The following is a 48963-nucleotide window of genomic DNA, read 5'->3' as shown; positions in this document are numbered from 1 at the left end:
GGCTAATTATGAACTATATTAAAATCAAACTATCAATTATTCGTGTAGACTAGATAGTCTATTTCTTGTGCCTAAAAACATAACTTAAAAATAATTGTAAAAACTATTGACTATAACTAGCTGGTCTATATTTAATCTTATACATTTTATTTTAGGCTTTTTTAAAAACTTTTATACATGTTTTCTTAGCTTAATTAAATTTTGCTTATACACTCTTTTATTTTTCAATAACTCAGTATACTAGAATAATACAGGTTAAATAAGGATAATCTAGGATTAGTATTATTTATTATAGGAGGTTTCATTTATGAATATAAAAAATATTTGTTTCGTGATTTTTATATGACTACTCTATAATAGCTACAGCTCTTATAGGCGCTCCATCAGCATTAAGTGTTTTTAAAGGCAAAACTGCTAATGTAAAGAATTCATCTTCTACTTTCTCTAAATTGGTAAGATTCTCTATTATAATCAAATTATTCTTCATTAATATTTTATGAACTTCAAATAAAGTAGATTTCATATCGTCTATAGATATAGCATCTATTCCTACTCCTTTTAAGTTTAATTTAACTAACCACTCAGCTACATCTACACTTATAGATGGAAACCCTTCAAAATACTCTTCTTTTCCCCAAAACTTACTCCACCCAGTTTTAATTATCACAAAATCGCATTCAACTATTTTATTTTCATATTGCACTATATCCTGTAACTGTATCTGTTTTTTATCATTAAATTCCAGAATAATAGCTTTACCTACAAAATGATTTGCATCCATTCTATCTAATGTAACTCCATCTTTTAGCATATGTGCAGGAGCATCCATATGTGTTCCAGTATGTGAGTACATAGTAATCTTCATTTCACAAAAACTATCTCGTTCGATAGTATTTGCCTTTTCAAAAACAGGTGCCTCAGTACCCGGAAAAACAGGCATATTTGGATGAATTACATGAGTTAAATCTACAACTTTCATAAAGTCTCCCCCTTTTCAATTTAATGAATACACTTGAATATGTGTATGATTTTTTCTACATGTTTTCTATATACATTATATGATTACACTTTTTTCTATTATTTTGATTTTCTAAACAAGAGCAAAACGTCCTATTAATATCAACGGCATAAAAGCATCCATCATCTACTACTTTGTATATACCGTCCCCTAAATTAAATGCGGCTATATTTAGATTATCTTTGCTTATTCTCTTATTATCAGATGTATTTATTGTAACATTTTTTTTATTTAGTCCTTCTTTTGATAATTTATCTGCCATGGCATTTTCATTTCTAGGCACCCATTTTATATTTAAATCATGAAATTTATCCATAAGGCTAATCGCTTCATCTCTAAGAAGTCTTAAATGTTCTTTTTTACATTTCCACTGTCCTGTAACTTGCTTTATTATAAGATCTGAATCTCCATATACATTAATCTCCTCTTTAATTAAACCTAATTCTATTAAATCCTTCATACATTCTATCAAGGCTTTGTACTCAGCTGTATTGTTAGTACCTTTTCCTCCATACAAAGAAACTTCCTTTAAATATAAACTATATTTTGTATCATAAATAGCGTACCCTAATCCTGTGTCAGCTTCCTTATTTCCATTATCATTACAAGCACCATCAAAATTACATTTAATCAATAACAACACTTCCCTTTCATATAACTTATTTTCATGTTCATTATAGCATTAAATATAGCTAATTATAATAAAAAACATTCATTATAATTTATTCGAATTAAGTATTACTCGCATTTCTTTATTTTTTTTACAGATTCTTAAAATATATAAACAGAACTAAACCAATTTAACCGAAACTTTAATATTTTTAAAATGTAATAATTCGTGTTTTTCATAAAAAATCTCGAGTTTTTAATTTTGATTCACTGTAAATAGTTCGTTTTTTGTAATATTCTTGTTTTTTATAACTTAAATTGATATCATATAGAGAGTATAACTTTTACATGTAAGGAGTGTTTTAATTGCATAAAAATTTGAAAATACATAATAAATCAGATAAACCAGATAATATAGTTTTAAAAGAAAACTCAATAATAGAAAATTGTATTGAAATTGAAAATCAACTTCCTAAATTTATGAAAGATTTCTTTGTATATCTTAAAAGCGCAGTCGTTTCATCAACTCGATCAGCCTATTTAGAAGATATTTTGTTCTTCTGCAAGTATTTAATAAATGAATCGGATTTAACATTGTCAAGCAACTGCAAAGACATAAGCATTGAAGAATTTAACAATATTAAAGCAAGAGATATTAATTTATTTTTAGGAGATTATTGTTCAAGATATTATAAAAAAACAAACAAAAACACTTTAGTATTTGAAAACAATAATAGATCTTTAGCTAGAAAAAAATCTTCATTGTCTTCTTTGTTTAAATTTTTATATAGAAACGAACAAGTAAACCAAAATATTACAGATGGTTTTAACCCTATAAAACTTCCAAAACCTCAGCCTGATGCTATTAAAAGACTCGAAATTGATGAAGTTGCAAAAATGATAGATACAGTCGAATCAGGAGAAGGTTTGACCGAAAGAGAAAGAATCTATTGGAAAAAAACAAAACTTAGAGATAAGGCTATATTGATATTATTTGTTACGTATGGGTTAAGACTTAGTGAACTTAGAGAACTCAATATTTCTTCGTTTAACTTTGGTAGGGGTGAGTTTAAAATTTACAGAAAAAGAGGAAAGGAAGCTCTAATGCCCCTTAATAAAACTTGCGAGTCAGTTGTTTTAGATTATATGAAAAATGAAAGAACAAATTCTGATTATCTTGAAGACAAGAATAAAGATGCACTTTTTTTATCTCTTCAAAATAAGAGAATGACGTTAAAGTCAATAAGAGAATTAGTTATAAAATATACGTCAATAGCTATGAATATACCTCGTAGTAATGGATATAGTCCTCATAAGTTAAGAGCTACATCCGCAACATCATTAATACAGTACGGATTTTCGATATATGATGTTCAAAATTTACTAGACCACGACAATGTAACTACAACTCAACTTTATGCAGCGCATAAGAAAAATGTAAAACGGGAAATTGTTAAAAATTTCGAATGGTTAGAAGATAAAAAAGAGTAGAAGCTAATTTAGCTTCTACTCTTTTTTATAAATAGGAATTAATAGTTGATCTCCAGGATGTATATTTGCACTTTCTAAATTATTAACCTCTCTTATCATATATATATAATCTCTTATATCCTCTTTTTCAGGTATATTTTCTTTTGCTATATTCCAAAGAGTATCCCCTTGCATTACATTAACAGTTTCATACTCTACTACACTCTCATATTTTTTGAAACCTGAAAATCCACTCAGTAAACTTATTGTAGAAAATAATATTATTATGTAAACCAAATTCTTTTTCATAAATAAAATCCTCCCTTTTTATCGACTAAGAACATTTGTTCTGTTTAAAGTATATCAGAACAAATGTTCTTAGTCAATAAAAAAAGAACGAATGTTTGTTTTTTATTTCATTTAATGTTATAATATAATTATAATATTACGATGGGAGGATATTCAGAATGTATTCAAATTTAACTGATAAACAAATCGAAATTTTAAACTTTTTAAAACTACAAATTAATAAAAAGGGTTATCCACCATCTGTTAGAGAAATATGTAGTGCAGTAAATTTAAAATCCACATCTACAGTCCACTCTCACCTAAGTAAATTAGAAGAAAAAGGATATATTAGAAAAGATAAGACAAAGCCAAGAGCAATAGAAATTTTAGATTCAAACGATGATAGTCTCTTTAGTCGAAAAGAGACCATAGACATTCCTTTAGTGGGAAGCGTTACCGCTGGAGCTCCTATATTAGCTACAGAAAACATAGAAGAATTCATTCCTCTTCCTTCTAGTTTAATAGATGCAAATAACACTTTTATGCTCAAAATAAAAGGAGATAGCATGATTAATGCTGGTATATTAGATGGAGATTATATTATAGTAAACAAACAAAACACTGCTAGAAACGGAGAAATAGTAGTTGTTTTAACTGAAGATAACGAATCCACAGTAAAAAGATTTTTCAAAGAAAAAAATAGAATTAGACTTCAACCAGAAAATCCATATATGGAACCTATGTATTTTAATGATGTTAAAATATTAGGTACATTAAAAGGAGTTTTTAGAGTTATAAAATAAAGGCCTACAGTTTATTTTACTGTAGGCCTTTATTTTAAGTTTTTAGCTAAAATAAATTTTTCTTATATGCGATATATAAATCTTTAAGTAACTTTATCTTTTCATTCATTTCTACTTGAAGAGTAGATACTAAATCATAGTTTTGATTATCTATTGCATCTCTTATTCTTGTAAATAAAGATTTTTCATCTGTTTTATCTTTCATTAAATAGCATCTTAATGTGTGTATTTTTTGCCAGTTAACTATATCTAAATCTGTTACATCTTCAAAATGTGCTTTTTTACAAGATCTTACTATTTCCATGTTGTCACATATTATTCTATCTTTTAATTCATTCAACCATTGGTTTATAATAGATTCTTTAAATGAATTAATTGTTTCTTCTGTAAAAACATTATTATATGTTAATGCTTTTTTCTTTTCTTCATGTATTTCTAGATTTTTTGCATTTTCCCAAACTGTTTTAGGCGGAATACCAAACAAATTATTTCTCTCTTCTTCTGTATAGAATTCAAAAACATCTTCTTCACTTCTATACTCTCTATGTGTTTCTAAATATCCAGCTATTTCACCTGATTTTTTAGAAAATTCATTTTCAAGTTCTTTGGATGTTTTGTTATTTTCTAATGCATACTTTATTCCATCAAGCATAACTTGATAAGATGCTGCTATTATTATATAAGTGTTTGACATAGGGTTTGGAGCTCTCAATTCAAATCTTGTAGACATTGGATTTTCTAAATCTCTTATCAAACCAACCAATATAGATCTATTTCTAGATGGTACATCTACACTTTTTCCAAGTGATGAAACTATACAGATAGGAGCTTCGAATCCAGGTTTTAATCTATTTAAAGCATCATTTGAAGATGTTACAAAAGGGTTAAGTAATTCGTAATTTTTTAAAATTCCCATTAATGCTCCAAACCCAATAGGACTTGCGTATTCAGCCGTCATATCAGATGGAGAAAACAAATTCACTATTTTTCCATTGTGCAGCTTTGCAGCTACACCTAAATGTGTATGTTCACCACTTCCTGCTACTCCTTCTATCGGTTTTGCAGCAAATGTAACTTCTAATCCATAATTTTTGAATACATCATTTACTAAATTTCTTATTATTAGTTCATTGTCAGCAGCTTGAATTGCATCACTATATTTCCAGTCTATTTCAAGTTGTTCCATAACATGATTAGATTTTCCTCTTGAATTTATAGCGGAAGTTATCCCTCCTACTTCTTTATGTCCCATTTCTGGATTAACTCCGTATTTTTCCATTAGATATATACTTTTTTCTAATGCAGTTCTAACTGTACCTTGAGTTCTCTTCCAGTATTGTTCTTTCAAGTTTTGTGATGTAGAAAGTTTCTCTTCGTCAGCTTTATCTTCAGGTGTGTTAACCCAAAATTCAAGTTCCGTAGCTGAGGTTAGCAGAATTTCTTTTATTTCATTACTATTTTCAATTCCAACAGAGTTTAACACATAGCTATTTTTACAAACTAATTTAAGCATCTCTTTCTTAAAATTGTCTATAGACTTTCTAAGTATAGATCTTGAACACACTTTCTTTCCGTTATGCACTAAAAATGAAGGTATTCTCAAAGTACCAACAGGAAGAAGTGTTTTATCATCTGAATTTTGAAAATTATAGTCAACAAACCAATCCACATCCCTATCTGGGATTATTTCAACTTTAGCATCATTTAAAGTAGCTATATTATCGAGAACAACACTTGATCCATCTGTTTGGATTCCTGTTTTGATAAATTTATCTATATCTTCTAAAAAAACGCTACTTGGTATTTTTTCATCAGTATCATTTCCTCTTAAGTCTATACCCACCAATGATACAAATTCAATCTCTGGATGATTTTCTAAAATTTCCTTAACTTCTTTAGCTGAGTGCTTATCTTTTGGTATAAAATATACAAGTTTACTTAAAGTATCTTTTTTTAACTCCTTCAACATGAATAAAACCCTCCCTTATAAGTGTCTCTTTGTCATTAATAGCGAATTTTACGCTAATTAACTTACATAGAGAAATAATTCAGCAATAAAGTACGTATCTTAACGTATTAATTTTATGTTTTTGTACATATTGTTAATAAAGCATTTTCATTAATATTGAAATTATATTACACATCTCATCCTTTGTAAAGCGAATAAATTAATAAATTTTTAAAATATATTAATGTTATAAATATTTTTACTCTTTCTTTTAAATCTATAATTCATTATAAGAAATCCTTACTTATTATTCTCAATAAAAAAAGGCATTATCAATTTTAAATTGATAATGCCTTTTTTTTATAATCCTACACTAAGCACTAGTCTTTCTTTTTTCTTTTTCCTGATTTTCAAAGTCTAGTAAACTTCCTTTTGTAATATTTAATAGATAAACAAGAGCAATTATATTAGGAATAACCATAAGGCCATTAACAGTATCTGCTAATTGCCAAACAACAGGTACTTCTAGTAATGTTCCAAGTATCAATACTATAACTATGAATAATTTATAAAATTTAACTCCTTTTATACCAATTAAATACTTAACGTTTAGTTCTCCATAAAAATACCATCCTATTATAGTTGAGAATGCAAAGAAAAATAAAGAGACTGCTATAAACACACCACCAAAACTCCCAAATCCGTTTACAAAAGCTTGTTGAGTCAATTCAATTCCTGTAGTAGTTCCATCTAATGCTCCAGTTGTAAGTATAACCAAAGCTGTTAAAGTTAATATTATGAATGTATCTATAAAAACCCCTACTATAGATACCAAACCCTGCTCTACAGGATGATTAACTTTTGCAACAGCGTGTGCATGCGGAGACGATCCCATACCTGCCTCGTTTGAAAACAGACCTCTAGCAACTCCGTATCTCATAGCTTCTTTCATACCAACACCTATCAACCCCCCAGTAGCTGCTCTTGGATTAAAAGCTCCTAAAAAAATCATTTTAAATGCAGGCATAATATTAGATGCATTAATTCCTATTATTATTAAACTACCTATTATAAACAGTAAAGCCATTATAGGAACCAGTTTTTCTGTAACAGATGCTATACGACCTATGCCCCCAGAAACAACTAGAAAAGTTATAGCGGCAATTATAATACCTACAACTATTCCTGGAATATGAAATGCCAATTCAAAAGCTCCTGCTATTGAATTGGATTGTATCATACCTCCTGTTAAACCAGCTGATAATATCATTGCTATTGCAAAGAAAGATGCTAAGAACTTACTATTAAGACCTTTATCTATATAGTATGCTGGGCCTCCACAGATTTGACCATCTACCTTAGTTTTATATTTTTGAGAAATAACAGCTTCACTAAAACTAGTTCCAAATCCAAAAAATGCACTTAACCACATCCAAAATATAGCTCCTGGACCTCCTGAAGCAATAGCAGTTGCCGCTCCTGCTAAGTTGCCTGTTCCAACTTGTCCTGCTATTGCTGTTGCTAAAGCTTGAAAAGATGACATTCCATCTTCATCTGCTTTATTTCCTTTTAATGATATTCCTCCAAATGTATGCTTAAATGCTTTTTTGAACATTCTTATTTGAACAAACCTGAATGAAAATGTAAACAATATACTAGCTCCACATAATACGAATACTAATAATTTCCCCCATAAAATATCATTGATTCCTTTTATTATTGCTAATAAATCCATCTTGACTCCTCCTTGAAATTTTGATAAATAATATTTATGTAAAAATAATTATTTATGTACTTATTTGACATAATATAACTTTCCCCTCTTATTTTTTCTATATTTTGCAAAGTTGCGCAATTGTAAAAATTACAAATTTTCCAAAAAAGCCTACGAAACAAAGTCATAAAAATACCAACTCCTATATAGAAGTTGGTATTTTTATGACTTTGTTTTTTATCATTTCAGTTAAAGCTTTTAAAGAACCAAATTTGGAATGAGTGTAAGTTAATCCTCCTTGAAAATATACATTATAAGGTGGTTTTATAGGGGCATCGGCACTAAGTTCTATAGATGAACCTTGAACAAAAGCTCCAGCTGCCATTATTACATCGCTATCATAACCAGGCATAGGCCATGGCTCTGGACTTGCAAAAGAATCAACAGGAGCTGCATACTGAATACCTTTACAAAATGATATTATTTGTTCTGCATTATCGAATTTGATTATTTGTATTATGTCACTCCTAATATCATCCGACTTAGGTAGAACTTCAAATCCTAATTCTTGAAATAATTTAGAACAAAATATAGCACCCATCAAAGCCTGTCCTACAGTATGGGGAGCTAAAAACAAGCCTTGTAACACACTTCTAGTAGTTCCAAAGGTTAATCCACATTCCTTTCCTATACCAGGCGATGTGAGCCTATACGATATTAACTCAACTACTTCTTTCTTTCCAACTATATACCCACCTGTTAAAGCTAATCCTCCACCGGGATTTTTTATTAAGGACCCAGCCATTATATCAGCACCAACATCAGTAGGTTCTCTCATTTCTAAAAATTCACCATAGCAATTATCTACCATAACAATAATATCTTCTCTTACAGATTTAACTGTTTTTATTATTTTCTCTATATCATCTATAGTCAGAGATTTTCTCCAACTATAGCCTTTTGATCTTTGTATTAGAACTAGCTTAGTTCTATCATTTATATTTTTTCCTATATTAACATAATCCGGCTCTCCATTGTCCAAAAAATCTACTTGTTTGTAAGTTACTCCAAACTCTTTTAAAGACCCTCTTGAATTTCTAATTCCTATAACCTCTTCTAATGTATCATAAGGTTTTCCTGTTGCTGATAATATTTCATCTCCTGGTCTTACTATGCCACTTATGCAAAGTGATAAAGCATGAGTTCCGTTAACTATTATAGGTCTAACTATGGCATCTTCTGTATTAAATACATAAGAGTAGATTTCCTCTACTTTTTCTCTTCCAGCATCATTATATCCATAACCCGTAGTCCAATTAAAATGATTATCTCCAAGTTTAGCTTTTTGCATAGACTTTAATACTTTATATTGATTATATTCACTTATCTCATTTATTTCTTTAAACCTATGCTGTATTTTATCTTCTATATTTTCGCTTAATTTTACGACAGATTTATCTATATCATAAAAATCAAACAACATATCTTTGGTTTGTTCAAGCACTATATACCACCCGTTTCTTAAGTTATTTTTGACATTAGAATTTTATCATAAAGAAATAACATATTCAATTTTTTCACAAAATAATATATAATAATACATATAACTTCGCATAAGATATGTTATGCGAAGTTATATGTATTATTAAGGGGGGTTATGATGAAATACACGACAGATGATTTAATTAGCAGTTTAAAACTCAGACGACAGTTGTTTCCTATAAGTAATTATCCAATAGAGTTTAAAGAAGCTTTTGAAGTATTTATAGATGCTTTAATTTCAGCTCAAAAATCAATAAATACCATACAAGCCTATTACTTCGATTTAAAGACGTTTTTTGAATTTTTAATGTTAAACTATGAGGATATAGAATATCTTTCCGATATACGCCCTCTATCGCTTACCCGTTTTTATACATATTTGCAAACAGAAAGAAAAAATTCATACAAATCTATAATCAGAAAAAAAATGGTTCTAAATGTATTTTTTAAATATTTAATAGAACAAGGAATAATATTAGAACGTCAAAATCCAATAAAAAAAGAAGAGGTTATAAAAAGTAATATCTCAAACAAAAAATCTCCACCTATTTTTTTAGAAACGTATGAAATAAAAAAAATATTCGATTTTATAAAAAACTCACGCTCTAATAAATTTTATAAGTTAAGAAATCTAAGCATAATATCATTGATGCTTTATAGCGGTCTAAGAGTGTCCGAAATTATAAGTATAAACTTAAAGGACATAGAATATGTACTTAATCACGAAATTTTATCAATTGTAGGAAAAGGGAGTAAAGAAAGAAAAATCCCAATATTAAAAGATGAAATTTTAAACGGAAGTTTAAATCCTCTATATCAATACTACATAGAAAGATTAAAGCTAAACATTGATACAGATGCACTTTTTATATCGACTAAAAAAACTAGACTTACAGCGAGAGCTATTCAAATGCTTATGAAAAAATACTCAACGCATATTGATTTAAATAAAACCGTAACACCTCATAAATTGCGACATACATTCGCCACTCATTTAATAAAGAACGGAGCTGATATACGAAAGGTACAAGAATTACTTGGTCATTCATCTATATCAACTACTCAAATTTATACGCATATACAAATAGACGATTTGAAAGAGACGTTAAAAGAATATAAGCTCGATTTGAATTCTTTAATAAAATAAAAAATACATCTAAGCTAAGCTTAGATGTATTTTTTATTTTATTATTTCTTAATATTATTGTTAGAGTTAATTAAATTTATATTAGTATTAGGTATTATCGTAGAAACAGCATGCTTATAAATCATTTGCTGCTTACCTTCATTTTCTAAAATTATTATATAACTATCAAATCCTTTTACTTTACCCTTTAACTGAACTCCATTCACCAAAAATATCGTTATAGCTATTTTTTCTTTTCTAGCTTGATTCAAAAATAAATCCTGTAGATTCAATGTGTTATTTTTCAAAGCTACCCCTCCTAATTATGTATATTTTATAATATTCTATAAATTTCTTAATTTTCCTTCTATATAAGATAAAATTAATGATTTTGCCTCATCTTGACTCGAAAAATTATCTAAATCTATCCATTTTGCGAAATCATACCTTTTAAACCACGTTATTTGCCTTTTTGCATATCTTCTACTATCTCTTTTTATTAACTCAATAGCATCTTCTACAGAATACTCTTGTTTCACAGCTTTAATTATTTCTTTATATCCTATAGCTTGCATAGAAGTCATTTTTTCATCGTAACCCATTTCTAAGAGTTTGTTTACTTCCTTCAAAAGACCTTGATCCATCATAATATCAACTCTTTTATTTATTCTTTCATAGAGATACTCTCTATCTCTATTTAATATTATAAGAATAGGATAATAATCTTCATTAAATTTTACATCATTTTTAAAATCACCTATTTTTTCCTTACCTTCTAAGCAAACTTCAATAGCTCTAATAACTCGCTTTACATTATTAGGGTGTATTCTTTTTGCACTCTTTTCATCAAGTTTTTTTAATTTATTATGAAGGTATTCAACTCCATATTTATCTGCTTCTTTTCGGAGTTCATCCCTAAGCTTTGTATTTCCTCTAGATTTAGTAAAATCCATTTCATATATTAAAGAGTTTATATAAAGACCCGTTCCACCTGCTATTATAGGCATTTTCCCATTTTTGTATATCTCATCAATATATTTTTGAGCTCTTTTTTGAAAATCAACTACAGAAAACTCAACATTAGGTTCAACTTCATCTATCAAATAATGTTTTACACCACACATCTCTTCCTCTGTTATTTTAGCAGTTCCTATATCCATATATTTATATATTTGCATAGAATCAGCCGAAATTATTTCTCCATTAAGCTCTTTTGCTAAATTTATAGATAAATCTGTTTTTCCAACAGCAGTAGGTCCTGCTATAAATACTACAGGTATTCTCCCCATATCTCAATCACCTTTCTAATCTTAAATAATCCTCTTAAACATTTTCTCAATTTCTTTTTTTGTCATCTCTACTATAATAGGTCTGCCGTGAGGACAAGTATATGAATTATTGCATCTCTTTAGCTTTTCTATAAGAGTATTTATTTCTATATTTTCAATTCTATCGTTCGCCTTAATAGCACTTTTACAAGCCATAGATGCTATTTGTTCTTTTTTGAAATCATAATTATTAAACAACTTGTCTATATTATCTATTATATCTAATATAAAATTTTCAGATTCAGGTAATCCAAATACATTCGGTACAGATCTAACTATAATAGAATTATCTCCAAATAATTCAACTTCAAAACCAAATTTCATAAATATATCTAATTTATCTTCTATAATAAGCATATCTTTATTACACAACTCCATAATCATTGGTTTTAATAAAATTTGACTAGATATGTTTTCGGTTTTGAATTTAGTTAAATATTCTTCGTATACAACTCTTTCATGAGCAGCATGCTGATCAATTAAAAATATAGATTCTTTAGATTGACATATAATATAAGTATTAAAGATAGTTCCTACTATATTTAAATCTTTAAGTTTTTCACCTTTATACTCGTTATATATTTCTTCATTAGATTCTTTAACTTTTTCTACATCAAATTCTACATCAAAATTTATAGTTTCTTTTGTATTACTTTTTGAAAAATGATTATTTTCTTTTTCGATTAATTCTTTTTTATAATTAACTTCGCATATATTGGTTTTAAAATCCACGTTATCTTCTTCAAATGTATTATTACTTAGATTCACCTTATGCAAACTACTATCCAAATCACTCATATATGACTTTTCTAACTCACTATCTATATTTTTATGTTTTGCACTACTATCAATGTTTTTGTGTTTGACACTATCTATTTTAATTTGAGTTTCATTTTGATTAACTTTCATTAAGTCTATTTTTTCTTTATTAATATCTATTATTAAATCATCTATGGATATTATATTTTCTGTGTCTTCTTTTTTAATTTCTTGATTATTCGGAACATATTTAGGTATCAAATTTGTACCAAGCAAAAGTTCATTAATCTTAATTTTTATCAAATTAAATATTCTTTGATCATCTTCAAATTTAATTTCCAGTTTATTAGGATGCACATTTACGTCTATCTTTTGAGCATCTATTGATAAATTCAAAAAACATATAGAATGCTTATTTATAGGAAGTATACCTTTATAAGCTTCATAAATAGCAGCTAATATCAGTTTACTTTTTACATAGCGACCATTTATATATATATGCTGCAGAGTTTTATTGTTTCTATATATAGTGTTGTTCCCTATATATCCCTTCAATTTTAAAAAATCAGTCTCAATTTCTATACTTTTTAAATTATCAGAAATATTTTTACCATAAATAGATCTTACAGTGTTTTTAAGATTACTATCACCAGGACTAGTTAACATAATTCTATTATTGTTAATATATTTAAATTGAATATCAGGATTTCCTATACAAAGCTTGTTTATCATATCTGTTATATTTATATTTTCACTCGTAGATGACTTTAAGAACTTTTTTCTAGCGGGAGTGTTAAAGAATAAGTCCTTAACTATAATAGTTGTTCCTATAGAAGTCCCTATAGGTTCTTTATTTTTTATAACTCCGCCTTCTATACAGACCTTAACTCCTACCGTATCTTCTATTGTTCTAGTTATAAGTTCAACTCTGGCAATTGAAGCAATACTAGCCAAAGCTTCTCCTCTAAACCCCAGGGAATCAAGTGAATAAAGATCATCTATTTCAGATATTTTACTTGTAGCATGTCTTAAAAATGATTTTTCAACTTGACTCTTAGGTATTCCATGACCATTATCTGTAATCCTTATTAATTCCTTACCACCATTTGATATTTCTACTGTTATTTTAGAAGATCCTGCATCTATTGAATTTTCAACCAACTCTTTAACTACGGAAGAAGGTCTTTCAACAACCTCTCCCGCAGCTATCTTATTTATTGTATATTCGTCTAGAAGATTTATTTCTTTAATCAATTAGCATCATCTCCGATTAATTTAGCCTTATTTTGAAGATTATATAAAGCATTCATAGCATCAATAGGTGTCATCCCCACTATATTTAAAGATAATATCTCTTTTAATATAGTTTCCTTTTTTAAAATTCCAAAACTAATTTGCTCATTTGAATCATCTTTTTTATTCTCAACTCTATATTCGTCATTCGTCATAGCACTTTCTTTAACTTGCAGTGAAGAATTTTTTGCATTTCCTCCACTACTTTCTAATTGTGCCAATATTTCATTAGCTCTATTTATAACAGCATCAGGTAGTTCTGCAAGCTTTGCAACATGTATTCCATAACTTTGATCTGCTCCACCCTTTATTATTTTTCTTAAAAAAATTATATCCTCACCTTGTTCTTCTACAGCTACACAATAGTTTTTAATACCAGATAACTTTTCTTCAAGTTCTGTTAATTCGTGGTAGTGAGTAGCAAATAACGTTTTACACCCTATTTTTTCATTAATATACTCTACTATAGACCAAGCTAAACTAAGACCATCAAATGTACTGGTTCCCCTACCAATTTCATCAAGTATTACTAAACTGTTTTTCGTTGCATTTTTTAAAATATGAGAAACTTCAGACATCTCTACCATGAAAGTACTTTGTCCTTGTGATAAATCGTCACTAGCTCCAACTCTTGTGAATATCCTATCTACAATAGGTACATCAGCTTTTTGTGCAGGAACAAAAGATCCTATATGTGCTAGTAACGTTATTAATGATACTTGTCTCATATATGTTGATTTTCCAGCCATATTAGGTCCTGTAATTATACCAATTTTACTATCTGAAGTATTCAGTTCAGTGTCATTCGGAACAAAATTTTCTTCTCCTATTATATTCTCAACAACAGGGTGTCTTCCATTTATTATACAAAGTTTATCCTCACTAGTTATATTAGGCTTGCAGTAATTATTTTGATAAGCAACCTTACCTAATGAATTTATAACATCTATAAATGCTATCGTTTTAGCAACCTGTTGAATTCTATTTATATTTCTATACAATCTGTTTCTGACTTGTACAAATATACTATATTCAAGATCTTTTATTTTATCTTTTGCATTTAGAATTTGTTCTTCAATCATTTTTAATTCTTCAGTTATGAATCTTTCTGCATTACTAAGTGTTTGTTTTCTTATATAGTAATTCGGTATTTCAAATTGCTTTAAGTTAGCTTTAGTTATTTCTATATAATATCCAAACACTTTGTTAAAGCCTATTTTCAAAGATTTTATACCTGTTTTACTTCTTTCTTTATCTTCTATTTCACGTATAACAGCTGCACCATTTTTTGTTAAATCTCTTAATCTGTCTATATCTTCATCATAACTAGACTTTATTATATTTCCATCTTTTAAAGTCAACGATGGTTCCTCCATTATAGATTCATCTATCAACTTATAGATATCAACTAAATCATCTATATCATTCACTAATTTTTTAATATGTTTAGTATCAGATTCTCGTAGTAATTCTTTTATGTCTGGTATCTTTTTAATTGATTCTTTAAGATTTATAAGTTCTTTAGGATTTATTTTCTCAAAAGCGAGTTTTCCACATAATCTTTCTATATCGTATATGTTTTTTAATTCTTCATGAAGGTCTTCCCTCAAAGAAAAATCATCTTTTATTTCTTCTATTAAATCAAGTCTTTCTTGTATTCTTTCTTTATTAATAAGAGGTTGCTCTATCCATTTTCTTAAAAGCCTTCCTCCCATGGCAGTATTAGTTTTATCCAACACATGAAGTAAGGATCCTTTTTTTTGTTTGCTTCTTATTGTTCGTGTAAGCTCTAAATTAAGTCTTGTGAACATATCAATAGACATAAAATCATTAGAATTATAAATAGAAATAGTACTTATATTAGAAGATATTTGTTTTTGTGTTGAAAAAATGTAATTTAAGAGACCTATTAAACTAAATTTCATATGAATATCCTCGTTTAAATTAAGTTCATTTATATAATCTCTAGAAAAGTATTTTTCTAGAATATTATCATCATCACTGTAGTATATAGATGAATCATTATTTAAATAAGAATTATTAAGTGTACATATTGTCTGTAACTGTTCATTTTCTATATTAGAATATATAACTTCTTTAGGTTGAATTTTAGCAATTTCTTCAATTAAATTCGCTTCATCTATGATAGTTGCATAAAAATCACCAGTGGTTATATCTACATAAGATATACCTATTTTCTTATCTTCCTTATATATAGATAATAAATAGTTATTTTTTTTATTATCTAGTAAATTTTCTTCCATTACAGTTCCCGGGCTTACAACCCTTATAACATCTCTCTTTACTAACCCCTTTGCAGCAGATGCATCTTCTATTTGTTCACATATAGCTACCTTATATCCATTTTCAATTAATTTCGATATATATGAACTAGATGAATGAAAAGGTACCCCGCACATAGGCGCCCTTTCTTCAAGACCACAGCTTTTCCCAGTCAATGCTATTTCTAGTACTCTTGATGCAACTATTGCATCCTCGAAAAACATTTCATAAAAATCTCCAAGCCTGAAAAAAAGTATACTATCTTTATAGTTTTCCTTTATTTGAAAGTATTGTTTCATCATAGGTGTTAATTTATCCAAATATTCTCCCTCCAATCATTAGAAGAATAGCACTCAAATTTGAGTGCTATTCTTTGATAAGTATTCCATTTAAAGAAAATCTTCTAACATCTACTATTTTTATATTAACTAATTGTCCTATAAGTTCATTTGATCCTTCAAAGTTCACAAGCTTATTATGTCTAGTTCTACCTGAAAGTTTCGAACTATCATTCTTGCTTTCTCCCTCAACTAAAACTTCTACAATTTCCCCTTTATACTTCATATTTTTTTCTTTAGCTATCTTATTAACCTCTGCTAACAATCTATCAAAGCGATCATGTTTTATATCATCAGGAATTTGATTTTCCATATCAGCTGCTGGAGTTCCTTTTCTAATTGAATATATAAATGTAAATGCAGAATCATACTCTACTTTTTTTACTATATCCAATGTATCTAAGAAATCTTGCTCCGTTTCCCCTGGAAACCCTATCATTATATCAGTAGATAAAGTTATTCCAGGTATTTCTTTCTTTATCTTATTTACCAAAGCTAGGTAATCTTCCTTAGTATATTTTCTATTCATTTCCTTTAAAACTTTAGTACTACCAGATTGTATAGGTAGATGTAGATATTCACATACCTTATCACATTCTTTCATAGCATATATTAAATCGTCAGATAAATCTTTAGGATGAGATGTCATAAACCTTATTCTTTCTATTCCGTCTATCTTATTAAGTTCTCTTAAAAGATTTGAAAAAGAAAAAGGAGTTTCAAATGTATTACCATATGAATTTACATTTTGACCTAATAATGTTATTTCTTTAGTTCCATTTTGTGCAAGGTCCTTAACTTCTTCTATTATATCTTCTGAATTTCTACTTCTTTCACGCCCTCTAGTGTACGGCACTATACAGTAAGTACAAAAATTATTGCACCCATATGCTATATTTACAAATGCTTTTAATTCATATTTTCTATTACTTTTTAATCCTTCAACAACCTCTCCATCTACATCCCAAACATCTACAAGTATTTGGTCGCTTTCTAACGATTCAGAAAAAAGTTGTGCGAATTTATATAAATTATGTGTTCCAAAAACCAAATTCACATGCTTAAATTTCTTCTTTATTTCTTCAACTACATGAGGCTGTTGCATCATACAACCACAAACAGCAATCACAAGATTTGGATTCTTTTCTTTTAAAACTTTTAAGTGTCCTAAATTACCGTATACTTTAAGTTCAGCATTTTCCCTAACTGCACAAGTATTATATATTATAAGATCTGCCTCTTCAGTTTTATCAGTTTTATCATATCCCATTTCATTTAACATGGCATCCAGCTTTTCTGAATCATGTTCATTCATTTGACAACCGTACGTTACGGTAAGATGTTTTTTTCTCTTTCCAGTAATTTCAAAATATCTATCATTTTGAGATTTTATAACCTCTATATATTTATCCTGTTCTCTTATTTTTTCTATAGGAACATGTACTTGTTTTCTTTTACCCAAAATAATTCCTCCTTAACCACTTCAAAGCTTCTTATATTTGTCTTTTTTGATTCAAATTTTATTATATCAAAATTAGATAAAAAAAAGAAGGATTTAAGAAGAAACTATAACTTATTACTTTTTTCTTAGTACTAGTACATCTTAATATATAGATGTCTTTTAAAAGGATGGAGGTGTAATAGCAAATATAACATTCGCATCCTTATCATATGGATTCTCCCACTTATGCTTCATATGCGGAAGTATTTTTATACTATCACCTTCATTCAATGTAATTATTTCATCATTCAAATGAATATTTACTTTTCCATTTATAACATATGCGACCTCTTCACCTTCGTGAGCCATAGTTTCATTGGATGATTGGGAATTCGTAGTTAATGTTATTAAAGCCAACTCAATAGCTCCATTCAAATTTGGTGATAATAGCTCATATGAAAGATTATTGTTTTGAGGAAATATCATTTTTTTTCGCTTATCCGATCTTACTATTAGCTGATTCGTGTCTACTCTTGTAATAAAAAATGTGAACATCGGTATATCTAGTGATTTTGAAATAATTTTAAGAGTATTTATAGATGGATTAGCAGTTCCCTTTTCAATTTGGCTCAATAAAGAAGGTGTTACACCAGCCATTTTAGCTAATTGAGTAACAGTCATATTCTTTAGGTTTCTATATTCAGATATTTTTTTACCAACATTTATGTCATTCATTCGATTCTCCTTTTCTTACTATATCTTCCGTTTTAATAATGTAAATTATATCACAATTTATAATTCAAAGCATTGACTACAGTAAATCTTATTGTTAAAATATTAAATACAATTTAATAATATTAAATTGTATTTAATATACCTAAAACTTTATAATAGAGAGGGGAACAAAAATGAATATTTATGAATTGCAAACACCTAGTTTTTTACTAAATTTAGATATTTTAGAAACAAATTTGAAAAAAGTTCAAAGACTTTGTAGTGAAAACAATAAAGAACTTTGGCCTATGAGTAAAACCCATAAAAGTTCATATATAGCAAAGCTTCAAAAAGAATATGGAGCGAAAGGGTTTTTAGTTGGAACAATCGATGAAGCAGAAGTCTTTGTTAGTGCTGGACTAGATAATATTTGTTTAGCGTATCCTATAGTTTCTAGAGCAAATATCAGAAGAGTTATTGATTTAGCCAAAAAAGCTAGAATAATTTTAAGTTTTGATGGAGAAGATGGTGCAAAACTTTTTAATGATGAATTAGAAAAGGAAAACCTAACTATTGAATACCTAATTATAATCAATTGTGGATTAAATAGATTAGGTGTACTTCCTAACGATTCATCAACCCTAGCTAAAAAAATATCTAATTATTCTAATTTAAAATTAATTGGAATTAGTACTCATCCAGGTCAAGTTTATAGTGTATTATCAGGTAACGAAATTTGTAAAGTATCTAAGCAAGAAAGCCAATCATTAAAAATAGCTAAAGACAATCTAATTAGTAATTCTTTTAATATAGCCATGGTAGCAACAGGTAGTACACCTACATTCTTTGATGCTGTAGCTGATCCAAATATAGATATTTTAAGACCCGGAAACTATCCATTCTATGACAATATTCAACTTTCATTGAACGTATGTCAAGAAAAAGAATGTTCCTTAACAGTTTTAGCTACGATAATTTCTAAACCTAAAGACGATTTATTTATAATAGATGTCGGAAGTAAATGTTTAGGTTTAGATAAAGGAGCTCATGCAAGTAATCTTATAAATGGATTTGGTAAGATTAAAGGTCATGATGAATTAGAAGTCATAAGTTTATCAGAAGAGGTAGGAAAAATAAAAATATGTTCAAATACCAATTTGAAAATCGGAGATAAAGTACAGATAATACCTAATCATTCCTGCTCCTGTGCCAATATGACTGATTATATAATTGGATTTAGAAACGATATTGTTGAAAAAATAATTAATATTGATGTTAGAGGAAATTCTATAAAGCCCAATTTAATATAATGATTATTTTAAAATCTAAATAATATATACTCTAAATATATAGGAAAAATCCTCCCTTCATCTTTATATATAAAGTCGTAGGTAAGGATTTTTTCTATTTAAGTATTCATTTAAAATCAAGTATAAATTTTTATATATTGGAAATTCTATCTAATATAATATATAAATAAGGAGATTGGTTTAAATGATTATAATACTAGTTAGAACTTTAATCCTGTATATGTTTGTACTTATAAGTGTACGTATTATGGGTAAAGGAGAGTTGTCAGAAATGCAACCTTTCGAGTTAGTTGTTACATTAATGATGGCTGAACTTGCAGCACTTCCTATGGAAGATACTAAACTTCCTTTAATCAATGGAGTTATAGCTATCTTTACTATACTATTTGTTCAACTCACCATATCATTTATAAATTTGAAAAGCGAAAAAGCGAGAGGGCTTATATGTGGAAAGCCTAGCATACTAATAAACAAAGGTATTATAAATGAGAAAGAACTTAAGCGACTTAGAATTAATATGAATGATTTAATAGAGCAACTTAGAATAAAAGACTATCCTATAATAAAAGATGTTGAATATGCTGTATTAGAAACAAGCGGAGATTTAAGTATAATTCCAAAGCCAAATAAAAGGGCTGCTACAGTCGAAGATATTAACACCACTCCCGTATATGAGGGCCTACCTACATCTCTAATAATAGACGGTAAGATAAATTACGGAAATTTGAAATATCTTAGCCTAGATGAATCCTGGCTAAAAAACATATTAAAACAAAACAATATATCTACTATAGAAGAGGTGTTTTTTTGTAGTATAGATGAAAGTAATGATGTTTTTGTACAAAAAAAGTTAAATAAAGGAGATATTTAAATGAAGCCTTTTATTTTATCTATAGTAGCTACTATTATAATAATTTTCTCTTGGAATTATATATACAACCATTATGTAGATGATTACTGTATAGAATCTATAAAATCCCTAGAATCCATATCTAATTATATAGATAAAAGTCATTGGGAAAATGCTAACAATGAAATTTTAAAATTGGAGAAGAGTTGGGATAATATGAGAAAGACTTGGAGTATATTTCTAGATCATCATGAAATTGATAATATTGATATTGCCATGGCAAAGCTTGTAAAAAATATCGAAATTAAAAATATATATTCATCTTATGAGCAATTACAATCGCTTAAAGAATTTTTTAAAATAGTATCTGAAAATGAAAAATTAACACTTACAAATATATTGTAATATTTAGACTTATTAAAAATAAAAGGATATAAAAAAGATATTCATAATATCTTTTTTATATCCTTTTTATTTTCATATAATCAACTGTTCATGAATGGAATTTTTATAATAAGAATATATTTTCTTCTTCACACTTCTCTATCATTTCTTTTGGCCAAATAGAAGCTTGTACTTCTCCTATATGAGCCTTTCTTAAGAAGAACATACAGATTCTAGACTGTCCTATTCCACCACCGATTGTCAATGGTAACTTATCCTCTAGTAGCATCTTGTGGAATTCAAATTCTTTTCTTGATTCACATCCAGCTAGAGAAAGTTGTTTTTCTAAAGCTTTCTTATCTACTCTTATTCCCATTGAAGAAAGTTCAAATTCTCTCTCTAGCACAGGGTTCCAAAATATTATATCTCCATTTAATTCCCAATCATCATAATCTGGTGCTCTTCCATCGTGTTTTTCTCCTGATTTTAATAGATCACCTATTTTCATTATAAATACAGCGCCTTTTTCTTTTGCGATTGCAGCTTCTCTTTCTTTTGAAGTAAATCCTGGATATTTATCTTCTAATTCTTGTGATGTAATAAAGAAAATTTCTTCAGGAAGAATTTTTTCTATATCATATAATTCATACATACGTTGTTCTGTTTCTTTAAAAACGCCGAATATAGTATTGACTATATTTTTTAGATACATCTCACTTCTATCTTCTTTTGTTATAATTTTTTCCCAATCCCATTGATCTACATAAATTGAATGTAAGTTATCTAAATCTTCATCTCTTCTTATAGCATTCATATCTGTATATAGTCCTTCATGTACATCAAATTTGTATCTAGCTAAAGCCATTCTCTTCCATTTAGCTAGAGAGTGTACTATTTCTGCTTCTGAATTATTGTCTCCTTTAACATCAAATGATACTGGTCTTTCTACACCATTTAAGTTATCATTAAGACCTGATTCAGGCTTTACAAATAAAGGTGCTGACACTCTAGTTAAATTTAATCTACTTGATAAGTTTATTTGGAAAAAATCTTTTATTTGTTTTATTGCCATCTCTGTTTCTTTAAGTCCCAATTTCGGCTCATATCCTGTAGGTATTACTAATCTTTCTAGCATAATGTGTATTCCTCCTAATATTATTTAATTTATTTTTTAGTAGTTATAAAGTTATAATTCATTATTTTATTTAAACATGGCCATGTTTTTTTGTAATAAAAAAACCTTTCATCTCTATATAAATATAGAGACGAAAGGTTTAACTTCCGCGGTACCACTCTAATTAGCTGTAAGCTCTCTTTAACAAGTACAGAGTATAACTCGATACTGTCTAACTATAACGGTTTAGATCCGTCTAAGCCTACTCTCATACGATTTCAGTTAGAAACTCAGAGATGTTCTTCGCTATATTTTTTATATCGATCTCTCACCACCATCGATTCGCTGAAATAAAACTAATATAGTTACTCTTCTCTTCATAGTCTTTAAATCAATTGTTTATCTTTAAAATGTATTATATATTTGTTGTTCAGAATTGTCAATATAATAATATTTTTTTATATATAGACTTTATTATATTTAGGAATATCTCTAAATATAGTTTCATATACTAAAATAAATGTAATTATATTTATTAAAAGGAGGACAAACGTATGCGAAAGATACTTACTGTTTTATCCATTTCGATGTTACTATTTAACCTATTAGGATTCGCATCCTATAATACACAAGAATATGTATCCACAGGTTACTATAATGGAATGATAGACGATAATTCTATAGAAATTGAATCAAATAATGAAGTATTAGTATTGAGATTAATGCCTAAGTTAAAACCATATTTTATTGAAAATATATTAAATGAAAATGAATATGTAGAATTTAAATATTATAAAAATGAATACAATCAGTTTATTTTACAATATATAAATTTCGAAATAAATCCTTAGTTTAAAATCCATATTTAAAAATATTAAATAAGCCTTAGGGATATAATGTCTAAGGCTTAAATTTATTACGAAGTGATTTCAGTTAACGTTAAAACAATTATGTAAACTATTTATTTTTACTAAATAATCTATTAAATTTCATTGGTTTATCTTTAGGTTCTTCTTTTTGAATTAAAAGTTCAATTTTAGAGTTAAGTTCATATATCATATTCATCAATCTTTTATTTTCCGACCTTAATTGATTATTCTCAAGTTTTATTAAATCTACTAGTCTATCTATTTGTTTATCTACTTTATCATCTAAGGAACTTTTAAAATCATTTAACAATATATGATTATTATTTTGAAATAAATCATTTGTAAAATTTTTTATATATTTTTCAAAATTCTGCATCATATTATTTTGAGCTTCCAAAGAAATGTAACTATCATTTGCTATAGAATCTTTTATTGCAGTTTTGAAACTTTCATTATATTTATTAGTATTACCTAATGAAATCTCATTTTTATTCTTTTTTATATTTTTTAAGTTTAATATTTCTTGAAACTTGTTAATATCTTCAACAGAGTATTTTCTATGCCCTTTTTCATTTCTTTGAATATGTATATTATATTTTTCTTCATATTTTCTAAGTGTAGACTGAGAAATATTCATTATTCTAGCTGCTTGTTTAGTAGTATATAAACTATTATTAAGATTATTATAATTTATATTAGTTGAATCAATAGTCATTTTTACCTCCTATACTGATGTGATAGCTTAAAATCATACTATAAAACTGTATATTAAAAGTGCATATATTGTCAAGATAAACAATATATGCACTTTTATTTTATTTAAGCTTTCCAGTTTTTCCATTAGGAAGCATATTATCATTAGGAGAATATCCCTTTTCTTTATTAAATTTTCTTCGTTTACACTCTTTCTTTTTCTTACCTTTACAGTATATTTCTATTAAATCATTATATAAGCCTGTATTTTCATACTTTTTTATAAAACCACAGTGTTTAAATCTAGAGCATTTTTTCATTTAATACACCTTCTTACTTTTTGATATAGTATATGGTATCAAAAAGTATAGTGTGATTAATCAATAATCATCAACTCTATTTTTTATTCTCCAAATGCATCTTGCATTTTTTTATAAATATATCTATATTTTTATTTTCTTCTTTTATTTTTTCTTCACACATATTTCCTCGACCTAATCTATCACAAGTTCCAAACAAGGCTAATTCCTCAAAAGTTGTGTCAGATAACATTTCTTCTATTTTTGCAAAAGGTAAATCTTTAACTACAAATAATAATTGCATATGCCATTTTACAAGAATACATACTTCATCAATAAATTTCTTATCATCTGTAAATTCGAATAAAAATTCTCTTGCAAGTTTTGCTCCTATAGAATCATGGTTATATGATGTTATCTTCTTTTTACTTACTTTAGTTGTAGATGGCTTACCTATATCATGAAGTAGTGCTGCCCACATAAACACTCTAGGGCTTTTACTTAATCTTTTTTTATCTGCAGCAACATCAAGTACCATCATAGTATGATTCCATACACTTCCTTCAGGATGGTATTTTTCAGACTGCGGAGTATTTTCTAGTTTCTTTAACATTGAAAACGGATATTCGTCTAACGTATTTTCATTTTTAATTTTATTAAAATATATTGAAGGCTTACTATCATTTAATAAATGATTATCCCACTCTTTGAATATTTCTATTTTACAATTCATGAAAAACCTCCTAAAAAAATACTTTATTTAATATTATCCCATACCAATATAATAATATTTATTTGTATGGGAAATTCCGAAAATTGGTTTAGATATTTTTTACATAAATATTCCAGAATATATTTTTAAAAATAGGTTATTATAATAATACAACGAGAAATTAATAAATAACTACATAAATTGCAGAGATGTATAAATCTATATGATTTTAACCACTCATGTATAGTAGTTTAATTATTAACTTCTTGTTTAATATAAAAGAAAGCTTAGAATTTATTCTAAGCTTTCTTATTATGTTTATTTAGTATAATCATAATTTGATATGTATTTATCTAAATTTCTTTGAAATTCAAATTTATTAATCATATAATCAAGTTCTTTATTAATCATGTCTATTCTAGCATTTTCTATATCCATCTTGCTCAATCTACCACATTTAAAAAAATTATATTTATTTTGAAAAATAGTCTTGGAGTTTTTTAAAATTTGTTCATTACTGTTTAACTTTTCTTTACATAAAATAAGTTGAGAATATTCATTCTCTAATTCATTTTTTATTGAAATTTCTTTTTCTTGATACAATTCTTTATAATTATTTAAAGTTCTTTCTTCCTCTTGGTATATATATGTATTTGGAGTATATTTAATTTTGATATTATTCAAATTTAGATTCTGTATTTCATAACTATTCTTTAAATTTACATAATCATATCTATTCTTTAAAACCATATCTATGATATTTTCAGGTTTTTTTATACTTTCAATACTAAAATTTTCATCTATATCATCTAATACAACAACATATCTTTTATTAATTTCATGTCCTATTGATTGATTTAAGGTATTATATAAATTATCTAATTCAATCCTTTTAGTTGCTGATAATGTGACCATTTCATCATATTTATTTTTGCTGTTTTTTAAATCAATATCCGAAATTTTACCAAGATTATTTTTCAACTCCGATATTTTTAGTTGCTTATACTCATATTCTATATTAATTTTTGCTACTTCTAGTTCTTTTTGCTTAATTAAAATATCTTGAAATAAGTGAAGTACTTTTCTTTTTATTTGTTTTTCATCTTCTTTTAATTTTATTTCATTACTTTCTATTTTCATATCAACTTCTTTACTTTTATCCCCAGATTCATATTTGTAATCTTCCAGTGTAGCATCCCATTCCGAATTTGATTTTCTGTTCTTTGCCTGCTTTTCTTGTCTTATTGTTTTTGAACGTTCATCATGCAATGCATCCAAGCTTCTATTGTCTTCTTTTAATATATTTGAGTTTAATATAGCTTCACTTTGTGCTCTTTCTAAAGTCAATATATTATTTTGAATATCGTCTGCAAATGATTTAAATGATATTATTGAATTAAAAAGCGTAAATAGTGCAACTATTATAAATAAAAATATATATCTGTTTTTTTTCATATTAACCTCCTATCAATTCATAATTTACTCATATCTAAGTGCTTCTATAGGGTCAAGTTTAGCTGCTTTATTAGCAGGATATAATCCGAAGAATATTCCAACAATAGCAGAAAACGAAACACTTATTACTATATATTTAATAGGTACACTAGGATTTACTTTCAAGATTAATGCTGCTATATTAGATACTCCAAGACCTAACGTAACACCTATTAATCCGCCTAGTCCTGATATTATCATTGACTCTACTAAAAACTGAAGCAATATATCTTTTCTTTTAGCGCCTAAAGCCTTTCTTATCCCTATTTCTCTAGTTCTTTCAGTTACAGAAACCAACATTATATTCATAACACCAATCCCACCAACTAATAAAGATATAGCAGCCACCGCTCCTATTCCTAGAGATATCTTACTTAATACATTATCAACTATATTCATTTCACTTTTTGCAGATTTTACATCATATAAATTTTTCTTGATTTTTATTCTAGATAAATATTTTGAAATTTTATCACATGTTAAATCAATATCAACTTTCTTAGATAACTGAGCTTGAGCTGAGTAATATAAACCATCATTTTGTATAATACTTACAGGAGCATAAAGTATAGTTTGATCTTCTTTATTAAATTTATCAAATACGGAAGGAGGATCTTCATATACCCCTACTATAACAAAACGTTGCCCAGAATCTCCACTTTCTATCTTTATAGTTTCTCCAACTACATTTTCTCTATTAAATAATTTAAGAGCAAGTTTTTTATTTATAACAGCTACATATCGCCTTCCTTTGATATCCTCTTTATTTAGAAATCTTCCATTTGTAATATTTACTTTTCCTATAGCTTTATAGTCTTCATTTGTTCCCTGTATATCTACATTCGCAAACGATTTATTTTTCTTTGCTTTTCCTGATCCCCAAGTAATAGGAGATATATATTCAATTTCTTTTGAAAATGCATTCTTTATTTTTTCAAGTTCATTATCGTTTAAAAAATCAGTATTTCTTACCTCATCACCCCAATTCAAACGAATATTTATTCTATGAGTTCCAAATCCCTCAAATTCTTTACCTATACTTGCTTTACCAATCTCCCCTAGAGTCATTATTGTAATAACAGAACTAATACCTATTATTATCCCTAGCATTGTCAAAAAAGACCTCATCTTATTTGCTCTTAGACTGGATATAGCTAGCTTAAAATTTTCTAAAAAAAACAAAGTATTAACCTCCAATCTAAAATCTATAATCTATTTTCGACAAGTTCATCCTTTATTAAAACCCCATCTTTAAAAGCTACTATTCGTTTGCAATGTTGTGCAATCTCTGGTTCATGTGTTACAAGTATTATTGTTACACCTTCATCATTCAACTTCTTAAAAATTTCCATTACCTCATCCCCTGATTTTGAGTCAAGATTTCCAGTTGGCTCATCTGCTAAAATCAAAGGAGGTTCATTGGCTAATGCTCTAGCTATTGCAACTCTTTGCCTTTGTCCTCCAGATAACTCATTAGGCATATGATGTATTCTATCTTTCAATCCAACTTTTTCTAAAATATTAATTGCTTTTTTCTTTCTATCATTCTGATTTTTTCTGGCATATAAAAGTGGTAATTCTACATTTTTAAGTGAGGATGTTCTTGGAATAAGATTAAATGATTGAAATACAAATCCTATTTTTAAATTTCTTATATCTGATAATTCTTCTTCATTTCTATCTTGTATAGGTATTCCATCTAGCAGATACTCTCCAGCAGTTGGTTTATCAAGACAGCCTAAAATATTCATAAAAGTAGATTTACCAGATCCAGAAGAACCCATTATTGCTACAAATTCGCCTTCTTTTATATTAAGAGATACATTTTTTAAAGCGGGAACTTTTATATCTCCATTTTGATATACTTTTTCTAGATTTTTAACCTCTATCATTTTTATACCTTCTTTCTAACTACTTCATAGTAGAAACCTTCATCCCATCTATGAAAGTTTCATTAGGATTAAGCGCCACTTTATCACCTGGTTTTATATTCTTTGAAATAACTTGTACTTCTAATTCACTCTGTATTCCTAATTCAACGGGAATCTCCTTTAATAATTCATTCTTTACTAAAAATATGCATTTAGTTTTATCTGGTTTTTCGTAGATTGCTTCATAAGGAAGAACTAATGTATCTTTTTGTTTCTCTGTCTCTATTTTAGATTCAATTACAAGGCCAGGTCTTAATCCTTCTATATTTCCAAGTAAATCCACCTCTACGGGGATTATTATTTGCTTTCCTGAAGAAGATCCTTCTTTTACTCGTGCTGTTGGATAAATATTGGTTATTTTTCCTTTAAAAGTAGAATTAGGAAGAGATTCTGTAGTTAAATTTATTTCTTGTCCTTTATGTAATTTGCTTATATCAAATTCATTTATATCGAATGTTGCCTTTAAAGTTTTCAAATCTTCTATGACAAATATCCCTCCAGCACCTTTAGGAATTGATCCTATTTTTGCATCAATAGCTGTAACAGTTCCATCTATTGGACTTTTTATTGTTGATTTACTTAAATCATCTATTTTTTGTTTCAAATTCAATTTTTTAAGTTCCAATGATTTTGCATCTGAATCGTTATTCTTTTCTCTTATGGCTTTATTTAAATCTGCTTTTATTTTGTCTAAATTGTTTTGAGATTTTTTATATGTATTATAATCAGAATCAAGTTCATCTTTACTAATACTTCCTAATTCATATAATGATTTAGAACTTTCATATTTATTTTGAGCGATTTCAAAATCCATAGTTTGATTTTCTATATCTTTTTGCAAAGATAAAATTTGTTCTTCACTATTTTTTTCTTTATATTGAGCTTCTTGAATTTCAAATTCAAGTTTTGCTGATTCAATATCTTGATTTAATTGTTTCATATCAAAGGTTGCTAACCTATCTCCTTTTTTTACTTGGTCTCCTTCTTTTACGAATATATTATCTACTATATATGTAAGGTCTGAAGATATTTCTGATTTTACCTTACTTTTCAACTCTCCTTTAACATATATATTAGAGCTTATATCACTTTTTATTATATCTGTCGTTCTTACTGACATAACATCACTTGACCCCGATGTTTTAAAATTAAATACTATAAATAATAAAATAACTAAACTGATTGATATACCTATTATTTTCTTTTTTTTTGCCATTAAATTTACCTCCTACTTTACTTTGATTATATGGAATTAATTGTAATTTTTTCTTTACATTATGATTATAACATTTTAATATTTTTTTTTGCTTAAAATTTTCTTAAATTTTTCTTAAATTTTGTAGTATTTGTAAAAAAAATAGGAGAACAACACATAATGTGTTGTTCTCCTATTTTTCTACTTCACTATCATCTATTAATTCTATGATTTCAGTAGTATTGTTTTTACTATCTCTCTTGTTTCTATTTTTTTTCTTTTTACTTGGTTTTGACTCATTATTAATTTCTTCATTAAGGTACTCTATATTGTCGTTATCTTCTCTTACTTCATTATGTTTTTTTTCATCAGAACTTTCACGTTTTGGTTTTTTCACTTTTTTGCTAACTTTTATTTCTTTTTTACTGTTATCATTAGTTTTAGTTTTTTGTTTATTCTTTTTGAAAGCTTTAAATAAACTCATAATTTACCTCCTTTATTATTAAGTACATATTATTTTATGTTTTATCTTGTTTTGTTGTTACATTAAAATTTAAATATTTCCTTTTATTTTCTACTAGGAATAATATATTTTAAAAAATGCCATTTGAATTAATTCAAATGGCATTTTTTAAAATATATTATTCTGTACTTGATTTTTCTGGGTACATGTCCATAATGCATGATCTATTCCTCTTGATATAAAATCAGACATTTTCATTATTAATTGTAATCTTGTATTCTGTAAAACCATAAATTCCATAAAACCTGCTACATTTACTATCCCTAGTATATTTATATCTCCTACAGAAGGTAATTTTTTATTTACTCCTGCTCCGGGTCTTAATGCTCCATTAGAAACTTTAATACATCCAATTCTATCCGATGCCCCTAAGCATGCATCTATCGCTATTATAAATGGATTTTCATAATTTTTATTTATATATTCAATTGTATCGTCTAAATTTTTTGCATGTACAGGTTCTTCTAATGTTCCATGTATATATATTTCTTTATATTTATTTATTTTATTTTGAAGTTTATAACCAATTAATGGTCCTAAAGAATCTCCAGTACACCTGTCCGTCCCTATGCACAATATAATTATTTCTTTATGATCTTCTTTGTAATTTTCTTTAATATAACTTTTAAGTATATTTGGGAAATGTATGTAAGCATTATTATCTTTTATATTTATTTCATTCAATTATATTCACCTACCTTTTCTTACAATACAAGTTTTTCCTAAATATACACAAAAAATTCATCTATATTTTATATAGATGAATTTTTTCAATAAATATTTTATTCATTATTTATTAAATTATCGTCTTCTTCTACTTTTAAAAATTTACTAAAATCAACTTCAGATATTATCATTCCTAACAATATTAAAAATGCTCCTATTCCTGTTTTTACAGTGATAATTTCAGAGTATAAGAAATATCCAAACATAGCTGCAAATACAGGTTCTGCTGAATAAATTAGAGCTGTGTGATTTGAAGTTGTAAACTTTTGTGCCACACTTTGTATTATAAATGCACCTGAGGTACATATTATGCTTAATATAATTATATTGACCCAAACATCACTGCTAGATGGCAAGTTGGGACTTTCCATTGTAACGGATGTCATAATACTTAAAAAAGCAACAACTCCAAATTGGATAACCGCTAATGCTATAGATTCACATTCCCAAGTATATTTTCCTACAAATATTATGTATATAGCGAATATAATAGCGCATACCAATGTATATATATCCCCAATATTAATTCTTGTGATGTTTTCATTTAAAGTAAGCATAGCAAGACCTATCAGTGCAAGAACTGCACTTACTAATGACTTTTTTTGTGGAAACTGCTTAATCATAAATCCCGCTAGTATAGGTACCATTATAACATTTGATCCAGTTATAAAAGCAGATTTTGAAGCTGTTGTATAGTTAAGTCCAACTGTTTGAAATGCATAATGTGCATAAAGTATAATGCCTAATACTAATCCATATTTCATAGTCTTCTTATCTGTTTTAATCATATTCTTAAAAAATATACAACTAGATATTATGAATGCTATTAAAAATCTTATAGCTAAAAAGTTGTATGTTTCCAATTCAGATAATGAATTTTTTGTCAATATGAAAGAAGCTCCCCACCCTATAGTTACACATAGTAAAGCTAGGTCAGCTTTTAATTGTCTACTCATTATACACTCCCCCTTATTACTTTATTCATACTTTTATATAATTAAACTTTAAACAATAAATACCTTCAAAATATACTTATATATATTCACTTTCTATTCTATTATTCCTTGAAATATTTTATTTTGCATAGTAAAATATATTCTACACTATATAAATATAAAGGATGTGCACTAATTTGAATTGGTTTGATAAAAGGTATCATTCACTTAATTTTGAACTCAGAAAAATATTTAATGAAAAAATCTTCAAATTATCACTCGATGGTGGATTTACTTGCCCTAATAGGGATGGGAAAATAGGTTTTAATGGATGTATATTTTGTAGCGATACTGGATCTGGAGAATATGCTTCGAATAGAGTTTTAACTATTGATAAACAGATAAAAGAGCAAATAAATCTACTAAGTAATAAATGGCCTAACGGAAAGTATATCGCCTATTTTCAAAATTTCACTAACACTTATGCTGATGTTGATGTATTAAGAAAAAAATATGAATCAGCTATTAATTGCGATGATATAGTTGGTATTGCAATAGCGACAAGACCGGATTGCTTAGATGATGATGTTATACAATTACTAAGTGACTTAAGTAAAAAAACATATCTTTGGATTGAACTGGGACTTCAAACTGTACATAATCAGAGTGCTGAGTTTTTAAGAAGAGGATATCCTTTTTCTTTATTCGAAGAAAAAGTAAAAACACTAAGGTCTTATAATATAAATGTTGTAACTCATTTGATATTAGGTATTCCAAATGAAACAAAAGAAATGATTTTCGAATCAATTTCAAAAATTTCTCGAATGGACATTCAAGGAGTAAAGTTGCATCTACTTCATATAATAAAGGGAACTGATCTTGAAAGATACTATAATTCAACTAAATTTAATCTATTAGAAAAAGATGAGTATATAAATTTAGTTTGTGATATTTTAGAAAGGCTAAATCCTAATATAACAATTCACAGATTGACAGGAGATGGATCCAAAGATACATTGATCGGTCCATGGTGGAGTCTTGATAAGAGAAGCATTTTAAATGGCATAGATAAAGAACTTTCAATTAGAAATTCATATCAAGGCAAATATTATTTACTATAAATAATATTTGCCTAATAAAATATAAATATACCTTTTATAAACTACATATAGTCTATAAATTCATTTGTTAACATTACATTACTCCCATTATGTCTGTATCATATTTTTTGCAAAATCTATAGATGTATCATCTTTTACTATTTTATCTAAGGTGGATATTAAATCGTTTTTTTCTTTTTCATCTATATTTATATTATTTAGTATTTTATCCTTGATTTTTAATATTTGATTATTTTTAGACTTTATAACTTCATCATATTTAACTTCCATTTGGGACCAGTTTTTGTTTAATAGATTTATCAAAGATGCCATTTCATCAGAACTTCCAGCAATTCTATTGAACAAAAGCAGATTTAATGCTAAAACTTCTGGTATTTCTTTATGGCTATATCTAAGCTTATGATCTATTTCTCCATACCCTTCTTCAAATATAGTTCTAACTTGAATTTCTGCAATAACTTTTTGATTTGTTGGAAAAAATTCAATCAAATAGTGAACTGAGCGATATCCTGATTTTCTAGAATGAATTTCAATACCTAATTCTTTAAATTTTTGAGTATCGTCTCCATCTCTTACATTTGCTGTTATTTCTATTACATCCCATGTTTTCATTATAAACTTATGTATTTCTTCCCAGTCTTCTTTAAATATATGTATTGCTCTAATTCCTATTAAATCTGTTATTTCTTCTTTGTAATTATCTACTGAAAAACAGAAGTTTTCTCCATATTTATTTTTTCTACTAGGAATCTTTCTTATTATTTTTTCTATGAGTCTATCTGGATCTTTTACCCTAGACTTAACAGAGTGTATATTTTTATGAGTTCTAAAAATCGTAGCTATAAAATCTGCTTGACTTTCATAACTTTTTTTATATTCATTAAAGTCATTATATATATCATTTATAACTTTCCAATCTACATCAGTATTTTTAATTTTGTCTGCTAAATGGTATTTCACTAAAAATTCTTCTTTATTTATTGTCATTTACTTTCTCCTTTTTGTAATTTATTATCTTTAGATTTTTAAATTCAATATATTTTTATATGACTCAATTTTTATAATCTATCTATATTTTCTCTAAACTCTTTCTTTATTATTAAAAAACTCTCCATATCATTTAAAAATTGAAAAAGCATAGCTCTGTTTTCAAATTCCTCTCGGTCTTTAGGAAGTGGCATTTCTTTAAAAATCATCCTTAACTTATTTAATTCCTCTATTAAGCTCTCAGCTGTATTGTCCTCATAAAGTAGATTAGCTACACGTTGCGTAAAATCAGATATAATTATGGCTTGATCATAAGTCATAAAAAAACGTTGAAAATGTTCCCTCATACGCTTTATAGTTTCATACTGTTTTACTCTCATTTCCATATAATGTACGTAATAAATTTCATCTTGAAATACATAATTATTGAAATTGATATAAGATAATTTTAACGCTCTTTGTAATCTATTTTCCAAATCATTAAATAATACATCCGATTCAAATTCAATAGTATGGTCCTTTAATGCGATAGACATCTTATGTAATATTTCTTTCATTTTTTCTTCAATATATATTTTATCGCTTCTTATTTTATTTTCTATGCTAGGCATATAAAGATTTAATATTAATGCTACAAATGCACCTATTATCATAAGATACAATTCATTTCTTAGCCAAAAAATTTCTACAGATTTTTCTACAAGCAAGTGTGTTACCAGCACTGAACTTACTACTATTCCCTCTCCCATATTAAATTTTACTGCAAGTGGAATAAATATTACTAAAAATATAGCGAAACTTATCTCACTATATCCAAACAAATTGAATGTTATGTAAGCTATAAATAAAGCCAATATACATGCACAAATCCTTTGCAAAGCTATTTCAACAGATTTTCTTTTAGTACTTTGGATACTTAAAATAGTTATTATTCCGGCAGACACGGCGTATTCAATACCTAGATTTTTTGATATAATTATCGAAATAGCTGCACCTATAGCTGTTTTTAATGTTCTATACCCTATAAATTTCATATAAACTCCTTTTTTCTATTTTATTTATATATTTAAATTCTTTATTATTTTATCATAAATATAAAACCTCCTAAAATAGATTTTATGACGGTTTTTTATCACTGCATGTAATTTAAAAAATTTATAGTTTGTATGGATGAATCAAATATATACTATTTAAGAGGTATAATTACTTTCCCAACTTGTAATTCATAATATAATTTAATTTTTTTATTAAGAAAACTACTTTGCTATTATATATTTATTTGTATATTTTGTTTAGTATAAATAAAAAACATAATTCAAATAATAATAAATACCTATTTATAAAAGAAAGTGCTATTATCAAATAAGTTTACATTTTATAATATCTATAATGAATGAATATGTTCTAATATCTATACTAACTATATAAACTCAGGTTGAGATTATATTGTGCGAAAGGTGATTTAATGAGAAAAAGAAGATATTTCCAAAAACACTATAAATATAATGAATTTAATAATACTTATTTAATTAAAGTGTCTCTTGATGATTATGATGATGTATATGATGATTGGGACCCCTCACCTTTTAAGAAAAGGGATATTGAAGACGAATTTAATGACTTTATAGTAAACTCGTCAGAAGATATACCCTTAAATTTTAATATCCAAATTGATCTTTATTTACCTGAATCTAAAAAAGATCCGAAAAAAGAAGTAGCTTTATTATCAGCTTACAAAAATTATTATAGTTACGCAATAGAAAGACTTGTAAAATCCAAATCCAATCTTCATAAAAAAACTTTATCGTATTTATTTCTCTCTATTTTATTTCTTAGTATGGGTTATTTTTTTATTAGAGATACACAAAACGTATTTCTTAATGTTTTGCACGAAGGAATCTATATAGGTGGATGGGTATTTTTATGGGAATTCTTTACTAATATTTTTATAACTACAAGAGAAGTACAAGCTGAATATAATCTATATAAAAGGTTATATCAGTCTGAAGTTAAATTTATTTATCACGACTAATATAATTAGTTGTAATAAATAATCAATGCAATAATTATATTCTAACACTATACAATACTATTTTGATGCACACAAAAAATTAAAGCTGGGATATTTCCCAGCTTATATAGAAACCGCCACTTCTTTTTTTATATTTTCAAATTTAGAAAACCACTGTTCTCTTTCTTTTCTTAATTTATTGGCTATTACTTCGTATTCTTCTTCGCTATAATAATTTCTTGGATTATATTTTTTAATATCTATTCCATCTACATACTTTGGTACTAGATATCCCCATTCTTTATCTAATTCCCATTTAACATTGTCTTTTGCTATTTCCTTCATTATAGTAGTTGAAACTTTAATAGTTATTTTTTCCCCTTTAAATTCTTCTTTAGCTCCAATAGCACCTGTATTTAGTATAAAGCACTCTATATCTGGATTTCTTTTTAATATTTGATACAATCTATGTCCTTCATCTTCCTCAGGCCCTATTATAAAAGGATTAGTACCTACACATCTTTTTGATTTCCCTGCTTTTGTAGGATCTCCAGCAGAGGTTTCTATTGACTCTCCAAGCATAAATGCGTTAACAGCTTGTGAAATCTCTAATTTCATAACAGGTGGAACTATATCATTCCTTCTTGTGATAAATATAATTTTATTTGCTTTTTCAATATCTATACTATCATCTGTATTCGATATTTCTTCTCGTAAAACTACTCCTCTTCCATTAGCTGTAAGAGTTGTATCATTAAAATCTACTTTTCCATCCCCAGCTACTTTTACATTTTCAAATATAGAATTTTTACTTATAGCTGCTTTATATAGAACTTTTTGCCCTTCATCAAGACCTTCAGTCTTTATAAAAAATCCATTTTCACTTCCTGCACAATATCCATTTTCGTCCATGAATATAACATCATCTTGTCTGACAATAGCTTTTTCATCTCCAGTAAGACCGTGATCATGTATTGTAAGAGTAGTTTTCCCTGTTCCACTTAATCCAAACATTATAAATCCTACATCTTTTAAGTTTTCATTTTTATCTATTACTCTTAATACTTTACTCCCTGCATGTAACCCAAGTCCACCCATTTTTTTTACTTTATACATAGCTTTTCTTAAAAAAGACTTTTTAGCTTCACCAAAATAATCACTACCTAATATATAAGTAATTCCTTCTTCTGGATATACTATCATAATTTTTTCTGGCCATTCAGGAACATATATACTTATTAAATCTGGATTTTCTACATCTACAGGATCAAACAAAGTATTGTTCCACATATAAGCTATTCTACTATATTCCTTCGTTATGTAAAGTTTACAATTAAAAGAAAACTCATCATAAATTCCCATTTTTCTATCTACTCTAATTACTTCTTTATTGTTTAAATAATTCTTAACTTCATTAACAATTTTATCTGCTTTATCTCTACTAATCCCCTGTTGCTCTACTCCTAATGGTATATCATCTACAACATAAGTATTCTTTGCACTTCTATTTCTCACTTTAGTAACATAACATGGACTATTAAATTCTGTTGTAATCTCCATATCTATACTCATGTCTCTCAATTCTTTAACATTAGGATTTATTATTAAGTTTTTAAATAGTTTATCATTTATTAAGTATGTCACTTTTACCCCTCCAGTAACCTATATGTTATATTATTGTTAATTACAGTATAAAGTATAGCATATTTTTTTAATTTGTATATCATTTTTGTAAAGAAAAAAATAAAATAAAGTAAGTTGTTCTATATATTTTTTTAAATAAAATATATTCTAAAATTACTTATATAAATTAAGTTGTTCTATGTAAAAAAGATTCTATTTCCTTTATATTTTAATGGAATTAAATAAGTACTATATTATACTTTTACAATAAATAAGAAGTTATTTATTAAATTAAATATATTTACTCAGAATATGGATAAACTAAAAGTAATATATTTAATATTGGAGGAATTAATATTGAATAAGGAAATTATTTCTGATAAACAAGGGATTGCTATTATAGTTATCTTCATAGCAGGAACTTCATCTATCATGCCGCTTGCACTTCAAGCTGAACAGAATGTATGGTTAGCTATTCTTTTATCTATGATAATGGCTTTAATTATGTCACTTATATTAATCAAACTACATATTATATTTTCAGGCAAAAATTTATTTGACATTTGTGAAATTTGTTTAGGCAAATTTTTTGGCAAAATACTCATAGCAATATTTAGTTTATATACTTTTAATGAGGGAGTTGAAGTTCTAGTAAATAATAGCCAATTCATTACTGATACTGGGCTTCCTGAAACTCCTGATATTATAATTAGAATATTTTTTTTAATTTTATGTATTTGGTCTGCAAAAGAGGGAATTGAATTAATTGGAAGGTGGTCAAGCTTATTTTTTGTTCCATTTGTTTTTTTCTCATTTATTTCATTCATACTATTAATGCCTAGAATGGATATAAATAATATGCTCCCTATATTAGATATAAATTTTAAACCTGTATTTAAGGCAGCATTTGCATCATTTTCATTCCCTTTTGGTGAAATAGTAATGCTTTCAATGATTTTTTCAGACTTTAAAAATGAAAAATCATACTATAAAATATACTTTTTAGGTTTATTAATAGGAGGAATTTGTACTTTAATTCTTTCTTTGTCCACTATTTTAGTTTTAGGACCAATTGAGCCTTTAAACGAAAACTATTCTGCCTACAGTACAATAGCAAAAATAGATATAAGAGATTTTATTCAGAGACTAGAAATAATGTCATCACTTATATTTGTGATTGGTTCTTTTCTTAAATTCAGTGTTCTTATACTTGCCAGTTGTATGGGTTTTAGTAAAATTTTCAAGATTAAAGACTATCGTCATATTATAGTTCCTATTTGTCTTCTTACTCTAAATTTTTCTTTTATATCATTTAAAAATAGAATGGATTTAATTCAATGGAATTATATAGCCTTTTCTTATTATATATTCCCTCTTGAAGTTATTTTTCCTATTATGTTATTAATTACTTCAAAACTAAAAAATAAATTAATTAAACTCCCTTGATTTATCTGAAAAAAGTTAATCATATAAAATCAAACTAGAAGGATTTAACCCTTCTAGTTTGATTTTTTTCTTTATATTGCGAATAGTCATCCCGTTCCCCTAATTTTTTAAATTATAGTAGTATATTTCTTGGTACAAAAGTGCAAATCTAAAAATAAGATTTTTTATCTAACTATTGGGTAATATACTTTAGTTCTAATAAGATTGCTTTTTTAGGATACATAACTAATATATTAATATTGTTAAATAGTTAAACTCATTACATATATATTCTTATACATGACTCATTAATTGTACGAGCTTAACTTGTACAATTGTAATATCTAGTTTAGTCATCATATTTTAATCTAAACTCCATGTAATATGTTAGGGTTTGTATATATACTACTCAAAATATTCTTTGCTATTTTTGTAATTTCTATTTTATACAAATCTATTACTCTATTCATTTCAGCCTTATCCTTATCTGCTTTATAACGATAAACCATATCTTCAATTAAGCTGTCATAACCAACCAATTCAATGGGTATAAAATCATATCCTTTCTCAAATGAACGTAAGCTTGCTAAAACAGCACAACCTGTTACTACATCATATCTTCCTTCAATCATAGCCTCCAGAATCCATATCAGTTTCTCGTTATTTATACCAATTTTAGACTCGCTATAAAAATTTTCGATTAAATCTTCTAAATCATCTTTTACAAAGATTCCATTAAAAAATACTGACAACAATTTAGAATACTTATCTTCTCCTAATACTTCTAACAATTCTTCTGTTTCATAAATCCATTTTTGAAATTCTTGTATAGTAATCTCGCCTTCACTAAAACTAAAAAACTGATTTGTAATCTTCTCCGTATATGTAAACATCATAACTCTCCTAAATTAATTTGTAATATTTCTATATTTATCAAATCTATGTATAACTCCAAATTCAGCTAATATTCTAAGTACTTTAGTATAATAAATAAGTATATAATACGTATTTTAGTATTTCATCTAACATATTTAGATGTTCTATCATTCTACCCTCTCTTCTAGAATAATAAAAAACCTATTTTAACATAATAGTGCTAAATACTAATAATTGAATAAAAGGTTCTTTAAATATTAGTTTAATCCTGACTCTGTATAAATGTATTAAGACAGTTTTCATATTGATTTCGTGAAAACTCAAGCAAAGGAATATTTTCAAACCATTCGATATCTTTTCCAATATAAGTTGGAAATCCTGTTCTATCTATACCCATCCTCTTCCACTGTACTAAAGTGTTAATATATTCTACCTCGCATACAACTACTATACAAGAAAAATCTAAATCATCTGAACATACAAGAATAGGTAATATAGTTGTTTCACATTCACATAAGCTTGTCTTTCTCCATACATACTCCTGTTCTTTTAAGTCTAAAAGTCAGCCTAGCCAAGTAGGAATTAAATTTAAGAAGTCATTATTACGAAGTATATTTACAATCCATTTATCCAGTCTTATCCCATCCACGAATATCATTAAATATTCATCGTCCACACACTCTGTTGTAATTATTTTTGCTTGAATTGAATTCAACAACCTCACCTCTCATACAGCAAATTTAAATCATCTTATGTATCCATTTATCTCTATAGAATTCTTAATTTTATTTGCACTCATAATTCTATTGGATTATCCAGTAAGAAGCTCATACATTATGTAGCTATATTTTTTAACCTCCACGCTTTTTATACCTTTATATAGTCTTTAATAAATAATTTCTAATTTATATGATAGCACTATAAATCCACCTCAAGCACAAAATAGTTTACTCATATATTTTCCCCATATATAGTATCTGGGCACATCTTTTCCATGCATTATCTGGCTTATCATAGAATTCCAATCCAGATTTTGATATTTCTCCCCACTCATGTGCTGCTTCCAAGAATATTTCAATTGTTTCGTTTTGCCATTCATCATTTACTTTTTTATTGACAAAATCTATTCTATCCTTACTTAAAGCTTTAATAAAAAGTAAAAATGAATCTTCATCTTTAACCTCATTAACCATCTCAAATAATGATTTTCTACCCATAAAAACTTAGTCTCCTTAACTTCTTATTCTATATAAATCTATCTAATATCCTGCATTTCTATATAATTAGATCTATCTCTTCTATTAGTCTATCGTATATTCTTTTCTTAGATTTTAATATCTCTTCATCCTTTATTTTTTTTAATATACAAATAATTTCTTCTCTACTGGGTGGATTAATAATTTTATATTTACCTTTTATATTTAAAGACGTCCATGAATTAGCCATATATTCTAATGCATTTAAAACTACCAATCTATATCTACCCCCTAGATATAACCATTCTTTTATATCTTCCCAAGTAGGTTGTGAACAAGCATATAACTCATACCATTGATCTTTTGTAGTAGAATTTGAAATGTAATTTTTTATCCAATTAATTACTCTATTCTCTTTAAAATAACATAAATGACGCTTCGCTTCATAATCTTTTATTTTATCATTGAACATACCTTCAACATATGCTATAACCCTAGATAATCCTTCATCTCGAGGTAAACATCTAGAAGTAAGATACGACCTAAACACCGAATCGATTTCATTATCATTTTCCCAAAGATATCTTACCCAATCAGCAGCACAAAGCCCTAATGCTTCTCCAATAATTTTATACAAAATTTCTTTTTGACAATCGTCTACTATTTTTAATCTTTCTAATACTTTTTTAAATAATAAATTTTCATCATAACCTTTAAGAACTTTAATTTCTTTCTCTTTTATTTGTCCATGAAATTCTATATATTTAATTAGGCTTTCTAAATCATTTCTTCCTTCATCAAAACAAATATCAGAAAAAGTATTAAACCAATTTTTCCATCTATTTGATTCTGAACTATTTGAATTCAATCCTTTCTCATCTAAAAAAGGTTCCATTTGCCATATTTCAGTTCCTATTCCATATAACTCAGTAACTTTCTCAAGATATGTAATAAAAGAATCAGCAATAAAAAATATTTCATCTTCTTCATGACTCCAATATACAATACTTTGTTCTTTATCTTGTTCCATATCAAAAGCTAATATATCTCCGTTCCCTACTTGATAAAATTGAAGCTTATTTTTTAATTCACATTTTTCTCCATCATATGATTCAAGTTCTTTGGCCAAAGGATTTAAATCTTCAATCCATTCTAAACTCCAACAAATTTCACCAGAAAATATTTCTCTAAATTCATTAGGTAGATTTGCATCTTCAGGAAGATACCAATTAAATTCTACGTGTCTTGAAAAGTTCAATAGAATTTCTTTAAAAGAAATAGGTAAAGAGAATCCAAGAATTTTCTCTTTATTTTCTATTTCTTCTTTTGTTGCTGGTGGTTGGATTACAAGTTCTCTTGCCTCTCCTCCAAATACTTTAACCTTATCTAATATTTGCTCCCATTTATAAACTAAAACTTTATAATTATAAACACTCATATTTTTCAACCTCCACGTATACATGAAAATATAGTTATTATAAAGCTTTAACCCATCAAAAATTATTCTTTATAATAACTTTAAATCTATAATTTATTTTAATTATGTCATACTCTATAACTTACACATTATATTTCATAACGGGCTTATCATTTATTATATAACATTTTCCATATATTGTAGTACTATCTAAAGATGCATTTAAATTAAAGTTTAATTTCTTTTATTTATAAAATACAAAAAAGAAGGTGCCTTTAAGTCTCCTTCCTCAATAAGCAGATAGTTATTTTCTAAATGTAAAATGCATTCTTGTTGGGGTGTGCCCCATTTTTGGTACAAGCATAACTTGTCTATTTTTTTACATATTCTTTCAATTGAATATACTGAGCTACTTTATAGCAGAAACATAATACACTCTTCTATTGTATATTTATCTCCTTTAGAATTTTAGAAAATAAAACCTCTCAATGGACTATTTATTGTGTCTACTTAATTGGGTTCAGTCTATATTCTAAAACAGCATTTGTTTTAAGTTCTTTTGAATAGTTTTTCCAAGTCTTAGATTCTTTTAATCCAAGAACACCATATTTTTTATATAAATATATCCAATGTCTCAAAGTCCCATCCACAACTCCGTATCTATGAGATATATCCGACGTAGATAAAGCTCCACTATTATATTCTTGAATAATATTATATTTTTCATTAGCTGAATACCTTGACCTTTTAGACATAAAAAATGCTCCCCTTTATGGAGGGACGCCGAGATACGTATAAAAACTGGTAACTTTATGGTAAAATTTTACATAGTTATCAGTTTTATTATTTTTAAATGCAAATTCTATTTAGAATAAACCCTTTAATAATACACAGTCGAAAAAAAGCCGCTAATTATAACGACTTTTCATACTTCTCTACTATTGTATAACAAGTTGGTTATATAAATAGTGTTCTCTTCTGCGTAGATTATAATGCTTTATTATATGCTACTTTGCCTAGTGAATTTTTGTTAACTTGCATTTTATTAAATATACTTCATCATTCTTTTTTATGTCATCTTGAATTAATTTCTTTTCCTGATTAATTGGAATACCGAGTGAAGCATTTTTACCATGTGCAGATGCTAAAAGCAATATCTCATTATTTTGTGAAATTTTCATTTCTTTTAACGCAGTTATTACTCCTTTAAACTTAAAACTTTCATTTTTATATCCGCTTATTCTGATAAAATTGTTATGATTATCTCCACTTAAAATACAGTTTAATGCATTTGAATATTTCTCTATATTTAACAAAATATATCCATCGGAGCTTTTCTGGCCTATTACAAAAGTTTGAGGTGGTTCTAAAATTTCCAGTTTATTATCAAGTTGTCCATTTTTATAATACTCTGACCAACATTCAAATTGATACGTTGAACTAGGTTCTAAATTATTAATCTTAAAAATATAACTATGGTCTACTCCTTCTGATTTTAGTAAAAGATTTTCTCTATCTGTATATGTAAGTTGCTCAATTGAAGTTACATTTTCTTTATTTTTCTCATATCCATATGTAAAAATAATTAATATAAATAGGATAAAAATTATTGGCTTTTTTTTCATTTCATCACTCCCTTTAATATCCTAACTAATACACTATATATTACTATTTGTTTTAATTTTACCTTATCATCTATAGCTGTAATAATTTTATCCATATCGTTAGTATTTAACCTTTATATTTTTGTATGTAATTTTATATGTGAAAAGAGAATGTTTTAACATCCTCTTTCATACTAATACGCAGGTAATTATTTTTTTAATGTAAAACGTATTCTTATTGAAGTGTGCCCCATTAATAGTACAAGCATAGTTTGTCCATTCTTTTATATGCAATAACTATAATTTCTTTAATTTATTTTATGAACTGTTTAAGACAAAAGCCCTAATATGTTTGATAGATTTTCAATACTTACAACTAAAAACCAAGGTTATACGAACTATCATTATAATTCAATATTTGATTTACATTTATCAGTTACTCCTATATCATTTAACTCATTTAATACAACTTCAAACAAATCGAATAATCCTTTAAGCATATTAATGTCTTTTATAACTCCTGGTACGCTAAAATATAGTTCATCTACATTTTGAGGAAAATAGGTTCCAAAAACACCTTCATCATCTTTTATTTCTAATAGTATTTTAGGTTGACTCTTAATTAAACTTCTAATTCTATCATTTGAAAACAATTCAATTATTTTATTCTCTTCATTTCCTTTTATTATAAACTCTTCATCAAAGTCTTTATATCCTATGTTAATATCTTGAATACCAAAGCATTTACCTATTTCACTAAATATTCCAGCTCTATAAATCTTAAATTTGAAATTATTTTCATTAACAAATGGTGCTCGTATTCTAGTATATGTGGTACTTGTTTTTCCGTTTGATACAGCATATGTATCTAATGTTATATTCCAATTATTAATATTAAATTCAACTTTTGAATTCTTCAGAAAGCCTCCGATTATAAACTTTGCTTTAATCTCATTACTAAATTCTTCCCATATTTCATCTTTACTTGGTCCAAACAATCCCATTTTTTTCTCTCCTATTTATATATTTTTTATTTACTTTCTAATGAATTTAATCTATTATATTTTTCATAAAAACATGAGTGTTTTGTCCAATATTATCATCAAATGTTTCTTCTATATAATCCCATCCTAATTTCTTATAATAATCAACAGCTTTTTCAGTTCTTAAATATAATTGTTTATAGCCTCTATTTTTTGCTATTTTTATTATTTCATCAACAAGAATTTTTCCAATTCCTCTATTTCTAAATTCTTTATTAACAATAAGAGAAGCTAACCATGGCTCTAAATCAGGTCTATTTTTTAAATCATTATCAAATAAAGAAACGGTTCCTAAACACAAATTCCCCTCTAAAACTATAAGCGTTACAGGAATATCATATTTGTTTCTCTCTTTAATCCTATTAAGTACCATATCAAATGTTACTTCAGGTCTTATACTTTTTACAAACGCCTCAAATATCCATTTTGCTACTATTTCTGTATATTGAGGATAGTCACATAAGTAAACTATATCCATTAGAATTATCCCTCCTGTATTTTTTATTATTAAAAATTTAGTTTTAAACATTCTATATTTCCAAATGTTTTCTTAAAATATCTTTATTTTCCAATTTTATTTTTTCTTTTGTTATTAATTTTGTTATATAATTTATATTATTTTTTATTAAATCATTATTTGTAATATCGCCATGGCTCTGTACGATAATATCTGCGTTTATTTTCAAATACAATTCTAAAGTCTCTTTATATTTATCTAATTCACTCCAGCACATAAAACACGGTATAGGATCATCAACATTATCTCCTACAAACAATACATTATCTTTATGATCATAGCAAGATGCTGAATCTTCTGAATGTCCAGGTGTATAAAAGAATTCAATTCCTTCTTCTTTGAATGCAATTTTCTCTGTAAATGTAGTATTGGGTAAAACAATTTCTATCTTATTTTTTGCAAATTGTTGTGCGTGATTAATTAAGTCTTCTTCTCCATATTTGGCTATATGCTCTCTACACAATTCATGAGATATTATTTTAAAATCTTTAAATGCACTATTTCCCCATATATGATCCCAATGACTGTGAGAATTAAATATTATATATTCTTTTTTTCCAAAATTGTCTTCAAGGTATTTTTTAATTTTCTTTATATAGTATGTTCCCAGATAAGTATCACATATAAAAAAGTGTCTATCTCCATTAATAGCATATACATTAGTCACACAATCATAGTCTGAACTTTTAAGTTCAAAAAAAGTAAAAAGAATTCCTCTTTCACCGACTCTTATAATTTTCATATTATTCCTCCTCCTTTCTAGATTTCTATTACAGTTTAAATATATATATTATTTTGTTTATCTATGTAATCTATTTTTCATCCTAATATACAAAACTATTTATAATCATAATTGCATTCTTCTTGAGTTTATATTTCAATCTTTTTAATAGAAATCTAGCAACCTTTTTATTATACAATATTTTCCACAAAGTTAGTGCTAATATAAGTTGTTATTTTCTATATTCAATAATCAAATCTACCTTTGCATATTTTTATAAATAATCCCAAATAAAAAAGAGAATGATTTATCATCCTCTTCTATTTAATACGCAGATACTTATAATATAAAACGCATTCTTCTTGAGGTGTCCCCCATTAATAGTACAAGCATAACTTGTCCATTTTTTTCTAATAAATCTATGCTCAAATCAATTTTCTATATTCTACCACAAACGAAATCCATCATATTTGTTTTCATTCAATCAATTATAATTACCTTATAAGACTTCCTCAGAATTCACAAATTCAATACGTGTAGATACAGCACGAAGAGCAATAAGATGAATATGCTCATTAACAGTAGTACAGCAATCTGGTAATATCTTCACGCTATATTTTTCCGCTGATTTTGATATAGCTGTATGTGTAACACAATTTTGTGTCATCATCCCACACACAAGAAGTTCCTCCACTCCAAATTCTGATAAAACCTCATCTAAATTTGTTTTATAAAAGCTATCTGCATAGCTTTTTATAACAACATTTCCATTAGGCGTAGCTTTTAAAATTCTAGGATGAACATCAACACCCTCCGTCCCTTCGTTAAAGAATGGAGCAATACCTTGACTGATATCAGCAATATGCTGAATAATAATTACAGGAACATTGTTGCTTTCTGCCTTAAATATAGCTTTTTCAATATTATCTAAAGTTTTTTCAGTATTCCACAAAGGAAATTTTCCATCCGGGAAATAATCATTTTGTAAATCAATAACTAAAAGTGCTTTTTTCATTTAACATATCCTCCTCAAATTATATAATTTCTCATAATATTTCATTTGCTAATTTTCGTATCATTGACTTTATACTAACATCATAATTATACTCCGTAAATTACCCACTTTTTCGTATGTATGTTTGTAGCAATAGTATTCTTGAACTTAAATCTAAACTATTTATATTAAAAGAAAAAACATCGAAACCTTAACTTAATTAGTATCAATGTTTTCATTACATTCATTTAAATATTCTTTTCCAACTTCCTGCATGATTTCTAAAGCCTTTATAATTTTTTGCCCTCTATTGTTCGTTAAAAAATATTCTACTTTTAAAGGATATCCTTGGAACGTTTTTTTATCTACTAATCCAAATTTTTTTAACTCCTTTAATTGTTCCAATAACATTTTTTGGCTTATCCCTTTAATATCTCGCTCTAATTGAGATAAGGATGCCTTACCATGATATTTTAGTTGCCAAAGAATAACAGTCTTCCATTTGCCTTTAAGGATATCATGAGTAATTTCTAAAGGACACGTGCATTCACTTCTAATTTTCAATTTTAACACTCCTATACATATTAGGGTTTTTAATACAAATCTTATCTTTATCTTTTTAATGTCCTAACATATCAAATTGATTGTCATTAATATAATAATATCAAATTTGTAGTATTAATTATAGAACAACAGATGTTGATATACAGATTTTCTGTTACTTTTTTGATATAACTTTTACAAGGATTATTAAAACATTTCTATCAATCATAAGATATTTAAATGTATATACAAAAACTAAATTGACAAATCACAATACTTTATTCACACTAAAAAATCACATATCATAACTTAAACATGTGATTTTCTATTTTACTTTCTCTTTTTCTTCTTTAAAAGTCAATATGATCTAAGTATTTTAATTGTACAAATCGTCCACCTAATACTCTATTATGATGATTTATAATTTCATATGCTTTTAAATCTTCTGAATCAAAAGTAGAATGTGCATCCTTTACTAAAGTATTTTTATACCCCATACTAAAAGCTCTTCGGCAAGTTGTATCTAAACAAAATTCTGTTTGCATTCCTACTATAACTAATTCATCTATGCCTTTTTTCTGTAAAGTTTCATGAAGACTCGTTTGATGAAATGAATCCCATGTGTGTTTCTCTATTACTAATTCTCCTTCTATAGGAGCAATCTTGGGATGAATCTCCCACGTTTTTGTTCCCTTCTTATATTCTCCTCTATCTTCTGTGTGTTGTATAAATATTATAGGCGTTTTTGTTTTTCTTGCCTTTCTCAATAATGTATAAATATTATTTAGTACTCCTTCCTCTTCATGCAGTTTATTATTTTCATCACAGAACATTGCAAATTGTGCATCAACTATTAAAAGTGCCGTTTTTTTATTCATTACACTCTCCTCCTATTTATTGAATAATTATATTTTTATAATACAGTTAATAACAATGGATAATATGAATTATGACTACCATAAAACGTTTATTGCTTTAACCAAAACGAAGAATTTTTCAACAACAGCAAAGTGATAAATTATTAGAATTTTTAGTAGATGAAATTATAGGAGTATGTAATTAAATGTGTGTAAACTTCATATTTAAGTTTAGATTTTAAATTTTAAAATAGCGATTTAAAGGTATATAGGGGTTTTGTTTTTCTATGAAAAACTAGCCCTTTTCAATATCATTTCC

Annotated in this window: 49 protein-coding genes and 1 other annotated feature; of the genes, 10 read left to right on the top strand and 39 right to left on the bottom strand. The window is 27.0% G+C overall.

Translation table 11 applies throughout. The features are described 5' to 3' along the window. Nucleotides 1–346: 346 nt before the first annotated feature. Together Tmeso_RS13445 and Tmeso_RS13440 are read right to left on the bottom strand one after the other, a co-directional pair. Nucleotides 347–979: a cyclase family protein gene (locus Tmeso_RS13445; protein WP_099192057.1), complete on the bottom strand. Its 633-nt coding sequence runs from the start codon at nt 977–979 to the stop codon at nt 347–349. Between the two features lie 55 nt (nt 980–1034). Further along, complete coding sequence (locus tag Tmeso_RS13440; protein WP_187296366.1) at nt 1035–1652, bottom strand: ribonuclease HI family protein; 618 nt, start codon at nt 1650–1652, stop codon at nt 1035–1037. 341 nt (nt 1653–1993) lie between these two features. Here Tmeso_RS13440 and Tmeso_RS13435 point away from each other — a divergent pair, with 341 nt between their 5' ends. Further along, entirely contained in the window at nt 1994–3118 is a 1125-nt protein-coding gene (locus tag Tmeso_RS13435) for a tyrosine-type recombinase/integrase (protein WP_242967933.1), read from the top strand. Between the two features lie 15 nt (nt 3119–3133). Here the strand turns inward: Tmeso_RS13435 and yneA are convergent, their stop codons facing one another. Next, nucleotides 3134–3406, bottom strand: coding sequence for a cell division suppressor protein YneA (gene yneA, locus Tmeso_RS13430; RefSeq protein WP_099192053.1), 273 nt, complete (start codon nt 3404–3406; stop codon nt 3134–3136). Nucleotides 3407–3564: 158 nt separating this feature from the next. Between yneA and lexA the strand changes: the two genes are divergently transcribed. After that, nucleotides 3565–4188: a transcriptional repressor LexA gene (lexA, locus tag Tmeso_RS13425; RefSeq protein ID WP_099192051.1), complete on the top strand. Its 624-nt coding sequence runs from the start codon at nt 3565–3567 to the stop codon at nt 4186–4188. A 46-nt stretch (nt 4189–4234) separates the two neighbouring features. Here the strand turns inward: lexA and Tmeso_RS13420 are convergent, their stop codons facing one another. From Tmeso_RS13420 to Tmeso_RS13405, 3 genes are all read right to left on the bottom strand, one after another. Further along, nucleotides 4235–6157 carry a type I glutamate--ammonia ligase gene (locus Tmeso_RS13420; RefSeq protein WP_099192049.1) on the bottom strand — a complete coding sequence of 641 codons (1923 nt, stop codon included), beginning with the start codon at nt 6155–6157 and terminating at the stop codon, nt 4235–4237. A gap of 352 nt (nt 6158–6509) precedes the next feature. Continuing rightward, nucleotides 6510–7871: an alanine/glycine:cation symporter family protein gene (locus Tmeso_RS13415; RefSeq protein ID WP_099192047.1), complete on the bottom strand. Its 1362-nt coding sequence runs from the start codon at nt 7869–7871 to the stop codon at nt 6510–6512. A gap of 181 nt (nt 7872–8052) precedes the next feature. After that, nucleotides 8053–9354, bottom strand: a complete 1302-nt coding sequence (locus Tmeso_RS13405) for a methionine gamma-lyase family protein (RefSeq protein ID WP_099192043.1) — start codon at nt 9352–9354, stop codon at nt 8053–8055. Nucleotides 9355–9510: 156 nt separating this feature from the next. Here Tmeso_RS13405 and Tmeso_RS13400 point away from each other — a divergent pair, with 156 nt between their 5' ends. Continuing rightward, nucleotides 9511–10539 carry a tyrosine-type recombinase/integrase gene (locus Tmeso_RS13400; protein ID WP_187296365.1) on the top strand — a complete coding sequence of 343 codons (1029 nt, stop codon included), beginning with the start codon at nt 9511–9513 and terminating at the stop codon, nt 10537–10539. A 41-nt stretch (nt 10540–10580) separates the two neighbouring features. Here the strand turns inward: Tmeso_RS13400 and hfq are convergent, their stop codons facing one another. The 6 genes from hfq to Tmeso_RS13370 form a co-directional block, all read right to left on the bottom strand. Continuing rightward, on the bottom strand, nt 10581–10826 hold the full coding sequence (gene hfq, locus Tmeso_RS13395; protein ID WP_099192039.1) for an RNA chaperone Hfq: 246 nt from the start codon (nt 10824–10826) through the stop codon (nt 10581–10583). A gap of 36 nt (nt 10827–10862) precedes the next feature. Beyond that, entirely contained in the window at nt 10863–11807 is a 945-nt protein-coding gene (gene miaA / locus Tmeso_RS13390; RefSeq protein ID WP_099192037.1) for a tRNA (adenosine(37)-N6)-dimethylallyltransferase MiaA, read from the bottom strand. Between the two features lie 21 nt (nt 11808–11828). Beyond that, a complete protein-coding gene (mutL, locus tag Tmeso_RS13385; RefSeq protein WP_099192035.1) occupies nt 11829–13859 on the bottom strand; it encodes a DNA mismatch repair endonuclease MutL in 2031 nt (676 codons plus the stop codon). Next, the gene (mutS, locus tag Tmeso_RS13380; RefSeq protein ID WP_099192062.1) at nt 13856–16483 is read right to left on the bottom strand and encodes a DNA mismatch repair protein MutS; all 2628 of its coding nucleotides are present in this window, start codon (nt 16481–16483) and stop codon (nt 13856–13858) included. The genes mutL and mutS overlap by 4 nt, the downstream gene beginning before the upstream one ends. Before the next feature lie 64 nt (nt 16484–16547). Continuing rightward, nucleotides 16548–17981 (bottom strand): tRNA (N6-isopentenyl adenosine(37)-C2)-methylthiotransferase MiaB, encoded by a 1434-nt coding sequence (gene miaB / locus Tmeso_RS13375; protein WP_099192033.1) that lies wholly within the window; start codon nt 17979–17981, stop codon nt 16548–16550. 159 nt (nt 17982–18140) lie between these two features. Next, the gene (locus Tmeso_RS13370; RefSeq protein ID WP_099192031.1) at nt 18141–18695 is read right to left on the bottom strand and encodes a helix-turn-helix domain-containing protein; all 555 of its coding nucleotides are present in this window, start codon (nt 18693–18695) and stop codon (nt 18141–18143) included. Between the two features lie 173 nt (nt 18696–18868). On the opposite strand from Tmeso_RS13370, the gene Tmeso_RS13365 reads away from it, so the two are divergent. From Tmeso_RS13365 to Tmeso_RS13355, 3 genes are all read left to right on the top strand, one after another. After that, complete coding sequence (locus Tmeso_RS13365) at nt 18869–19984, top strand: alanine racemase (protein WP_099192029.1); 1116 nt, start codon at nt 18869–18871, stop codon at nt 19982–19984. Between the two features lie 184 nt (nt 19985–20168). Further along, on the top strand, nt 20169–20855 hold the full coding sequence (locus Tmeso_RS13360) for a DUF421 domain-containing protein (protein ID WP_099192027.1): 687 nt from the start codon (nt 20169–20171) through the stop codon (nt 20853–20855). Further along, nucleotides 20856–21239: a DUF4363 family protein gene (locus Tmeso_RS13355; RefSeq protein WP_099192025.1), complete on the top strand. Its 384-nt coding sequence runs from the start codon at nt 20856–20858 to the stop codon at nt 21237–21239. It abuts the gene before it with no gap. Nucleotides 21240–21342: 103 nt separating this feature from the next. On the opposite strand, the gene asnA is transcribed toward Tmeso_RS13355, so the two are convergent. Next, nucleotides 21343–22353 (bottom strand): aspartate--ammonia ligase, encoded by a 1011-nt coding sequence (gene asnA / locus Tmeso_RS13350; RefSeq protein WP_099192023.1) that lies wholly within the window; start codon nt 22351–22353, stop codon nt 21343–21345. Nucleotides 22354–22476: 123 nt separating this feature from the next. Beyond that, nucleotides 22477–22722 (bottom strand) — a binding site (T-box leader). Nucleotides 22723–22886: 164 nt separating this feature from the next. Between asnA and Tmeso_RS13345 the strand changes: the two genes are divergently transcribed. Then, complete coding sequence (locus tag Tmeso_RS13345; RefSeq protein ID WP_099192021.1) at nt 22887–23183, top strand: hypothetical protein; 297 nt, start codon at nt 22887–22889, stop codon at nt 23181–23183. Between the two features lie 106 nt (nt 23184–23289). Here the strand turns inward: Tmeso_RS13345 and Tmeso_RS13340 are convergent, their stop codons facing one another. The 10 genes from Tmeso_RS13340 to Tmeso_RS13295 form a co-directional block, all read right to left on the bottom strand. Then, nucleotides 23290–23916 carry a MerR family transcriptional regulator gene (locus Tmeso_RS13340; RefSeq protein WP_099192019.1) on the bottom strand — a complete coding sequence of 209 codons (627 nt, stop codon included), beginning with the start codon at nt 23914–23916 and terminating at the stop codon, nt 23290–23292. Between the two features lie 100 nt (nt 23917–24016). After that, nucleotides 24017–24214, bottom strand: a complete 198-nt coding sequence (locus Tmeso_RS13335; protein ID WP_099192017.1) for a hypothetical protein — start codon at nt 24212–24214, stop codon at nt 24017–24019. Between the two features lie 76 nt (nt 24215–24290). Then, complete coding sequence (locus Tmeso_RS13330; protein ID WP_099192015.1) at nt 24291–24926, bottom strand: HDIG domain-containing metalloprotein; 636 nt, start codon at nt 24924–24926, stop codon at nt 24291–24293. A gap of 297 nt (nt 24927–25223) precedes the next feature. Continuing rightward, on the bottom strand, nt 25224–26360 hold the full coding sequence (locus Tmeso_RS13325; protein ID WP_099192014.1) for a TolC family protein: 1137 nt from the start codon (nt 26358–26360) through the stop codon (nt 25224–25226). 24 nt (nt 26361–26384) lie between these two features. Further along, nucleotides 26385–27581 carry an ABC transporter permease gene (locus Tmeso_RS13320; RefSeq protein ID WP_099192012.1) on the bottom strand — a complete coding sequence of 399 codons (1197 nt, stop codon included), beginning with the start codon at nt 27579–27581 and terminating at the stop codon, nt 26385–26387. A 23-nt stretch (nt 27582–27604) separates the two neighbouring features. Continuing rightward, nucleotides 27605–28291, bottom strand: a complete 687-nt coding sequence (locus Tmeso_RS13315) for an ABC transporter ATP-binding protein (protein ID WP_099192010.1) — start codon at nt 28289–28291, stop codon at nt 27605–27607. 19 nt (nt 28292–28310) lie between these two features. Beyond that, nucleotides 28311–29546, bottom strand: coding sequence for an efflux RND transporter periplasmic adaptor subunit (locus Tmeso_RS13310; protein ID WP_099192008.1), 1236 nt, complete (start codon nt 29544–29546; stop codon nt 28311–28313). 172 nt (nt 29547–29718) lie between these two features. Further along, nucleotides 29719–30009, bottom strand: coding sequence for a hypothetical protein (locus Tmeso_RS13305; RefSeq protein WP_099192006.1), 291 nt, complete (start codon nt 30007–30009; stop codon nt 29719–29721). 147 nt (nt 30010–30156) lie between these two features. After that, entirely contained in the window at nt 30157–30732 is a 576-nt protein-coding gene (gene yyaC / locus Tmeso_RS13300) for a spore protease YyaC (protein WP_099192004.1), read from the bottom strand. Nucleotides 30733–30830: 98 nt separating this feature from the next. Continuing rightward, nucleotides 30831–31730 (bottom strand): DMT family transporter, encoded by a 900-nt coding sequence (locus tag Tmeso_RS13295; protein WP_099192002.1) that lies wholly within the window; start codon nt 31728–31730, stop codon nt 30831–30833. A 176-nt stretch (nt 31731–31906) separates the two neighbouring features. On the opposite strand from Tmeso_RS13295, the gene Tmeso_RS13290 reads away from it, so the two are divergent. Next, on the top strand, nt 31907–32830 hold the full coding sequence (locus Tmeso_RS13290; protein ID WP_242967932.1) for a TIGR01212 family radical SAM protein: 924 nt from the start codon (nt 31907–31909) through the stop codon (nt 32828–32830). 87 nt (nt 32831–32917) lie between these two features. Here Tmeso_RS13290 and Tmeso_RS13285 read toward each other — a convergent pair whose 3' ends face one another. Together Tmeso_RS13285 and Tmeso_RS13280 are read right to left on the bottom strand one after the other, a co-directional pair. Beyond that, nucleotides 32918–33817: a GTP pyrophosphokinase gene (locus Tmeso_RS13285; RefSeq protein WP_099191998.1), complete on the bottom strand. Its 900-nt coding sequence runs from the start codon at nt 33815–33817 to the stop codon at nt 32918–32920. Nucleotides 33818–33888: 71 nt separating this feature from the next. Beyond that, nucleotides 33889–34851: an aromatic acid exporter family protein gene (locus Tmeso_RS13280; RefSeq protein WP_099191996.1), complete on the bottom strand. Its 963-nt coding sequence runs from the start codon at nt 34849–34851 to the stop codon at nt 33889–33891. A 431-nt stretch (nt 34852–35282) separates the two neighbouring features. Here Tmeso_RS13280 and Tmeso_RS13275 point away from each other — a divergent pair, with 431 nt between their 5' ends. Then, nucleotides 35283–35849, top strand: a complete 567-nt coding sequence (locus Tmeso_RS13275; RefSeq protein ID WP_099191994.1) for a hypothetical protein — start codon at nt 35283–35285, stop codon at nt 35847–35849. Between the two features lie 102 nt (nt 35850–35951). Here Tmeso_RS13275 and Tmeso_RS13270 read toward each other — a convergent pair whose 3' ends face one another. Continuing rightward, nucleotides 35952–37472, bottom strand: coding sequence for a phosphoenolpyruvate carboxykinase (ATP) (locus tag Tmeso_RS13270; protein WP_242967931.1), 1521 nt, complete (start codon nt 37470–37472; stop codon nt 35952–35954). A 336-nt stretch (nt 37473–37808) separates the two neighbouring features. On the opposite strand from Tmeso_RS13270, the gene Tmeso_RS13265 reads away from it, so the two are divergent. Next, nucleotides 37809–38897, top strand: coding sequence for a GerAB/ArcD/ProY family transporter (locus tag Tmeso_RS13265; RefSeq protein WP_187296363.1), 1089 nt, complete (start codon nt 37809–37811; stop codon nt 38895–38897). 347 nt (nt 38898–39244) lie between these two features. Here the strand turns inward: Tmeso_RS13265 and Tmeso_RS13260 are convergent, their stop codons facing one another. The 13 genes from Tmeso_RS13260 to Tmeso_RS13210 all read right to left on the bottom strand — a co-directional run bounded on the left by Tmeso_RS13260 (nt 39245) and on the right by Tmeso_RS13210 (nt 48665). Beyond that, entirely contained in the window at nt 39245–39769 is a 525-nt protein-coding gene (locus tag Tmeso_RS13260; RefSeq protein ID WP_099191990.1) for a hypothetical protein, read from the bottom strand. A gap of 245 nt (nt 39770–40014) precedes the next feature. Continuing rightward, nucleotides 40015–40149 (bottom strand): hypothetical protein, encoded by a 135-nt coding sequence (locus tag Tmeso_RS16995; protein ID WP_278281471.1) that lies wholly within the window; start codon nt 40147–40149, stop codon nt 40015–40017. 165 nt (nt 40150–40314) lie between these two features. Next, nucleotides 40315–40467 (bottom strand): hypothetical protein, encoded by a 153-nt coding sequence (locus Tmeso_RS16520; RefSeq protein ID WP_187296362.1) that lies wholly within the window; start codon nt 40465–40467, stop codon nt 40315–40317. Nucleotides 40468–40699: 232 nt separating this feature from the next. Further along, a complete protein-coding gene (locus Tmeso_RS13255; protein WP_099191988.1) occupies nt 40700–40969 on the bottom strand; it encodes a DUF7660 family protein in 270 nt (89 codons plus the stop codon). Nucleotides 40970–41027: 58 nt separating this feature from the next. After that, a complete protein-coding gene (locus Tmeso_RS13250; RefSeq protein WP_187296361.1) occupies nt 41028–42386 on the bottom strand; it encodes an SMI1/KNR4 family protein in 1359 nt (452 codons plus the stop codon). Between the two features lie 485 nt (nt 42387–42871). Beyond that, complete coding sequence (locus Tmeso_RS13245) at nt 42872–43120, bottom strand: transposase (RefSeq protein WP_099191984.1); 249 nt, start codon at nt 43118–43120, stop codon at nt 42872–42874. 261 nt (nt 43121–43381) lie between these two features. Further along, on the bottom strand, nt 43382–43990 hold the full coding sequence (locus Tmeso_RS13240) for a hypothetical protein (protein ID WP_099191982.1): 609 nt from the start codon (nt 43988–43990) through the stop codon (nt 43382–43384). Nucleotides 43991–44373: 383 nt separating this feature from the next. Then, entirely contained in the window at nt 44374–44973 is a 600-nt protein-coding gene (locus Tmeso_RS13235; RefSeq protein ID WP_099191980.1) for a DUF3137 domain-containing protein, read from the bottom strand. A gap of 46 nt (nt 44974–45019) precedes the next feature. Then, nucleotides 45020–45490 (bottom strand): GNAT family N-acetyltransferase, encoded by a 471-nt coding sequence (locus tag Tmeso_RS13230; protein WP_187296360.1) that lies wholly within the window; start codon nt 45488–45490, stop codon nt 45020–45022. A 52-nt stretch (nt 45491–45542) separates the two neighbouring features. Then, complete coding sequence (locus Tmeso_RS13225) at nt 45543–46271, bottom strand: MBL fold metallo-hydrolase (protein WP_099191976.1); 729 nt, start codon at nt 46269–46271, stop codon at nt 45543–45545. A gap of 478 nt (nt 46272–46749) precedes the next feature. Further along, entirely contained in the window at nt 46750–47265 is a 516-nt protein-coding gene (locus Tmeso_RS13220) for a cysteine hydrolase family protein (RefSeq protein ID WP_099191974.1), read from the bottom strand. A gap of 195 nt (nt 47266–47460) precedes the next feature. Then, nucleotides 47461–47808 (bottom strand): winged helix-turn-helix transcriptional regulator, encoded by a 348-nt coding sequence (locus tag Tmeso_RS13215; RefSeq protein WP_099191972.1) that lies wholly within the window; start codon nt 47806–47808, stop codon nt 47461–47463. Between the two features lie 329 nt (nt 47809–48137). Then, nucleotides 48138–48665: a cysteine hydrolase family protein gene (locus Tmeso_RS13210; RefSeq protein WP_099191970.1), complete on the bottom strand. Its 528-nt coding sequence runs from the start codon at nt 48663–48665 to the stop codon at nt 48138–48140. Nucleotides 48666–48963: the final 298 nt, after the last annotated feature.

Source organism: Tepidibacter mesophilus (assembly GCF_002724055.1).
Taxonomy (GTDB): Bacteria; Bacillota; Clostridia; order Peptostreptococcales; family Peptostreptococcaceae; genus Tepidibacter_A; species Tepidibacter_A mesophilus.
The sequence above is the reverse complement of the archived record's forward strand: the minus strand, read 5'-3'. Positions and strand labels throughout refer to the sequence as shown.

What these genes read in the sequence shown, in the direction of transcription:
- Tmeso_RS13445 (WP_099192057.1), bottom strand. Translation starts at nt 979, where the DNA reads ATGAAAGTTGTAGATTTAACTCATGTAATTCATCCAAATATGCCTGTT.
- yneA (WP_099192053.1), bottom strand. Translation starts at nt 3,406, where the DNA reads ATGAAAAAGAATTTGGTTTACATAATAATATTATTTTCTACAATAAGT.
- lexA (WP_099192051.1), top strand. Translation starts at nt 3,565, where the DNA reads ATGTATTCAAATTTAACTGATAAACAAATCGAAATTTTAAACTTTTTA.
- Tmeso_RS13420 (WP_099192049.1), bottom strand. Translation starts at nt 6,157, where the DNA reads ATGTTGAAGGAGTTAAAAAAAGATACTTTAAGTAAACTTGTATATTTT.
- Tmeso_RS13415 (WP_099192047.1), bottom strand. Translation starts at nt 7,871, where the DNA reads ATGGATTTATTAGCAATAATAAAAGGAATCAATGATATTTTATGGGGG.
- Tmeso_RS13400 (WP_187296365.1), top strand. Translation starts at nt 9,511, where the DNA reads ATGAAATACACGACAGATGATTTAATTAGCAGTTTAAAACTCAGACGA.
- miaA (WP_099192037.1), bottom strand. Translation starts at nt 11,807, where the DNA reads ATGGGGAGAATACCTGTAGTATTTATAGCAGGACCTACTGCTGTTGGA.
- mutS (WP_099192062.1), bottom strand. Translation starts at nt 16,483, where the DNA reads ATGATGAAACAATACTTTCAAATAAAGGAAAACTATAAAGATAGTATA.
- Tmeso_RS13370 (WP_099192031.1), bottom strand. Translation starts at nt 18,695, where the DNA reads ATGAATGACATAAATGTTGGTAAAAAAATATCTGAATATAGAAACCTA.
- Tmeso_RS13365 (WP_099192029.1), top strand. Translation starts at nt 18,869, where the DNA reads ATGAATATTTATGAATTGCAAACACCTAGTTTTTTACTAAATTTAGAT.
- Tmeso_RS13360 (WP_099192027.1), top strand. Translation starts at nt 20,169, where the DNA reads ATGATTATAATACTAGTTAGAACTTTAATCCTGTATATGTTTGTACTT.
- Tmeso_RS13355 (WP_099192025.1), top strand. Translation starts at nt 20,856, where the DNA reads ATGAAGCCTTTTATTTTATCTATAGTAGCTACTATTATAATAATTTTC.
- asnA (WP_099192023.1), bottom strand. Translation starts at nt 22,353, where the DNA reads ATGCTAGAAAGATTAGTAATACCTACAGGATATGAGCCGAAATTGGGA.
- Tmeso_RS13345 (WP_099192021.1), top strand. Translation starts at nt 22,887, where the DNA reads ATGCGAAAGATACTTACTGTTTTATCCATTTCGATGTTACTATTTAAC.
- Tmeso_RS13340 (WP_099192019.1), bottom strand. Translation starts at nt 23,916, where the DNA reads ATGACTATTGATTCAACTAATATAAATTATAATAATCTTAATAATAGT.
- Tmeso_RS13335 (WP_099192017.1), bottom strand. Translation starts at nt 24,214, where the DNA reads ATGAAAAAATGCTCTAGATTTAAACACTGTGGTTTTATAAAAAAGTAT.
- Tmeso_RS13330 (WP_099192015.1), bottom strand. Translation starts at nt 24,926, where the DNA reads ATGAATTGTAAAATAGAAATATTCAAAGAGTGGGATAATCATTTATTA.
- Tmeso_RS13325 (WP_099192014.1), bottom strand. Translation starts at nt 26,360, where the DNA reads ATGAAAAAAAACAGATATATATTTTTATTTATAATAGTTGCACTATTT.
- Tmeso_RS13315 (WP_099192010.1), bottom strand. Translation starts at nt 28,291, where the DNA reads ATGATAGAGGTTAAAAATCTAGAAAAAGTATATCAAAATGGAGATATA.
- Tmeso_RS13310 (WP_099192008.1), bottom strand. Translation starts at nt 29,546, where the DNA reads ATGGCAAAAAAAAAGAAAATAATAGGTATATCAATCAGTTTAGTTATT.
- Tmeso_RS13305 (WP_099192006.1), bottom strand. Translation starts at nt 30,009, where the DNA reads ATGAGTTTATTTAAAGCTTTCAAAAAGAATAAACAAAAAACTAAAACT.
- Tmeso_RS13295 (WP_099192002.1), bottom strand. Translation starts at nt 31,730, where the DNA reads ATGAGTAGACAATTAAAAGCTGACCTAGCTTTACTATGTGTAACTATA.
- Tmeso_RS13285 (WP_099191998.1), bottom strand. Translation starts at nt 33,817, where the DNA reads ATGACAATAAATAAAGAAGAATTTTTAGTGAAATACCATTTAGCAGAC.
- Tmeso_RS13280 (WP_099191996.1), bottom strand. Translation starts at nt 34,851, where the DNA reads ATGAAATTTATAGGGTATAGAACATTAAAAACAGCTATAGGTGCAGCT.
- Tmeso_RS13275 (WP_099191994.1), top strand. Translation starts at nt 35,283, where the DNA reads ATGAGAAAAAGAAGATATTTCCAAAAACACTATAAATATAATGAATTT.
- Tmeso_RS13260 (WP_099191990.1), bottom strand. Translation starts at nt 39,769, where the DNA reads ATGTTTACATATACGGAGAAGATTACAAATCAGTTTTTTAGTTTTAGT.
- Tmeso_RS16995 (WP_278281471.1), bottom strand. Translation starts at nt 40,149, where the DNA reads ATGGGTATAGATAGAACAGGATTTCCAACTTATATTGGAAAAGATATC.
- Tmeso_RS13255 (WP_099191988.1), bottom strand. Translation starts at nt 40,969, where the DNA reads ATGGGTAGAAAATCATTATTTGAGATGGTTAATGAGGTTAAAGATGAA.
- Tmeso_RS13250 (WP_187296361.1), bottom strand. Translation starts at nt 42,386, where the DNA reads ATGAGTGTTTATAATTATAAAGTTTTAGTTTATAAATGGGAGCAAATA.
- Tmeso_RS13245 (WP_099191984.1), bottom strand. Translation starts at nt 43,120, where the DNA reads ATGTCTAAAAGGTCAAGGTATTCAGCTAATGAAAAATATAATATTATT.
- Tmeso_RS13240 (WP_099191982.1), bottom strand. Translation starts at nt 43,990, where the DNA reads ATGAAAAAAAAGCCAATAATTTTTATCCTATTTATATTAATTATTTTT.
- Tmeso_RS13235 (WP_099191980.1), bottom strand. Translation starts at nt 44,973, where the DNA reads ATGGGATTGTTTGGACCAAGTAAAGATGAAATATGGGAAGAATTTAGT.
- Tmeso_RS13230 (WP_187296360.1), bottom strand. Translation starts at nt 45,490, where the DNA reads ATGGATATAGTTTACTTATGTGACTATCCTCAATATACAGAAATAGTA.
- Tmeso_RS13225 (WP_099191976.1), bottom strand. Translation starts at nt 46,271, where the DNA reads ATGAAAATTATAAGAGTCGGTGAAAGAGGAATTCTTTTTACTTTTTTT.
- Tmeso_RS13220 (WP_099191974.1), bottom strand. Translation starts at nt 47,265, where the DNA reads ATGAAAAAAGCACTTTTAGTTATTGATTTACAAAATGATTATTTCCCG.
- Tmeso_RS13210 (WP_099191970.1), bottom strand. Translation starts at nt 48,665, where the DNA reads ATGAATAAAAAAACGGCACTTTTAATAGTTGATGCACAATTTGCAATG.